Origin of the sequence: Mycobacterium sp. IEC1808 (assembly GCF_002101935.1) — a bacterium.
GTDB lineage: Bacteria > Actinomycetota > Actinomycetes > Mycobacteriales > Mycobacteriaceae > Mycobacterium.
The window spans coordinates 225,070-276,768 of sequence record NZ_LQPV01000011.1 but is presented as its reverse complement, the minus strand read 5'-3'; the positions used below and the strand labels follow the sequence as shown (position 1 = coordinate 276,768).

54 protein-coding genes and 1 pseudogene (1 of these 55 only partly in view) are annotated in these 51,699 nt (G+C 66.0%); 39 read left to right on the top strand and 16 right to left on the bottom strand.

Going from position 1 to position 51,699, the window contains the following annotated elements:
- The first annotated feature begins 207 nt into the window (after positions 1-207).
- The 7 genes from AWB92_RS07980 (at position 208) to AWB92_RS07945 (ending at position 7,984) form a co-directional block, all read left to right on the top strand.
- The gene (locus tag AWB92_RS07980; protein ID WP_085184815.1) at positions 208-1,854 is read left to right on the top strand and encodes a glycosyltransferase family 87 protein; all 1,647 of its coding nucleotides are present in this window, start codon (positions 208-210) and stop codon (positions 1,852-1,854) included.
- Positions 1,855-1,906: 52 nt separating this feature from the next.
- Positions 1,907-2,548 carry a DJ-1/PfpI family protein gene (locus AWB92_RS07975; protein WP_085184814.1) on the top strand — a complete coding sequence of 214 codons (642 nt, stop codon included), beginning with the start codon at positions 1,907-1,909 and terminating at the stop codon, positions 2,546-2,548.
- A 129-nt stretch (positions 2,549-2,677) separates the two neighbouring features.
- Positions 2,678-2,968: a 30S ribosomal protein S6 gene (gene rpsF, locus AWB92_RS07970; RefSeq protein ID WP_044509152.1), complete on the top strand. Its 291-nt coding sequence runs from the start codon at positions 2,678-2,680 to the stop codon at positions 2,966-2,968.
- A 98-nt stretch (positions 2,969-3,066) separates the two neighbouring features.
- Complete coding sequence (locus tag AWB92_RS07965) at positions 3,067-3,582, top strand: single-stranded DNA-binding protein (protein ID WP_068111888.1); 516 nt, start codon at positions 3,067-3,069, stop codon at positions 3,580-3,582.
- Between the two features lie 45 nt (positions 3,583-3,627).
- Positions 3,628-3,882, top strand: coding sequence for a 30S ribosomal protein S18 (gene rpsR, locus AWB92_RS07960; RefSeq protein ID WP_066935440.1), 255 nt, complete (start codon positions 3,628-3,630; stop codon positions 3,880-3,882).
- 30 nt (positions 3,883-3,912) lie between these two features.
- Positions 3,913-4,371 (top strand): 50S ribosomal protein L9, encoded by a 459-nt coding sequence (gene rplI / locus AWB92_RS07955; RefSeq protein WP_068136505.1) that lies wholly within the window; start codon positions 3,913-3,915, stop codon positions 4,369-4,371.
- Between the two features lie 532 nt (positions 4,372-4,903).
- Positions 4,904-7,984, top strand: coding sequence for a replicative DNA helicase (locus AWB92_RS07945; protein WP_085184813.1), 3,081 nt, complete (start codon positions 4,904-4,906; stop codon positions 7,982-7,984).
- Positions 7,985-8,338: 354 nt separating this feature from the next.
- Here AWB92_RS07945 and AWB92_RS07940 read toward each other — a convergent pair whose 3' ends face one another.
- Positions 8,339-8,983 (bottom strand): helix-turn-helix domain-containing protein, encoded by a 645-nt coding sequence (locus tag AWB92_RS07940; protein WP_085184812.1) that lies wholly within the window; start codon positions 8,981-8,983, stop codon positions 8,339-8,341.
- Between the two features lie 308 nt (positions 8,984-9,291).
- Between AWB92_RS07940 and AWB92_RS07935 the strand changes: the two genes are divergently transcribed.
- The 9 genes and pseudogenes from AWB92_RS07935 (at position 9,292) to AWB92_RS07900 (ending at position 17,089) form a co-directional block, all read left to right on the top strand.
- Positions 9,292-10,146 (top strand): SDR family oxidoreductase, encoded by an 855-nt coding sequence (locus AWB92_RS07935; protein WP_158090367.1) that lies wholly within the window; start codon positions 9,292-9,294, stop codon positions 10,144-10,146.
- A gap of 251 nt (positions 10,147-10,397) precedes the next feature.
- Entirely contained in the window at positions 10,398-11,372 is a 975-nt protein-coding gene (locus tag AWB92_RS07930) for a carboxymuconolactone decarboxylase family protein (protein WP_158090366.1), read from the top strand.
- Between the two features lie 80 nt (positions 11,373-11,452).
- Positions 11,453-12,040, top strand: a complete 588-nt coding sequence (locus tag AWB92_RS07925) for a TetR/AcrR family transcriptional regulator (protein ID WP_085184810.1) — start codon at positions 11,453-11,455, stop codon at positions 12,038-12,040.
- Entirely contained in the window at positions 12,037-12,546 is a 510-nt protein-coding gene (locus tag AWB92_RS07920) for a nuclear transport factor 2 family protein (protein WP_085184809.1), read from the top strand. Before AWB92_RS07925 ends, AWB92_RS07920 begins: the two co-directional genes overlap by 4 nt.
- Before the next feature lie 112 nt (positions 12,547-12,658).
- Positions 12,659-13,582, top strand: coding sequence for an alpha/beta hydrolase (locus AWB92_RS07915; RefSeq protein ID WP_085184808.1), 924 nt, complete (start codon positions 12,659-12,661; stop codon positions 13,580-13,582).
- 206 nt (positions 13,583-13,788) lie between these two features.
- A complete protein-coding gene (locus AWB92_RS07910) occupies positions 13,789-15,342 on the top strand; it encodes a GMC family oxidoreductase N-terminal domain-containing protein (protein WP_085184807.1) in 1,554 nt (517 codons plus the stop codon).
- Between the two features lie 110 nt (positions 15,343-15,452).
- A pseudogene (locus AWB92_RS30430) lies at positions 15,453-15,576 on the top strand (alpha/beta hydrolase); the annotation flags it as partial.
- Between the two features lie 34 nt (positions 15,577-15,610).
- Positions 15,611-16,474 carry a serine hydrolase gene (locus tag AWB92_RS07905; protein ID WP_158090364.1) on the top strand — a complete coding sequence of 288 codons (864 nt, stop codon included), beginning with the start codon at positions 15,611-15,613 and terminating at the stop codon, positions 16,472-16,474.
- A 132-nt stretch (positions 16,475-16,606) separates the two neighbouring features.
- Positions 16,607-17,089: a DUF4262 domain-containing protein gene (locus tag AWB92_RS07900; RefSeq protein ID WP_085184805.1), complete on the top strand. Its 483-nt coding sequence runs from the start codon at positions 16,607-16,609 to the stop codon at positions 17,087-17,089.
- A 36-nt stretch (positions 17,090-17,125) separates the two neighbouring features.
- Here the strand turns inward: AWB92_RS07900 and AWB92_RS07895 are convergent, their stop codons facing one another.
- Positions 17,126-18,001 (bottom strand): alpha/beta hydrolase, encoded by an 876-nt coding sequence (locus AWB92_RS07895; protein WP_142281987.1) that lies wholly within the window; start codon positions 17,999-18,001, stop codon positions 17,126-17,128.
- Positions 18,002-18,297: 296 nt separating this feature from the next.
- Between AWB92_RS07895 and AWB92_RS07890 the strand changes: the two genes are divergently transcribed.
- Positions 18,298-18,714: a hypothetical protein gene (locus AWB92_RS07890; protein WP_142281986.1), complete on the top strand. Its 417-nt coding sequence runs from the start codon at positions 18,298-18,300 to the stop codon at positions 18,712-18,714.
- A 91-nt stretch (positions 18,715-18,805) separates the two neighbouring features.
- Here AWB92_RS07890 and AWB92_RS07885 read toward each other — a convergent pair whose 3' ends face one another.
- The gene (locus AWB92_RS07885; protein WP_241523399.1) at positions 18,806-19,843 is read right to left on the bottom strand and encodes a GGDEF domain-containing protein; all 1,038 of its coding nucleotides are present in this window, start codon (positions 19,841-19,843) and stop codon (positions 18,806-18,808) included.
- A 155-nt stretch (positions 19,844-19,998) separates the two neighbouring features.
- On the bottom strand, positions 19,999-21,474 hold the full coding sequence (locus tag AWB92_RS07880) for a phospholipase D-like domain-containing protein (protein ID WP_085184802.1): 1,476 nt from the start codon (positions 21,472-21,474) through the stop codon (positions 19,999-20,001).
- Positions 21,475-21,545: 71 nt separating this feature from the next.
- On the opposite strand from AWB92_RS07880, the gene AWB92_RS07875 reads away from it, so the two are divergent.
- On the top strand, positions 21,546-21,902 hold the full coding sequence (locus AWB92_RS07875; RefSeq protein ID WP_085184801.1) for a nuclear transport factor 2 family protein: 357 nt from the start codon (positions 21,546-21,548) through the stop codon (positions 21,900-21,902).
- Positions 21,903-21,994: 92 nt separating this feature from the next.
- Here the strand turns inward: AWB92_RS07875 and AWB92_RS30015 are convergent, their stop codons facing one another.
- A complete protein-coding gene (locus AWB92_RS30015) occupies positions 21,995-22,162 on the bottom strand; it encodes a hypothetical protein (protein ID WP_173817375.1) in 168 nt (55 codons plus the stop codon).
- A 661-nt stretch (positions 22,163-22,823) separates the two neighbouring features.
- Here AWB92_RS30015 and AWB92_RS07870 point away from each other — a divergent pair.
- Positions 22,824-23,891: a GGDEF domain-containing protein gene (locus tag AWB92_RS07870; RefSeq protein WP_158090363.1), complete on the top strand. Its 1,068-nt coding sequence runs from the start codon at positions 22,824-22,826 to the stop codon at positions 23,889-23,891.
- Positions 23,892-24,020: 129 nt separating this feature from the next.
- Positions 24,021-24,719 (top strand): hemolysin III family protein, encoded by a 699-nt coding sequence (locus tag AWB92_RS07865; protein ID WP_085184799.1) that lies wholly within the window; start codon positions 24,021-24,023, stop codon positions 24,717-24,719.
- 23 nt (positions 24,720-24,742) lie between these two features.
- Here the strand turns inward: AWB92_RS07865 and AWB92_RS07860 are convergent, their stop codons facing one another.
- Positions 24,743-25,600 carry an LLM class F420-dependent oxidoreductase gene (locus AWB92_RS07860; protein WP_085184798.1) on the bottom strand — a complete coding sequence of 286 codons (858 nt, stop codon included), beginning with the start codon at positions 25,598-25,600 and terminating at the stop codon, positions 24,743-24,745.
- A 263-nt stretch (positions 25,601-25,863) separates the two neighbouring features.
- On the opposite strand from AWB92_RS07860, the gene AWB92_RS07855 reads away from it, so the two are divergent.
- From AWB92_RS07855 to AWB92_RS07835, 5 genes are all read left to right on the top strand, one after another.
- The gene (locus AWB92_RS07855; protein ID WP_085184797.1) at positions 25,864-26,829 is read left to right on the top strand and encodes a metal-dependent hydrolase; all 966 of its coding nucleotides are present in this window, start codon (positions 25,864-25,866) and stop codon (positions 26,827-26,829) included.
- Positions 26,826-27,014 (top strand): ferredoxin, encoded by a 189-nt coding sequence (locus AWB92_RS07850; protein WP_068176997.1) that lies wholly within the window; start codon positions 26,826-26,828, stop codon positions 27,012-27,014. Before AWB92_RS07855 ends, AWB92_RS07850 begins: the two co-directional genes overlap by 4 nt.
- A gap of 4 nt (positions 27,015-27,018) precedes the next feature.
- Positions 27,019-28,233: an FAD-dependent oxidoreductase gene (locus AWB92_RS07845; protein ID WP_085184796.1), complete on the top strand. Its 1,215-nt coding sequence runs from the start codon at positions 27,019-27,021 to the stop codon at positions 28,231-28,233.
- Positions 28,234-28,314: 81 nt separating this feature from the next.
- The gene (locus tag AWB92_RS07840; protein WP_068140184.1) at positions 28,315-28,737 is read left to right on the top strand and encodes a nitroreductase family deazaflavin-dependent oxidoreductase; all 423 of its coding nucleotides are present in this window, start codon (positions 28,315-28,317) and stop codon (positions 28,735-28,737) included.
- An 81-nt stretch (positions 28,738-28,818) separates the two neighbouring features.
- Positions 28,819-29,265 carry an ATP-binding protein gene (locus AWB92_RS07835; RefSeq protein WP_142281985.1) on the top strand — a complete coding sequence of 149 codons (447 nt, stop codon included), beginning with the start codon at positions 28,819-28,821 and terminating at the stop codon, positions 29,263-29,265.
- 1 nt (position 29,266) lies between these two features.
- Here AWB92_RS07835 and AWB92_RS07830 read toward each other — a convergent pair whose 3' ends face one another.
- A complete protein-coding gene (locus AWB92_RS07830; RefSeq protein WP_085184794.1) occupies positions 29,267-30,625 on the bottom strand; it encodes a wax ester/triacylglycerol synthase family O-acyltransferase in 1,359 nt (452 codons plus the stop codon).
- Positions 30,626-30,846: 221 nt separating this feature from the next.
- Between AWB92_RS07830 and AWB92_RS07825 the strand changes: the two genes are divergently transcribed.
- Together AWB92_RS07825 and AWB92_RS07820 are read left to right on the top strand one after the other, a co-directional pair.
- The gene (locus AWB92_RS07825; RefSeq protein WP_085184793.1) at positions 30,847-31,731 is read left to right on the top strand and encodes a cyclopropane mycolic acid synthase family methyltransferase; all 885 of its coding nucleotides are present in this window, start codon (positions 30,847-30,849) and stop codon (positions 31,729-31,731) included.
- 146 nt (positions 31,732-31,877) lie between these two features.
- Positions 31,878-32,396: a hypothetical protein gene (locus tag AWB92_RS07820; RefSeq protein ID WP_142281984.1), complete on the top strand. Its 519-nt coding sequence runs from the start codon at positions 31,878-31,880 to the stop codon at positions 32,394-32,396.
- Between the two features lie 2 nt (positions 32,397-32,398).
- On the opposite strand, the gene AWB92_RS07815 is transcribed toward AWB92_RS07820, so the two are convergent.
- Both AWB92_RS07815 and AWB92_RS07810 read right to left on the bottom strand, forming a co-directional pair.
- The gene (locus AWB92_RS07815) at positions 32,399-33,304 is read right to left on the bottom strand and encodes a hypothetical protein (RefSeq protein WP_085184792.1); all 906 of its coding nucleotides are present in this window, start codon (positions 33,302-33,304) and stop codon (positions 32,399-32,401) included.
- A 74-nt stretch (positions 33,305-33,378) separates the two neighbouring features.
- Positions 33,379-33,954, bottom strand: a complete 576-nt coding sequence (locus tag AWB92_RS07810) for a hemerythrin domain-containing protein (RefSeq protein ID WP_085184791.1) — start codon at positions 33,952-33,954, stop codon at positions 33,379-33,381.
- 91 nt (positions 33,955-34,045) lie between these two features.
- On the opposite strand from AWB92_RS07810, the gene AWB92_RS07805 reads away from it, so the two are divergent.
- Positions 34,046-34,765: a CoA pyrophosphatase gene (locus tag AWB92_RS07805; RefSeq protein WP_085184790.1), complete on the top strand. Its 720-nt coding sequence runs from the start codon at positions 34,046-34,048 to the stop codon at positions 34,763-34,765.
- A 340-nt stretch (positions 34,766-35,105) separates the two neighbouring features.
- On the opposite strand, the gene AWB92_RS07795 is transcribed toward AWB92_RS07805, so the two are convergent.
- On the bottom strand, positions 35,106-35,357 hold the full coding sequence (locus AWB92_RS07795; RefSeq protein ID WP_085184788.1) for a hypothetical protein: 252 nt from the start codon (positions 35,355-35,357) through the stop codon (positions 35,106-35,108).
- A 54-nt stretch (positions 35,358-35,411) separates the two neighbouring features.
- Positions 35,412-35,627: an acyl carrier protein gene (locus AWB92_RS07790; protein ID WP_068176969.1), complete on the bottom strand. Its 216-nt coding sequence runs from the start codon at positions 35,625-35,627 to the stop codon at positions 35,412-35,414.
- 241 nt (positions 35,628-35,868) lie between these two features.
- On the opposite strand from AWB92_RS07790, the gene AWB92_RS07785 reads away from it, so the two are divergent.
- The gene (locus AWB92_RS07785; RefSeq protein ID WP_241523398.1) at positions 35,869-38,874 is read left to right on the top strand and encodes an ornithine decarboxylase; all 3,006 of its coding nucleotides are present in this window, start codon (positions 35,869-35,871) and stop codon (positions 38,872-38,874) included.
- Positions 38,875-38,878: 4 nt separating this feature from the next.
- Here AWB92_RS07785 and AWB92_RS07780 read toward each other — a convergent pair whose 3' ends face one another.
- Together AWB92_RS07780 and AWB92_RS07775 are read right to left on the bottom strand one after the other, a co-directional pair.
- The gene (locus tag AWB92_RS07780; RefSeq protein ID WP_085184787.1) at positions 38,879-39,406 is read right to left on the bottom strand and encodes a forkhead-associated protein; all 528 of its coding nucleotides are present in this window, start codon (positions 39,404-39,406) and stop codon (positions 38,879-38,881) included.
- A 160-nt stretch (positions 39,407-39,566) separates the two neighbouring features.
- Entirely contained in the window at positions 39,567-40,127 is a 561-nt protein-coding gene (locus tag AWB92_RS07775) for a PadR family transcriptional regulator (RefSeq protein ID WP_085184786.1), read from the bottom strand.
- Positions 40,128-40,246: 119 nt separating this feature from the next.
- On the opposite strand from AWB92_RS07775, the gene AWB92_RS07770 reads away from it, so the two are divergent.
- The 3 genes from AWB92_RS07770 to AWB92_RS07760 all read left to right on the top strand — a co-directional run bounded on the left by AWB92_RS07770 (position 40,247) and on the right by AWB92_RS07760 (position 42,515).
- Entirely contained in the window at positions 40,247-40,678 is a 432-nt protein-coding gene (locus AWB92_RS07770) for a nuclear transport factor 2 family protein (protein WP_085184785.1), read from the top strand.
- Between the two features lie 11 nt (positions 40,679-40,689).
- Positions 40,690-41,727 carry an LLM class F420-dependent oxidoreductase gene (locus AWB92_RS07765; protein WP_085184784.1) on the top strand — a complete coding sequence of 346 codons (1,038 nt, stop codon included), beginning with the start codon at positions 40,690-40,692 and terminating at the stop codon, positions 41,725-41,727.
- Between the two features lie 158 nt (positions 41,728-41,885).
- On the top strand, positions 41,886-42,515 hold the full coding sequence (locus tag AWB92_RS07760) for a hypothetical protein (protein WP_206601291.1): 630 nt from the start codon (positions 41,886-41,888) through the stop codon (positions 42,513-42,515).
- A 15-nt stretch (positions 42,516-42,530) separates the two neighbouring features.
- On the opposite strand, the gene AWB92_RS07755 is transcribed toward AWB92_RS07760, so the two are convergent.
- Positions 42,531-43,751, bottom strand: coding sequence for an MFS transporter (locus AWB92_RS07755; RefSeq protein WP_085184782.1), 1,221 nt, complete (start codon positions 43,749-43,751; stop codon positions 42,531-42,533).
- A gap of 167 nt (positions 43,752-43,918) precedes the next feature.
- Here AWB92_RS07755 and AWB92_RS07750 point away from each other — a divergent pair, with 167 nt between their 5' ends.
- From AWB92_RS07750 to AWB92_RS07735, 4 genes are all read left to right on the top strand, one after another.
- The gene (locus AWB92_RS07750) at positions 43,919-44,200 is read left to right on the top strand and encodes a hypothetical protein (RefSeq protein WP_068176958.1); all 282 of its coding nucleotides are present in this window, start codon (positions 43,919-43,921) and stop codon (positions 44,198-44,200) included.
- A 109-nt stretch (positions 44,201-44,309) separates the two neighbouring features.
- Entirely contained in the window at positions 44,310-45,092 is a 783-nt protein-coding gene (locus tag AWB92_RS07745) for an ABC transporter ATP-binding protein (protein WP_173817377.1), read from the top strand.
- Positions 45,089-46,054 (top strand): aliphatic sulfonate ABC transporter substrate-binding protein, encoded by a 966-nt coding sequence (locus tag AWB92_RS07740; RefSeq protein WP_085184780.1) that lies wholly within the window; start codon positions 45,089-45,091, stop codon positions 46,052-46,054. Before AWB92_RS07745 ends, AWB92_RS07740 begins: the two co-directional genes overlap by 4 nt.
- Positions 46,055-46,092: 38 nt before the next feature.
- Positions 46,093-46,803 (top strand): ABC transporter permease, encoded by a 711-nt coding sequence (locus AWB92_RS07735; RefSeq protein WP_085184844.1) that lies wholly within the window; start codon positions 46,093-46,095, stop codon positions 46,801-46,803.
- Here AWB92_RS07735 and AWB92_RS07730 read toward each other — a convergent pair.
- Together AWB92_RS07730 and AWB92_RS07725 are read right to left on the bottom strand one after the other, a co-directional pair.
- Entirely contained in the window at positions 46,800-47,747 is a 948-nt protein-coding gene (locus AWB92_RS07730) for an FAD-binding oxidoreductase (RefSeq protein WP_085184779.1), read from the bottom strand. The two genes, AWB92_RS07735 and AWB92_RS07730, sit on opposite strands and share 4 nt — an antisense overlap.
- Positions 47,748-47,749: 2 nt before the next feature.
- Positions 47,750-48,964 carry a GNAT family N-acetyltransferase gene (locus AWB92_RS07725; RefSeq protein ID WP_085184778.1) on the bottom strand — a complete coding sequence of 405 codons (1,215 nt, stop codon included), beginning with the start codon at positions 48,962-48,964 and terminating at the stop codon, positions 47,750-47,752.
- A gap of 88 nt (positions 48,965-49,052) precedes the next feature.
- On the opposite strand from AWB92_RS07725, the gene AWB92_RS07720 reads away from it, so the two are divergent.
- The 3 genes from AWB92_RS07720 to AWB92_RS07710 all read left to right on the top strand — a co-directional run.
- Positions 49,053-50,132, top strand: a complete 1,080-nt coding sequence (locus tag AWB92_RS07720; RefSeq protein ID WP_085184777.1) for an LLM class flavin-dependent oxidoreductase — start codon at positions 49,053-49,055, stop codon at positions 50,130-50,132.
- Positions 50,133-50,421: 289 nt separating this feature from the next.
- A complete protein-coding gene (locus AWB92_RS07715; protein ID WP_085184843.1) occupies positions 50,422-51,588 on the top strand; it encodes an LLM class flavin-dependent oxidoreductase in 1,167 nt (388 codons plus the stop codon).
- Positions 51,589-51,606: 18 nt separating this feature from the next.
- Positions 51,607-51,699 carry the 5' end (the start) of an NtaA/DmoA family FMN-dependent monooxygenase gene (locus AWB92_RS07710; protein ID WP_085184776.1) on the top strand. It continues 1,290 nt past the right edge of the window, so only the first 93 of its 1,383 coding nucleotides appear in the window; its start codon is at positions 51,607-51,609; the stop codon falls past the right edge of the window.

Below are 51,699 nucleotides of genomic sequence, written 5' to 3'. Positions count from 1 at the left end.
ATGGTGGGCTGGATGACGCTCACCGCCGGCACCGCCCGCGGTGAGCGTCATCCAGCCCACCATCGAGGTGGCGCCCGGCATCACGATTCCGGTCGGCCCGCCGACGACGATCACCAACGCGCCCCCGCCGCCCGGAGGCACCCAGCCGGGTGGCCCGCAGCCACCCGGCGTCCCGCCGGGCGGCCCGCAAGCGCCCCCGCCGCCGCCGTGACCGGCGCGCGGCAGCAGGACAGCACCATCTCACCGCGGCCCCTGGCCGCCGATCTGCGCAGCGCCGACAATCGCGATTGCCCCAGCCGCACCGACGTTTTGGGCGCGGCGCTGGCCGATGTCGTCGGCGGACCGGTGGGCCGCCACGCGCTCATCGGCCGAACGAGGGTGATGACTCCGGTGCGGGTCATGTTCCTGATCGCGCTGGTGTTCCTGGCGCTCGGCTGGTCGACCAAGGCGGCGTGCCTGCAGAGCACCGGCTCGGGGAGCGGCGACCAGCGGGTCGCCAATTGGGAGAACCAACGGGCCTACTACGAGTTGTGCTATTCCGACACGGTGCCCCTTTACGGCGCGGAGTTGTTGAGCCAGGGCAAGTTCCCGTACAAGTCGAGTTGGATCGAGACCGACGGCAGCGGCGCGCAGCAGACGCGCTACGACGGCCGGCCGGCCGTGCGCTACATGGAGTATCCGGTGCTGACCGGGGTCTACCAGTACGTGTCGATGGCGGTGGCCAAGACCTACACCGCGCTGAGCAAGGTCGCCCCGCTGCCGGTGGTGGCCGAGGTGGTGATGTTCTTCGACATCGCGGCGTTCGGGCTGGCGTTGGCGTGGCTGGCGACCGTCTGGGCGACCGCGGGCCTGTCGGGCCGGCGCATTTGGGACGCCGCCCTGGTGGCCGCCTCGCCGTTGGTGATCTTTCAGATATTCACCAACTTCGATGCTTTGGCAACGGCTTTCGCGATGGGCGGGCTGTTGGCCTGGGCACGGCGCAAACCGGTGTTGGCCGGTGTGCTGATTGGGCTGGGCGCCGCGGCCAAGCTCTACCCGCTGCTGTTCCTGGGCCCGATGCTGGTGCTGGGTATCCGGACCGGTCGCCTTCGCGCCTTGGCGCGCACGGCGGCGACGGCCGCGGCGACGTGGTTGTTGGTGAATCTGCCTGTGCTGGTGCTGTTTCCGCGCGGTTGGTCCGAGTTCTTCCGGCTCAACACGCGGCGCGGTGACGACATGGATTCGTTGTACAACGTGGTGAAGTCGTTCACCGGCTGGCGCGGGTTCGATCCCGGGCTCGGCTTCTGGCAGCCGCCGACCGTATTGAACGCGGTCGTTGCGGTGTCGTTCGCGCTGTGTTGTGCGGCGATCGCGTATGTCGCGCTCACCGCCCCGCGACGGCCAAGGCTGGCGCAGCTGGTGTTCTTGGTGGTGGCGGCTTTCCTGTTGACTAACAAGGTGTGGAGTCCCCAGTTCTCGTTGTGGTTGGTGCCGTTGGCGGTGCTGGCGTTGCCGCATCGCCGAATCCTGTTGGCGTGGATGACGATTGACGCACTGGTCTGGGTGCCGCGGATGTACTTCCTGTACGGCAACCCCAACCGCGGGCTGCCGGAGCAGTTCTTCACCACGACGGTGTTACTGCGCGACATCGCGGTTGTGGCGCTGTGTGTGCTTGTTCTCCGGCAGATCTACCGGCCCGAGGAAGACCCGGTGCGCTGGGGCGGGCGCGTCGACGATCCGGCGGGCGGCCCCTTCGATCGCGCCTCCGACGCACCGCCCCGCTGGTTGCCCGACTGGCTGCGTCCGCCGGGGGTGCGCCGCCCGACGGCGCCGGCAGCCGAACCGGACAAGGAAGCGGTGGCCGCGGCGCCATGACCCGCGCCGACGACGATGATGCCGGCGTAGCCGGGATGTAAGGAGTGGCGCCATGACCGTCGTCGCGATCCCGCTGTTCCCGCGGTTCACCGCCTTGGACGCCGTGGGCCCGTACGAAGTGCTGCAACGCATTCCATCGATCGAGGTCGTGTTCGTCGGGCACCGCCGCGGCGAGGTCCGCACCGAAAACGGCATGCTCGGCGTCGCCTGCGATGCGGCCTTCGACGAAGTCGGCGCCCCCGACGTGGTGGTCGTGCCGGGCGGCATCGGAACCCGCCAGCTGATCCACGACGACGCTATCCGCGCCTGGCTTCGATCGGTGCACCCCAACACGACGTTCACCACCTCGGTGTGCACCGGGGCGTTGTTGCTGGCCGCCGCCGGCCTGCTCGACGGGCTCACCGCGACGACCCATTTCAGTGCTGCGGATTTGTTGAACGAGTTGGGTGCGCGTTACGTGCCCGAACGAGTTGTCGAGCACCTGTCGCAGCGAATCATCACCGCCGCCGGTGTATCCAGCGGCATCGACATGGCCCTACGGTTGGTCGAGCTTCTTGTCGACCGAGAGGCCGCGCAAGCCGCCCAATTGTTGATCGAATACGACCCGCAGCCGCCGTTCGACTCCGGGTCGCTCGCCAAGGCCGACGACGCGACGAGGGCCAGGGCGAAGGAATACACCGAACGCCGGAAGTAAGGCCCCGGCCCGACGGATTTTTCGGGCCGGCCCCCCGTCCGGTACCCTGGTGCGGTTGCCGACGCAGGCGACCCTCCTGCCACGGAACGACCGTGGCCGCTTGAGACCAGAGGAGGTGGTGAGGTTTCCATGCGTCCATACGAAATCATGGTCATTCTTGACCCCACGCTCGACGAGCGCACCGTTGCCCCGTCCTTGGAGACGTTCCTCAACGTCGTCCGCAAGGATGGCGGGACCGTCGACAAGGTCGACATCTGGGGCAAGCGCCGCCTGGCCTACGAGATTGCCAAGCACGCCGAGGGCATCTACGTCGTCGTCGACCTGAAGGCCGAGCCGGCGACGGTATCCGAGCTCGACCGCCAGCTCAGCCTCAACGAGTCGGTGTTGCGCACCAAGGTGATGCGCACCGATAAGCACTGACTGCCGAGTGTCGTCGCAGCTGCGTACGCTCAGCGGGAACACACTGATGTCTATCCCCCGTCCAAACGTGACGAACAGGGTGGAACGAGGAGGAACCTGTGGCTGGTGACACCACAATCACCGTTGTCGGCAACCTGACCGCCGACCCCGAACTGCGGTTCACTCCCTCGGGTGCCGCCGTGGCGAACTTCACCGTGGCGTCGACGCCACGGATCTATGACCGCCAGAGCGGGGAATGGAAGGACGGCGAGGCGCTGTTCCTGCGGTGCAACATTTGGCGGGAGGCCGCCGAGAACGTCGCGGAAAGCCTCACTCGCGGTGCCAGGGTAATCGTCACCGGGCGGCTCAAGCAGCGTTCGTTCGAAACCCGCGAGGGCGAGAAGCGCACGGTCGTCGAGGTCGAGGTCGACGAGATCGGACCTTCGCTGCGGTACGCCACCGCCAAGGTCAACAAGGCCAGCCGCAGCGGGAGCGGGGGCGGTGGCTTCGGCGGGGGCGGCGGCTCGCGCCCGGCGGCGGCCCCGGCGGCCCAGCCGAGTGGCGGGGACGACCCGTGGGGTAGCGCCCCGGCCTCGGGGTCCTTCGGCGGCGGCGACGACGAGCCACCCTTCTAAAAACACAAAACTTCAGACCAGTAACAAACGGAAAGAAAGACAGACATGGCCAAGTCCACCAAGCGGCGTCCGGCTCCGGAAAAGCCGATCAAGGCGCGCAAATGCGTCTTCTGCGCCAAAAAGGGTCAAGCGATCGACTACAAGGACACCACCCTGTTGCGCACCTACATCAGCGAGCGCGGAAAGATCCGGGCGCGCCGGGTCACCGGCAACTGCGTGCAGCACCAGCGCGACATCGCCATCGCGGTAAAGAACGCGCGCGAGGTGGCCCTGCTGCCCTTCACCTCCTCGACGCGGTAGCCGCCGAGAGCCAACCGAAAGTACTGGACAATGAAGCTGATTCTCACGGCTGACGTCGATCACCTCGGGACCGTCGGCGACGCGGTCGAGGTCAAGGACGGGTACGGCCGCAACTTCCTGCTCCCGCGCGGCCTGGCCATCCTGGCCTCGCGCGGCGCGCAGAAGCAGGCCGACGAGATTCGCCGGGCCCGCGAGACCAAGACCGTGCGCGACCTCGAGCACGCCAACGAAATCAAGTCGGCGATCGATGCGTTGGGCCCCGTCACGCTGCCAGTGAAGGCCGCGGGCGACACGGGCAAGCTGTTCGGCTCGGTGACCGCCGGTGCCGTCGTCGCGGCTATCAAGAAGGCCGGCGGACCTAACCTCGACAAGCGGGTCGTCCGCCTGCCCAAGACGCACATCAAGGCCGTCGGCACCTATGCGGTCTCGGTGCACCTGCACCCCGAGATCGACGCCGAGGTCGCGCTCGATGTCGTTGCGGATAGCTAACTAAGTAGCGTTTGCTCTCACTCGGCGGCGGCCCTCGATCGGCCGCCGCCGCGCCTTTGGTGCTTGGCGCGGGCTTTGCGGCGGCTTTTGACCGCGGACGCGTTTGCTCGGCTGGCGAACTCTTTCCGGGGTCCCGCCGAGCGATCCTCTTAACCACCTGGTAACTCGGCGAAAATATGGCCGAAAGCCAACACGCCCGACGCAGTAACCTGCGACGACACGCCGTAGAGATTCCTGTCCACACCGATTGTGGTGAGTTGTACTGCTCTTATCAGCAGCGATGTAGCGGAGTCTCGAATTAATCCACAGGTTCTCCACACCCCGTTCAACACAGGTGTCGAAGGATATGCACACGCAATGCACAGCCTTATGAACAGTGGCCCTTTTAAGTACTGGCCAGCAACGCTTACGGTCGTCCCGGCGCGATGCGATATGGGTTCATGTGGCCGTTGGGTGTCGGCGCCTTGACTTAAGCTCTTAATGTCGGTTCGAATGTATGTTCGGGTACTCGTGCTAGGGGAGGTGAGAGTCCGTGGCGGTCGTCGATGACCTCGCGCCAGGCATGGATTCGTCGCCACCGAACGAAGAGTTCGGCCGCCAGCCCCCGCAGGATCTCGCCGCGGAGCAGTCGGTGCTGGGCGGGATGCTGCTGAGCAAGGATGCGATCGCCGACGTCCTGGAACGGCTGCGGCCCGGCGACTTCTATCGCCCGGCGCACCAGAATGTCTACGACGCGATTCTTGACCTCTACGGGCGCGGCGAGCCGGCCGACGCCGTGACGGTCGCCGCGGAACTGGACCGGCGCGGAATGCTGCGCCGCATCGGCGGTGCTCCCTATCTGCACACCCTGATCTCGACGGTGCCGACGGCGGCCAATGCGGGCTATTACGCGGGCATCGTCGCCGAGAAGGCCCTGCTGCGCCGGTTGGTCGAGGCGGGCACGCGGGTCGTGCAGTACGGCTACGCGGGCGCCGAGGGCGCCGACGTGGCCGAGATAGTCGACCGCGCGCAGGCCGAGATCTACGACGTCGCCGACCGCCGGATGTCCGAGGACTTCGTCCCCCTCGAGGACCTGCTGCAGCCGACGATGGACGAGATCGACGCCATCGCGTCCAGCGGCGGGGTGTCGCGCGGCGTGCTGACCGGTTTCACCGAGCTCGACGAGGTGACCAACGGCCTGCACCCCGGGCAGATGATCATCGTGGCGGCGCGGCCCGGCGTGGGCAAGGCGCTGGCGCTGAAAACGCCCCTGCCGACGCCGGGCGGTTGGACAACCATGGGAGACGTCGCGGTCGGTGAGGAGCTGCTCGACGCCGACGGGCAGCCGACGCGGGTGGTAGCCGCTACCGAGGTGATGCTCGGGCGGCCCTGCTACGAGGTGGAGTTCTCGGACGGGACAGTGATCACCGCGGACGCCGCGCATCAGTGGCCGACGACTCGCGGCATCCGGACATCGGCTCAGCTGCGCGGCGGCGCGGACGCTATTGCGGCGGCCGGGACGACGCCGCACTACGCCAACCTTGGGACGACGGCCTTGTTGGCTCCTGTCCTGCAGATCACCTCGGTGCGCCGCGTGGAAAGTGTGCCGGTGCGCTGTGTCCAGGTGGACAACGCTGCGCGTCTTTATTTGGCCGGCCCTGGGATGGTGCCGACGCACAATTCCACGCTGGGTCTGGACTTCATGCGGTCGTGTTCCATCAAGCACCGGCTGGCCAGCGTCATCTTCTCGCTGGAGATGAGCAAATCCGAGATCGTGATGCGGCTGCTGTCGGCCGAGGCCAAGATCAAGCTCGCCGACATGCGCTCGGGCCGCATGAGCGATGACGACTGGACACGCCTGGCGCGGCGGATGAGCGAAATCAGCGAGGCGCCACTGTATATCGACGACTCGCCCAACTTGACCATGATGGAGATCCGGGCCAAGGCGCGCCGGCTGCGGCAGAAGGCCGACCTGCGGCTGATCGTCATCGACTACATGCAGCTGATGACGTCGGGCAAGAAGCACGAGTCGCGCCAGGTGGAGGTGTCCGAATTCTCAAGGCACCTCAAACTTTTGGCGAAGGAACTCGAGGTTCCGGTGGTGGCGATCAGCCAGCTCAATCGTGGTCCCGAGCAGCGCACCGACAAGAGGCCGATGCTCGCCGATCTTCGCGAGTCGGGATGCCTGACCGCATCGACGCGGATCCTGCGCGCCGACACCGGGGCCGAGGTCACGTTCGGCGAGCTGATGAGGACGGGCGAGCGTCCGCTGGTGTGGTCGCTGGACGAGCGGTTGCGCATGGTCGCGCGCCCCATGACCAATGTCTTCCCGAGTGGCCGCAAGGAGGTGTTCCGGCTTCGGCTGGCCTCGGGCCGCGAGGTCGAGGCCACCGGTAACCACCCGTTCATGAAGCTCGATGGCTGGACGCCGTTGGAGCAGCTGAAGATCGGTGATCGCGTCGCCGCACCGCGGCGCGTTCCCGAGCCGGTCGACACGCAGCGGATGGATGACTGCGAGGTGATGCTGCTTGCCCATATGATCGGCGACGGGTCATGCGTGAAGCGCCAGCCGATCCGCTACGCATCAATCGACGAGGCGAACCTCGCCGCGGTGACGGTTGCCGCCGCGCACTTCGGCGTGAAGGCAGTTCGCGACGATTACCCGGCGGCTCGCGTGACCACGCTGCGGTTGCCGGCGCCGGAGCGGCTGGCGCGCGGCCGCCGCAACTCCATTGCTGCATGGCTCGATGGGCTGGGTCTGTTTGGCAAGCGCAGCTACGAAAAGTTCGTGCCGGAGGCGGTATTTCGTGCGCCCAACGATCAGGTGGCACTGTTCCTGCGGCACCTGTGGGCGACGGACGGGTCCGTACGCTGGGACGCCAAGGTTGGGCAGGCGCGGATCTATTACGCTTCAACCAGTCGGCGTCTCATCGATGACGTCGCGCAGCTGCTGCTCAGGGTTGGCGTTTTTGCGAGGATCAAGCATGCGCCGAAGCTCGGTTACCATGACTCATGGCACCTGCACATCTATGGGGCCGAGAATCAACTGCGGTTCGTTAACCACGTTGGCGTCCACGGTGCGAAAGCGGTAGCGGCAGAAGACGTACGGCGTCATCTCGAAACGATCGTGCGCAACACAAACTTGGATATTATCCCGAAAGAGGTGTGGGAGCGTGTCCGCGAGGTACTGTCCGCCAAGCAGATCACGCACCGAGAGTTTGCGTCGGCGATGGGTAGCCAGTTCTGCGGCTCCGCGATGTGGAAGCACTCGCCGAGTAGGTCGCTGCATCGCGCGGCGGTCGTGCTCGAGGATCGGGAGATCCACGCGCTTGCGACCACCGACGTCTACTGGGACACGGTCGTCGAGATCGCGAGTTTGGGTGAAGAGGACGTTTACGACGGAACGGTAAGTGGCACACATAATTTCGTCGCAAACGGGATTAGTCTGCATAATAGTTTGGAACAAGATGCCGACGTCGTCATCCTGCTGCACCGGCCAGACGCGTTCGAACGCGACGATCCGCGCGGGGGAGAGGCGGATTTTATTCTCGCCAAACACCGCAACGGCCCGACCAAGACGGTGACCGTCGCGCACCAGCTCCACCTGTCGCGCTTCGCCAACATGGCGAGGTGACAACGTAGACCGCGCTCTGCGGTATCCCGAGATTTCGCAGTATGCCGACCGGGTACTTCGTGTCGCTCAGCGGATGAAGATGCCAGTCCATTTAGCCGTGGGCCCCGACGGTTAGCGTCTCCTGGGCGTGTGGCTGGCTGATGCCGTTGAGCCCTTCAGGTAGTCGGCGCGACGCCAGCCAGCCGCCGCGCGGTCTCGTCCATCGCATGTACGTCATGATGGCTTAGGCCCAATCGGCGCCCACAACGATCATCGGCTCCCCGTCGACTTGTCGTGTGATGCAACCACTGTCGTCACAACTGCCCTTGGTGCGTGCGGTAGTGCCGCTTGGCAAGGTGCTCGATTGGAGGCGTGTTAACCGCGCAGGGAAAAGACATCACGCATCGTGTCGACGGCTTCTTTGTCGCCGTCGAAGCGGACTCGACGCAGCGCGGACTTGCGGGTGGCGGCGTCGCCGCCGAGGCGGATGGCGATGAGGTCTGCGGCGGCTGCGGTGACAATAACGCCGGGTTCGCCGCGAGCGCTTGCGAGATATCCGTTGGTGACGGCGAATTCGAAACGCCGGCCGTCGATGTCGATGCGGTAGGTGGTGTTCACGTTCGCTGCGGCGGCCGGATCGAAGGCCAGCAGCACGCCCGCGAGGAATCCATTGAGCGGTGTGACCGCGCTGCTGTCCATGGGATCGAGCTTGTCCAGGCCGAAGACGGCGATGGCCTGCACGATGGGAAGCACGCGCTGCCAGGCGGTGTCGGTGAGCGTGTACACGGTGCGCCCGATCGGCGCGGGCAGGTCGGTGCGGTCGATCAGCCCGGCGTCTTGGAGCTCCTTGAGGCGTTGTGCGAGCAGGTTGGTGGCGATGCCGGGCAGTTCCGCCCGCAGGTCGCTGTAGCGGCGGGGGCCGCCGATGAGTTCGCGCACGATGAGCAGTGTCCAGCGTTCGCCGATGATGTCCAGACCACGCGCAATGGGGCAGTTCTGGTTGTAGACCCTGGTCTTCACGACACCACTTTAACAAGTTCCAAACTGTTAATCCATCATTAGCTTGATTTGTTTGTGTGGCTGGTTTACGGTTATACCTATGCTTCGTGTGGTGCCAGTTGTCGGACTCGGGCGGAAGGTCGACAACGCGACATGTGATCGGCACCCGCGGTCTGACTATCGCGCTAGACCAGCGGCTGGGCGGTGTCGTCAAAAGCGTCGCATTCAAACCGATCTACGGTCAGCTGCGAATGGCACGTTGCAGCTCCGCCTTGCCGATCGTGGCGCGATGACAGTTGCTACCCGGCACGAGGAAGTGGAGGGATCGCGTGAAGAAGGCATTTGAGAACAAGGTTGTGTTGGTCACGGGCGCCTCGCGTGGGATCGGCGAAGCCGTCTCGTTGGCGTTCGCCACGCAGGGAGCGCGGCTGGTCCTTGCGGCACGCTCGGCTGAGCGTCTGGGTGATGTCGCCGAGGCGGTGTCGGCGCTGGGTTCACAGGCGTTGGCGGTGCCCACCGACGTGACGTCACACGATGCGATTGTCGCGCTGGTGGATGCGACGATACAGCGGTTCGGCAGGATCGACATACTGGTGAACAATGCTGGCATCGGCCGGGTCGGCGCCGTGGAGTCGGCGAATTTCAGCGATAACGTGCGTGACACTCTGCAGGCCAGCCTGTTCGGACTGGTCGACGTGACTCAGCAGGTGTTGCCAACGATGCACCGGCAGCGCTCAGGTGCGATCGTGAACATGTCATCGGTGATGGGGCGCAAAGCTTTCGCGCGTTTCGGCTCGTATGCGGTCGTGATGCATGCGGTCTCGGCCGTCTCCGACGCACTGCGCCAGGAACTGGCGGGCAGTAACATTCGGGTGTCGGTGATATATCCCGCGCTGACTGCCACCGACCTGCTGCGCGAGGCCGATGAGGCCGAGATGCCGCCTCCATTTCGCCATATGACGCCGCTGGCGTCAGAAGATGTTGCGCGCGCGGTTGTTTCGGCGGTGCGGCGCGGAGCGCCTCGGGTGGTGATGCCGGGACCGGCCAAATTACTGCTGCTCGGGGAGGCGTTCTCGCCGCGGATCGGCGACCTGATCGCCTCCGCTCTTGCGCAGCGGTCCTTCATCCGGTTGGTGGGAATGGGCCGGGGCAAGACCTACCACCAAACAATCGGCGTCGGGTGAGAAGGGTGACACCAATTGCTCCTGTCGCGGCCTGGATGCTCACGACGCGACGTTAGTTGTCTTGCGCGACAACGCATAACGATGTCAAACATCGCGTTGGAGTACGCGCTTGCGCTCCACTTTTAACAAACCCAGGAAGGTCCGCGATGGCTCCGCTAACAGCTCGCGTGGAAGAGACACTGTTTACGACGTTTGCCCCGCAAATCATCAAACACATCAGAGCCGTCTCCCCGTGCGACGCCCACGGCCTGGTGGGCGAGGTCTACGCCCAGATGAAGCGAGAGTTTCAGCTGGTGCCACCTGTCACCCTGCATGCTCCGATTCCTGAGCTGCTCACCGGAGTTTGGGGGATGCTCCGGGAATCGATCGTCGCCGGCTCGGTGAGTCGCGGCCTGCGTGAAGTGGTCTGTGAAGGCGTCTCCGCGATCAACCAGTGCTCGTTCTGCGTAGACGCGCATAGCATCTTGCTAGTCGGTGCCGGCGACACCAGCACCGCCAACGCGATCCGCGCCAATCGACCCGACCTGATCGCAGACCGAAAAACCCGTGAGGTCGCCATGTGGGCGTTCGCCAACCGCCAGCCCGGTGCCGACATTCTGCGTGAGCCGCCCTTCACCGCCCATGAGGCACCCCAACTGATCGCCTCGGCCGCCTGCTTTCACTACATCGACCGGATGGTGCAGGTCTTTCTTCCCGACGGGCCTGTCGCGTTGCCGTCCAAGCTACGTTGGTTGCGCGGGACCACCATCCGCGTGGCTGGCACCGCGGCCGGCAAGCGCATCATGGCAGTCGACGTCGCCTCCGGTGGAGCGGTCGGCCGCCTTCCTGAGGCGACGCCATCATCGGAGTTCGCCTGGACCGCACCGCTTCCCGCGCTCGCGTCCGCGTTCGGCAGCCTCGAGGCCATCATCGAAGACCTCGGCTCCGACGTGCTGGCACAGCCCGTGCGGGAGCTGGTGTGCGAGCACGTCGCGGCCTGGGACGGCGAAGAGCCGGGGATCAGTCGCAGCTGGGTAGAACAAGCAGTCACGGCTCTCGACGCCCGCGACCAGGCCGCGGGCAGACTCGCCCTGCTAGTCGCGATCGCGCCATACCAGATCGACGACGGCATCATCGCGGCCTTCCGTGACATCCAACCCGCTGATGCCGAGATCCTCGCCGCGGTCGCCTGGGCCAGCTTCACCGCGACCCGCAGGATCTCAGGGTGGTTGTCACCAGCCCCATAGCAGCACGTACTTGTGCCGGGCAGATGACCGAGCCGGCTGCAGCGATAGAATAGTGATAGTTATGCTATAAAGAGCTTGTCATGAGATATCCGGCAGACCAGAAGGTCAAGGCACGCGCCGCGTTGCTGCGTGCGGGCACGCGGTCGATGAAGGTCGCCGGCTTCAACGGGATCGGCGTGGACGGGCTAGCCGCGGCGGCGGACGTGACCTCCGGAGCGTTCTATTCGAACTTCGCCAATAAGGAAGCGATGCTCGAGGCGATCATCGAGGCCGCCGTCGGCGAGCCGTTCCTTTCCGACACGGAGTCCGCCAGCAAGACCGAGTGTCGGGCGAAGCTGAAGAACTTTCTCGCGGAATACCTCAGCACCTACCACGTGGAAAACCCGGGCGACGGATGTGTGATGCCGACCCTTAGTGCCGACGTCGCGCGGGCGGGAGTGTCCACTCGAGAGGCGTACGAACACAAGATCACCGCCCTGGCACAGCGGGTGGCCGATGTTCTCGACGGAGCCGATCGGGAGCGGCGGGCGTGGAGCGTCGTCGCGCTGATGGTGGGGGCGGTGTCGATCTCGCGCGCGATGGCCGACCCCGCCACGCAGGCAGACGTGATCGACGCCGCAAGTGAGACCGCGGACAGGCTCATTTCACCCGGCAAGCGACGCGCATGAGTGGAGGCGGCATGTGGGCACCGAGTGTTTGGAAAGCCGCTCTGGCAAGCCTGGGTATCGCCATGGCCTTGGTTTGCATTGTGCCGGAAGGCAATCCGATCGCCGCGCCGGACGACGAAGCTGCGACAATGCAGCGGCAGCGGGCCATCGTCGGCGCGTTCGCGACCGCCATCGTGCACGACGACCATGCCGGAATCGCCGAACACGCCACGCCCGACATCGTCTGGACCATCCCCGGCTCCAGCGTGGTGTCCGGCAGGGCGACTGGAATCGACGACGTCACCAGGCTGGCCGACACGTTTGCCCAGTACGGGCTGCACATCTCGCCGCGCGGATTTGCTTTCGGCCAAGACACCGTAGCGGTCACGCTGCACGACACCGGTGAACACAATGGCAAGCGGCTCGAACAGGACGTGGTCAACGTGCTCACCATCCGTGACGACAAGATTTCTCAGGTCACAGCGCATTTGACCGACGTCGGGTCATTTGACGCGTACTTCTCCTAACCCGAGGTTCCTCGCGGCCCACCCCACCGCAGGTGCACTGATCCTGGGCTAGCCATAGAATAACGACCGCTATATAGTGATCGTTATCCTATGGGTCGATGGAAGGAAAGCAATGGCAAGCCAGCAAGCGATCGAGTTCGCCGACTTCTACGCCGAGATCGGCAGGCGATCCTCGAATCCCAATTTCGAGCTGGAGACGATCCGCGACGTCACCGAGAACATCCATCTGGCGACGAAGGAACCCGAGGGCGTGACCTACGCCGAAGTGGACGCCGGCGGAGTCGAGGCGCTGTGGTGCATCCCGGTCGACAGCGACCCCGAGTCGGTGCTGCTGCACACGCACATGGGCGGCAGCGTGCTGATGTCGATGCATTCGGACCGAAAAGCTGCCGCGCACATCGCGAAAGCAGCGGGCGTGCGGTCGCTGGTGTTGAACTTCCGGCGTTCCCCGGAGCACAAGTACCCAGCGCAGGTCGAAGACGTGGACACCGCCTACCGCTGGCTGCTCGACCAGGGCTACCGGCCCGACAAGATCGGCAGTGTCGGCCACTCGATCGGCGGCTATCTCGCGGTCGAACTTGCACTGCGGCTGCGTGATCGGGGCGAGGCACTGCCCGGCGCGGTGCTGTCCATCTCGCCGTGGACCGACGCCACGCTGTCGGGGGACTCCATCGAGACCAACGCAGAGCGAGACAAGCTGCTCACGCGGGGATTGCTCGAGCTGTTCCGGTCGTGCTGGCTTGATGGAACCGGCGTGGAATTCACCGACCCGCAGGTGCATCTGCTCGGGGCTGACCTGTCGGGGCTGCCCCCGACCGCGGTGTACTACGGCGAATACGAGCTCCTCGCGTCGGACGCCATCGCCTTCGCGCGCCGGGCGAAGGAGGCGGGCAATGACGTCCTCGTTCGGCGGGTCGACGAGGGGCAGCACTCCTTCATCATGGGCGCGGGCCGCGTCGGGGAGGTCGACCGCGCCATCGCCGAGATGGGTCGTTGGCTGCGCTCCGTGCTCGGGCTGCAGACGGCGGTGGCCTAGGCCACGGTGCTGCGTGTCGGTCATGCCTACCAATCCACCACCGAGTGGCCGCCGTGGCCCCCGCGGTTCGACCCGCGGGGCGTGGCCGCGGAAAGCGTTGCGGGCCAGCGCGGTTAGTTTTTCAAATGTGCTTGAACCGCTCAGCCTTTCCGACCGTGTATCTAGGTATCTACTGATATACCCAGCAATTAAGTCGGGAGGCCTCGGTGAATACTGAGTTGAAGCCGCGTTACGACGTCATCGTGTGCGGGGCTGGATCGTCAGGATCGGTGATCGCCGGCCGGCTGGCGGAAAATCCCGACATCGCGGTCTTACTTTTGGAGGCTGGCGGCAGCGACGACGTCCCCAGCGTGACCGACGCAAGCCAATGGCCATCTAACCTTGGCAGCGAACGCGATTGGAGATTCATGTCCGAGCCCGATCCGCGGCTTCACGGCCGCGCGATCGCCTTTTCGATGGGCAGAGTGCTCGGCGGCGGGTCCAGCATCAACCTGATGATCTGGGCGCGCGGACACCGAAGCGACTGGGACCACTACGCCTCAGAGTCCGGCGAGTCGGCCTGGGGATACCAAGCAATCCTCGACCTCTACCGGCGGATCGAGGACTGGCACGGCATCGGCGAGCCAAACCATCGGGGCAGGGGCGGGCCGGTGTTCGTCCAGCCGGCACCCGATGCGCACCCGCTTGCCGCGGCGACCCTTGAGGCGGCCAGGGCCATCGGCATTCCCACCTATCAGAGCCCCAACGGCCGCCTGATGGAGGAGAGCCGCGGCGCCGCTATCACCGATCTGCGGTCGCGTGGCGGAAAACGCCTATCGGTTTTTCGGACGTATACCGCCCCGCATCTGCAGCAGCCGAACCTCACCGTGGTCCCGCTCGCACTGGTCACCCGCGTGCTCTTCGAAGGCAACCGGGCCGCCGGTGTCGAGGTCATCCATGGCGGCAAAGTGCACCGCGTAGCCGCCGACACTGAGGTCGTCCTGTCGCTGGGCGCCATTCACACACCGAAGGTGCTGATGCAGTCCGGCATCGGCGACGAAGACGAATTGCGTCGAGTCGGCGTCACCGTTCGCCAGCACCTGCCCGGAGTCGGGGGCAACCTTCAGGACCACTTCGGGTTCGACTGCGTGTGGGAGTTTCCCGACAACATTCAGGGCAGCACCCAAGTGGGGGCGACATTGTTCTGGGACTCCGGAGCGGCCGATGTCGACGGACCCGACATGTTCGCGTGTTTGGGGCCTTTCCCAAAAGCCACTGCGGAAAACGCCACGAAATACGGACTGCCGCAAAGTAGCTGGGTCTTATTCGGCTCACCAACGCACCCCCGCAGTCGGGGTCGGATTCGATTGTCGGGTCCCGACCCGGCCGACCCTGTGCTTATCCAAGCCAACGCGCTCTCGGACCCCGAAGAACTCAAGACCGCCATCTCCTGCATCGAAACACTGCGCGAGATCGGCAATTCCGCCGAGCTTCGGCCGTTCGTCGCGCGCGAGGTCATGCCGGGCGACCTGACCGGCGCTGAACTCGAGACATATCTGCGGGACGCGGTCACCACCTACTGGCACGAATCCGGTACCGCCAAGATGGGCCGCGACGCCATGTCAGTGGTCGACGGACACCTCAAGGTTTACGGCGTCGAGGGCCTGCGCGTCGCCGACGCATCGATCATGCCTCGCATCAGCACCGCCAACACCATGGCGCCCTGCGTCGTCATCGGCGAGCGCGCCGCGCAATTCATCCAAGCCGCACACCGAATCTGACCCGCGACCCATCCGACCAGGGCAGGCAGCCCAAACGGCCTCTCCAACCGTGCTCAAAGCGTTCGCCGGTTAGCCGAGAAGTCAACCATTACATGCATAGGAGAAGGCGCATGCTGGAAATGATCGATAAGGGACAAGCCAGCGATGCGCACCCGCACCCTCCTGCTCTTCGTCCACGGCGCCTGGCACGGCGCATGGTGCTGGAATGAACACTTTCTCGACTTCTTCGCCGGCTCGGCGCCTACTTGACGGCGCAATAATCAACGGTATGCCGCCACACCTCCCTGACCGGATTGAAGGGCTCGGGGTGCTCCAGCGGTCGATCGACGATGTCATGGGCGCGAGCGCAAACATCGATTGGTCGGTCTGTATTCGAGACGTCGCAGGTCACGACCTAGTCTCTCGTAATGCCGAGCGTCCGATGAAGACTGCGAGCATCGGCAAGCTGCTGTTGCTGGTCGAGGTCGCACGGCAATGCGCGAGGGGCGAGCTCAGCGGCGCTACGTTGCTCGACCGGGATCCAGAGCTCTTGGTCGCCGATTCGGGGATCTGGCAGCACCTTCACGTCGAGAGACTATCCATCCGGGATCTCTGCGTTTTGATCGCCAGCGTCAGCGACAACCTGGCGACAAATGTTCTGCTCAAGAGGGTGGGCTTGCGCAAGCTTCGCGACCTTGCCGAATCCCTCGGCTTAGTCCACACGGCGCTGCTGGACTACGTCACGGATCAGCGAGGACCAGATGAACCGGCGACGCTGTCGACCGGCTCAGCATCCGAGTTGTCGCACTTGATGAGTCAGCTGGGTCGCAAAGAGCTGATATCCCATACGGTTTCAGAACAGGTAAACGCCTGGCTGGCAACCTCGGTAGACCTATCCATGGTCGGGGCCACATTCGGGCTTGACCCGCTGGCCCATGCGACGTCGGATCGAAACTTCTTTGTTCGTAACAAAACTGGTGCTGACGCAGGCATCAGAGCAGATGTCGGGACGATCGGGCGAGACTCCGTCTGGTTCGACTACGCGGTGATCGCCAATTGGGATCCCTCTGACCGAGACCTTCGAGACGAGGTGCTGGCGGGAATGCATGCCATCGGCATGACACTGAGGACCATGATCGAAAGTGCTTCATGAACGTGATGCCGAAACAGACGGTGTTCCGGTGAGCGCCCCAGACCGGCGAAGCCGACGCGCGTCTTGGCAGTTCACCTGAGTGTCGGAGGGTGCGTGCATGCTGGTGCGCAACCACTACGAAAGGGAGCTGCGATGTGCTGGCAATGTGACCATCCCGACGGCACAACCGAGGAATACCTGGACGAACTACGTGAATCCATCCGCGACCACGGTTGGGCGGTTCAGTACGTCGAGAGCGAGAACAGACCGTTCGCCTACACGGTCGGGTTACACCGTCGAGGGCTTCCCGAATTATTGATGACGGGTCTGCCGGCCGACACGGCCTGTCGCGTGCTGAATTCCATCGCCCACATGATCGTCGACGACGGGACGGCGCTCGCACCGGCGATGCATATCGACTACCAAGACCGGTTTCTTATCGAGGTTGTCGAGGTCGAGCACCCCGATGTCCACTTGAAGTTCGCGGTTGGGCTTTTCGGCCCTCGGGTTCGTGCCTTGCAGTTGGTGTGGGCTGACGACAAGGGCCGTTGGCCCTGGGATGCGGGATGGGGGCACGGCCGGCGTCGGCAGCCGGTGCTCGGCGTCCGTGCGGACTGCCCCGGCTCGGCCGCCTAACGACGACTTCGATCTACCGGGCTGAATCGACGCCGGTTAGGTGATCGACCAGAATTCGAGCAGGGTGCGCAACGTCGCGACGAGGGGGAGCGGCTGGTCGAGCATCGGGTGGTGGCCGGCCTCGGCCAGCTCGACGAAAGGCCCCCGCAGCTGGAGCATGGATTGGATTCGTTCGGCCATGGCGGGCGGCACCAATCCGGATTCGCAACGCACATAGCCCAAGCGGCACCGCATTTCGGCCATCATGGTTTCTAGTGTTTCTTCGTCGGAGGTTGTCGGCTCGAGAAGGTCACCGCCGAAGATCGCCGGGTCGAACTTCCAATTCCAGCCCCCGGTGGTCTTCCGCACCGACTCGACCGCGATATGCCGCCGGACGTAGGGGAGTATCACCTGCTGCGAGGGGACCGCCCTAAAGCGTTGCAGGATCTCGTCTCTCGTCCGATACGGGGAGTGTTTGCGGTTGCGTAACCGCGCTTCCTCGGGGGAACGGTCCCACAGCGGCGAGTCGATCACGATCATGCTGTTGATCTGATTACCGCAACTCATCGCCGCCGTGGCCGCGATCCAGCCGCCCATGCTGTGGCCGACGATGGTCGGTCGCCCGGATGCCCCGGCGGCTGTGGAAACTGCCATCACTTCGTCTGCCCACGTTTGAAGGTCGTAGCTGCTACGCGTGCCGCTGTCGCCGTGTCCGGACAGGTCCGGCGCGATCACGCGATGGGTGCGAGACAGGAACGGCGCGATGTGGTCCCACCAACCGGAGTGTGCCGCGCCGCCGTGGACGAGCACCACCGTGGGTTGGTCCGCGGCGCCCCAGGCGCGTAGGTGAATGCGACAACCGTCGACGTCGATGTCGCAATGGTCCGGTCGCTGGGCCAGCGCGGCGGTGAACCAGGACGGTTCGGTTTCCACCTGGCGCGAACGGGAAAACAGGCTCCGACCTCCGTGTGCACATAAACCGCAGCTCAGTGGACGCCCTACTCTAACTGCAGTCAAACTTCCTGGGAAACGTGTGCCCACCTCAGCGCGGTCGGCGCCCAAGACGCTCGGCGTGCACGCAAGTCGAGTAGTCGACTACGCATGTGAAGCGGCCTGGCAGCTGACACTCTGTTGCCGTCCAGTACTGCCGGAACCGGAAGACGGCGATGCAGGCCGCCACCAAAGGAGCGAATTGTGAACCGAGGAAGCCGATTCTTATGACCGCAGCCATGGCTACTCAACGGACCTTCCCCGACTACTATTGCGACCTCGCCGGCGACGGCATTTATATCGAGTACTGCGTCACCCCACCGCGGATCCCCGGCAGGCCACCCTTCGTGCTTCGATACGACAACGGCTGGCAGACGCTCAACTTCGAGCGCGAGCAGATCCGCAGTACGTTCGTGGCCGACCTGGGCTGGACTCTGAGCGTGACGACGCACGAACTCGGCGACGCCGGCTCGGTCACCGCAACGATTCTCTTCCCAACCGTCGTCATGCCCCCGACGGGAGGGGAAATCCCGGTGCGGTCGATGCTGATCATCGCCACCCACGAGATCCCCGCTGTGGTGACGCTTCCCGGCCAGCGTGACCATTACCGGATAGCCGCCCTCACCGGCCGCGCCCAAAAGATGCGGCTCTATTAGGCGGAAAGCGGGCGGCCGCTACCGCCGCGAGAGAGAGTTCGGCCAGGGTCTGGGAGAACTTCCTGATCAACCGGCGATTGTGGCGGCGTGCTCAGCGGCTCGGTGGCACCGGAATGTCTGCGTGCCGAATCTGGTTTCCCCCAGCGCGTTTCGCCTCATACATCGCGCCGTCGGCGGCGTCCACCAGGCGTTGCACGACCTGCCGGTTGATGGTTTCACCGTCCGATGACAGCTGGATACTGCTGACGCCCAAGCTCGCCGTCACACCCCACGGGGCGTCGGCGATTGCGGAGCGCATCGCCTCGGCCGTCCTAAGCGCGTCGTGAATTCCGATCGTCTCGGCGACCAGGAATTCCTCTCCGCCCACCCGGGCGATAACCGTTCCGGCATGGCTGATTCGGCGCAGGTTGTCGGCCACGGCCACCAGGATCCGGTCCCCAGCGGCGTGGCCGTAAGTGTCATTGATGCGTTTGAAATTGTCGAGATCGAGCATCAACACGCTGAGACACGGCGCGGGCGTCTGGCCAGTCAGCAGCCGCGACGCGGACCGATAAAAGCCCCGTCGGTTGCGCAAGCCGGTGAGCGGATCGGTGGAGGACTTGAGGGCGTCCACCGACAGCCAATGAACGAGGATCTGCCCGCAGAACGGGACCGCCAGGATCCCCGCGCTGAGCACCAGCAGTTTGGCCGCAGCCATCGACACATCACCGGCCGCTGCAACCCGGGCGGTGCACACCGTCGCGGTAACCAGGGCCGTGCCCAGGGTGAAGACCAGCAGGCGAGCCGAATGAAAAAACGCGACGTACCCGGCGAGGCCTCCGAATGCCGCGCAACCCAGCAGCCCGCTGAGCGGGTTGCTCTCGATCAGGCAGGTCGCGGCGATGCCCAGCGTCCCCGCCGTCGAAAACACCTGGGACTGAAGCAGCGTCGGCCAACCACGTAGCCACACCAGCGCCATTCCCGCCAGGATGACGATGAACGCCAACGCGACTGCGCGCTCAGTTGGGGTCCGCGGTCCCGACGGGCTGCTCAGCATCAGTGATGTCGCCGCGGTCAGGGTCGTTAGGATAACGACCAATAAAAAGCGGACAAAGGGCTGCAATCCGCGCGCGGCGAGGTAATCCGACAACCAGTCATAGTGGTCGGGTTGACGCCACCACACACCAATCCAGCGCATTTTCGACGCCTTTGGCCCCTCCTTGACACCACCGTTCGTCTGCGCGGACGACTGAACCTCCGTCGTATGCTACTTATTGGCCTGAAAATCAGGGTCCGTTCAGAATTTCAGCTCGAACTGCCAGGTTGTGCGGACAGCTTGGTGATCAGCCGCCGCATACTGCGGCCGAGGGATCGCGGGACGTGATCGGGATCCATTAGCTCGTTCTCGGCCAGCGCGCTGTCCTCGCCGGCCACCGTCCGCCCGGTGAATCGCCGCAATGTCTTGCCCTGCCCGCGAAGCGTCTCGACGGCCGCCAGGAAGGACCTATCCTGTCGCATCGTCCCCTCGAACTCGTCGACGGAAATCCCCAGATGCTCGCACACCAATTGTTGCCGCACCGACTCGATCGCCCGCCGGATATGTTCGTGTGCTTGGCTATTCGGGTCCGCTTCGACGGCGAGGTCACACTCGCTGTCGAACCCCATCGACCGGTTGTTGAAGTTCGACGAGCCGACGCGCAACAGCCAATCGTCGACGACCAATATCTTCGAGTGAATGTAAATCTGCGACCCGCCGTCGGTCACCGCCCAGTAGACGCCCAGACGGCGGTATTCGTCTGCCGCCCAGAGCTTTTGGATGAGCCGGTGGCGTGCGCTGTCCATCGTCTCGCGCTCGAGCCGGTTCAGCCCGCGGCGGGGAAGGACGATGACGATCTCCGGACCGTCCTGCTCTTTGAGCCGAGCGGCCAGCGCCTCGACCACCTGTCGGGCCGCCAGGTACTGGTTCTCCAGATAGATGGTGTGACGTGCCGCCGCAATCGCCGCGAGGTTGAGCGCTTCCACCTCGCGAACCTCGTCGCGACCATCGAATGTGGGCAAGGTGCGCGCGATCCCGACCTCGACGTCGCGCACGACGGGTCGCAAGCCGCCGGGCCATACGTCGCGGGCAGCCTCGATCGGGGCCAGCGACTCCTCGGTCGCGGTCCGCCATCTGTCCCGGGCGACCTCCGCGAGCGCGACCGCAGCGGCGCCGTCCACCGCGGCGGCGACCTCGTGTCGCGGACCGTACCTGCGGCCGAGCGCCCGGCGAAATCGATTGTTGTGCTTGTGCTCCGGAGTGTCCCAGCGATCCAGTGTGAGGTCGATGCCGCCGCAGAACGCGAGGACGTCATCGACGACCACGATCTTCTGGTGATGGACCGCGCCGGTGGGCCGGGCCCCGTCGATGGCCAGGCGCAATCGCCTGCTGCTCAGTCGATTTACAACCGACACGGGCGTGACGCCGTACCACAGGCCGTCGAACACGGGCAGCAGGCGGAGGTTGGATTTCAATACGTAGATTTCGAGGGTCGGGCGTCGCCATAGTAGCCAGTAGAGAAAGGCGCCCAGCTGGTTGGGGCCGGCGAGTTTCTTGCCTCCCCGTTCGAACGCCGTCCTGGCGTCGAAATCCCAGCCGATCAAGATGATTCGATGTTGGGCCCGCAGCATCGCCGCCTTGACCTGGCGAAAGTAGTCGGCGGCGTCGATGATGCAGGCCAGCTGGTCGGCGCGCTCGACGCGCCAGCAGGTCCGTCCGGTGATGGGCAGGGGCTCGTCGCGCATACGCGGTCTGTCTATCACACGAGCGCCCGGTCGCCCGGCGACTGCCGCCGAGCTGCGTACAGTCATGAGCTGTGAACGTTGACGCGCTCGCCTTCAGCGAGCAGTGGGTGGCGGCATGGAACGCCCACGACGTCGAGTCCGTGCTGAACCACTTCCACGAGGACGTGCTGTTCACCTCGCCGGTGGCGGCCGAGCTGCTGCCGGAAACGGCGGGGCTGGTTCGCGGCAAGGCCTCGCTGCGGCGCTACTGGACTCACGCCTTGCAGCGCGTTCCCAATCTTCGCTTCGTGGTCGAGGGCGTGTACCAGGGCACCGATACCGTTGTCATCGCCTACCGAAACCAGGACGACAATCTCGTCAGCGAGGTCTTGCGGTTCAGCGGCGGCCTGGTGGTCGAAGGGCACGGAACGTATCTTGTTTCTCCGTGACGACGGGTTGGTCCTGTTCGACCGCTCGGCATGCTGAAGCGTTGGAGCCCGATGCACAGGATCGCTGAGCCGCCCGCTCGTGGTGGCGAGACTTACCGCGTGCTCTCGTCGGGAAGATCGTGCCGGGACTGGTGCAGCGCCGGTCCGTCCGGGTCATCGTCCTGGTGCTGCAGTTTCTCTTGGAGTTCCCGCTGCTCCTCGGTCGCTTTCCTGGCATCTTCGGGCGCCGGCGGCGGGTCGATGTTGACTTGTTGATCCACGCGAGATCTCCCTCGAGCTTCGACGGCTGTTCCTGGGAGGATCTCCCCGATCACGCGATCCGAAACCGATCGATCACTGGCGACGGGCCGCCCGGGTGGCGGCCGCTTTAGCGCGGATCAGGACTGCTTCTTTGCGGACGAGGCGCGCGTGCCTGCGAAGCTGGCGGGCTTGCATGGTCGGGTCACGCGGTTGTCGCAGGTCAGATTCGTCGAAGGTCCGCCGGGCGATGCGCAACCGGTAGGCCTTCTGCCGGCACGCCCCTGAGCAGTAATACGCGTCGGAACGACCATAGAACGGCGTCCGGCACACACAACACCGCAGTTTCGCGGCAACCACACGCAGTACGTTACAGATAGCCGTAACGCATTGCCGGGGTTTCAGCCGGTTTAGTTGACTGAAAAGACCACGCTCGCAAGGTAGTAGCATTCACACTCGCAGGGTGTGGGTGCAGCTGCCGGCTCAAACGACGCATGGGCCGACGCTGGTCACGAAAGGTACCGATCCGGTGGCCGGTAAGACGTTTGCGCAGTCAGACGAACCGGAGTTCCTGCACAGGCCAAACTACCTCGACGGTGGGCTGCCATGGTCGACCTCGTTTCGCGTGTCTCACTGCTACCAAACAGGACGCGAGTCGATGCTTGGCTGGGGGTGCGCTCAGTGATGACGCGTCTCAAGGCGTGGTGGAGCCAGCCCGACCAGTATGAGTGGGTCACCGCATTCCTGGACCAGCGCGGGATGCTGCGTCCGGCACGGATGATCATGGCGGTTGTCGCCGGATCGTCGGCGATGGTGCCACTGGCGGTGTTGCCGAGCCAAAGCCACCCGGGTGCCATCGAACTGACAACCGGTGTCGTCACCGCCGCTTTCACCGTCGGCATGACCCTGTTCTGGCTGACCCGCTGGCCCACCCGTTGGCAGTCGCAGGTTGGCGTGGGCCTGGGTTCGTTGTTCGTCGGCGCGTGGAGCGTGGTGCAGCCCAGTGGTGCCCTCGCCGCGCTGGCGTGCACGGCTATGGCCGTCACCGGCGGCTACATCGCGTTTTACCACGGTCCCAAGCTCCTGGTCTTCAACAGCGTGGTGGCCTGTGCGGTCACCGCGGCGGCGGTGGTGCGGCTGGCTCGTGAGACCAATATTGCCACGGCGGTCTCCGCGCTCTGGCTAATCACCTTTCTCAATGTGTCTGTGGCCCTGGGCATTTGGGGTATGTCGCGGGCCATGGGAATGTATGTTCAGCGCTCCGAAGAAGATGCCCTCACCGGATTGTTGAACCGGCGCGCGTTCGCCGACGCCGTCACTAACCGATTGGCGAATCCGCCGGCCGAGCACACGCACGTGGCGATGCTGATGGTCGATCTGGACAACTTCAAACGCATCAACGACACCCATGGTCATTTGGTCGGTGACCGCGCTCTGCGGGCGGTGGCCGACCTTCTGCGCGAGCACACCCCGTCAAACGCGGTCATCTGCCGTGCCGGCGGCGAGGAGTTTTTGGTCGCGCTGACCGCCGTGACGTCGGACGTGAGGCCAATGACCGTGCAATTCAGCAGGGCGCTGGCCGGGCTCCTCCCCAGGGTCACCGCGAGTGTCGGCATCGCGAGCACCGAGCTGCGCCAGTTCAACGGCGACGCTGCCTGCGTCGTCGACGACCTCATCAAGATCGCCGACGAGGCGATGTATGCCGCCAAACGCCGTGGCGGAGACCAGGTCCACCAGGGCGTGATGGCCTAGCCGCCGGATTTCGAACGATACCCGCTTCGCTCGCGTACACCTTCTGCACAGATTCGCCATAGCGGCCGCTTAGGTTGCGGCGAAATCATCGAGCCAGGCTTATGAGCGGCCCCAAGCGAGGGAGGGACATTGAGCTTCCAGACCGATGTGGCCGCACAACCCAAGCTCGCCGACAACGTGGCCGTCGCGCTGACCAAGCCACGGCTGCGCGGCTTCATCCACCAATACTGCGCTGTGGCGGCCGTGATCGCGGGCGCGCCGCTGGTGGTGATCTCGTGGGCCGAGGCCTCCAAGCGGGCGGGACACTCGACGCTGACCTACACCGTGGCGATCGTGGCGATGTTTGCCGTCAGCGCTGTCTATCACCGGGTGCACTGGGAGTCCGCGGTCTGCCGGAACTGGATGAGGCGGCTCGACCACTCGATGATCTTCGTGCTCATCGCCGGCACCTACACACCGTTCGCCAGGCTCGCGATGCCCCGCGGGACCGGCTACCTGGTCCTCGCGATCGTCTGGGGTGGTGCGGTGGTAGGCATTGCGCTGCAACTGTTCTGGCCGACCGCCCCGCGCTGGCTGGGGATTTCCCTCTACTTGCTGCTGGGCTGGGTGGCTGTTTGGTACACCGGGCTGATCTCGCAGAACGCCGGAATGGCGGCCGCGGTCCTGCTGGCGGTGGGTGGGCTGCTGTATAGCGTCGGTGCTGTGTTCTACGGACTGCGCTGGCCCGATCCCTGGCCTACGACGTTCGGCTATCACGAGGTCTTTCACGCGTGCACCGCGCTCGCGGCGATCTGCCAATACATCGCCATTTGGTTCGCGGTCTTCTGAGCCGACGGCCCTGGCGCGGGGCGCTACTTCGCGTCGGTGGCGACCCGCTCCAACGCGGCAAGGTGGTCGTCGACGGTCCCCAGGCCCGCCTTCATGGTGTTCACCGACACGTGCGTGGCCCCGGCGGCCTTCCAGGCCGCGATGTCGGCGGCGGCCTTTTCAGGGTCGCCGGTCCAGCTGATCCGGCCCTCCATGCCGAGGGTGTCGGCGTCGCGGCCGGCCGCCGCCGCCGCGCGTCGCACCTGCTCACGGGCGTAGTCCAGGCCGGGGCCGGGCTCCATCATCGGGAACCAGCCGTCGCTCAGCCGTCCGGCGCGTTCGTAGGCGCGGTCGGACGCCGCGCCGAACCACACCGGGATGGGGCGCTGAGTCGGCAGCGGTGCCAGGCCCGCCCCCGTCACCGTGTGGTACTTGCCGTTGAACGTCACCGACCGTTCGGTCCACAGCTTGCGCATGACCTCGACCTGTTCCTCGGAGCGGCGGCCGCGGTTGGTGAACGTCTCGCCGAGCGCCTCGTACTCGACGTCGTTCCACCCCAACCCGATACCGAGCCGGAAGCGCCCGTCGGTGAGCAGATCGACTTCGGCGGCTTGCTTGGCAACCAACACCGTCTGGCGTTGCGGCAGGATGATGACGCCGGTGACGAGTTCAAGCGAGGTGACCGCGGCCAGGTAGCCGAACATCACGAACGGCTCGTGAAAGGTCGAGTCGATGTCGTAGTAGCCCTGCCAGCCTTGGTGCACCGCCGGATCGGCGCCGACGACATGGTCGTAGGCGAGGATGTGGGTGAAACCCAATTCCTCGACGCGCTGCCCGTATGCACGTACAGCTGCGGGGTCTCCACCGAGTTCGGTCTGCGGGAACACGACACCAATGCGCATTGCCCGTTCAACCGACCCCCGCCGCAGTTGCTTCCCGAATCGGAATCCGCGGTACGAGCCGGTCCTTTTGCCAGTAAACACGCGTTCACAGCGAACTGGCAGGGAACCCGGTACCGCCGGTACGCATGACGCGGACAGCGGGTGGGTACCCGGGCGGTTGAACGGTCGCTAAGCGGCGGCCTGCGTTCCGCCCTTGGATCGACCGCTCTCTGAAATCGAGGGGAAGCCGACGGCGCACCACCCGTCGGCGGGAGGAGCGTCTGATGCCAGAAGTCCAACTTCACCACGAAGGCCATCCCAAGTACCGCCGGATGGTCCGATTCGACTGGTCGGAAACACCGCTGCACTGGGTGCCCGACGATCCGTTCTCCACCCACATGATCAACGTCCTGCACCTGCTGCTCCCCGAGGGCGAGCGCCACTTCATCAAGGCCGTCCTCGAGGCGTCGTCGCTGGTCGACGACCCGGAGCTGGAGGCGGCGATCAAGCCGTTCATCCAGCAGGAATCGTGGCACGCGTGGGCACACCAGATCGTGCTGGACCACCTGGCCGAGCAGGGCATCGACACCAAGCCGTACACCGACCGTCTTGGGCGATTGTTGTCGATGACGCTGGGCGATCCGCCCAAGTGGTTTCCGCCGGCGATGAAGCGGTGGTGGCTGTACCGGCGGTTGGCCGACGTCGCGGCGCTGGAACATTTCACCGCGATGTTGGGCCAGTGGGTGCTGACGAACCGGGGCCTGGACTACGCGGGGGCCGACCCGATGATGCTTGATTTGTTGCGCTGGCACGGCGCCGAGGAAGTCGAGCACCGCTCCCTGGTGTTCGACGTGTTCCAGCACGTCTGCGGGAACTACTGGATCAGGGCGTTCGCGATGTTGTTCACCGCGCCGCTGTTCGTCGGCTGGTGGATCGCGGGCGCTCGCTACCTGATGGCACAGGACCCGACCATCGATCAGAAGTGGCGATGGCGGGACTGGCTGTGGGCGGCCCGCGAGTACCGGGTGGTCGGGCCCTGGAAGCTTCTGGTGACGACACCGGTCCGCTACATGCGGCCCAGCCATCATCCGAACGACGAGGCGTCCACGCAGATGGCGGTCGACTACCTCAACTACTCGCCCGTGGCGAAAGCCGCCCGCGAGCGGGCGCATTCCCAAGGAAAGTCCCCGGACCAATCGCACGGGATCGAGACTTCCCGCAACGGCGCACGAAAGGTTGACGTGCGATGAAGGTCTCGGTGGATCTCGACACCTGCGATGGCAACGGCGTGTGCATGAGCATCTGCCACGAGGTGTTCGACGTACAAGAAGACGGGCTCCACGTGCTGCAGGCGGAGCCACCCGAGGAACTGCGCCAGCAACTGATCGGCGCCGAGGTGTCCTGCCCTACGCGGGCGATCACGGTGAAGGAGTGATCCGATGCCGAGCCGTCAGCTGAAGGACGTAGTCGTCGTCGGTGCCGGCGTAGCGGGCACCCGCGCGGCCGAGACCCTGCGACAGGAGGGCTACGACGGTGCCCTGACCATCGTCGGCGCCGAGCGCCACGCCCCATACCACCGGCCGCCGCTCTCGAAGAAACTGCTCACCGGCGACGTGCACCGCGCCGGGGTCGACCTGGCGCCCCAATTCGAGCTGGAAGCGCGCGTGCTGCGCGGTGCGTCGGCGACCAAGCTGGACCTGGCGTCGCACACCGTCCACGTGTACGACGAAAACCGCGACCTGGCACTGCAATTCGACGGACTGGTGATCGCAAGTGGTGCGACACCACGCGAATGGCCGGGCGGCCCGGTCCCGGACGGAGTGCTGATGCTCCGCACGGTCGACGATTGTCTGGCGATCCGGCAAAGGCTGGGCTCGCGCCCACGGGTCGTCGTCCTGGGCGGGGGGTTCATCGGAGCGGAGGTGGCCGCGAGTTGCCGCTCGGTGGGGCTGGATGTGGTTCTGATCGAGAAGGCATCCAGCCCGCTGCTGGCCGCGCTGGGCGCGGAACTGGCGCCACGCTGGGCCGAACTGCACCGCCAGCATGGCGTGGATCTGCGGGTCGGGGTGGGAGTCGACGCGTTCGTCGGAAACGGACACGTGGAGGCCGTCCGGTTGACCGATGGTTCGCAAATTCCAGCCGATCTCGTCATCGTCGGCCTGGGCGTCACCCCCGCCACCGATTGGCTGGCCGGGTCGGGACTGCGCCTCGATGACGGGGTGGTGTGCGGCGCCACGGGCGCGGCCGAGAGCCCCGACGGGGACGTTGCCGTCGTCGCCGCCGGCGACGTCGCGCGCTGGTGGCACCCGCTCTACGAGCGGCATCTGCGCACCGAGCATTGGGACGACGCCGGGCGTCAGGGCGCGGCGGCGGCTCGCACGCTGCTGACGGGGCCCGACGCGGCGCAAGCTTACGACGACGTGCCGTATTTCTGGTCCGATCAATATGACGTGAAGGTCCAGATGCTAGGCGTCCCAACGGGTTACGATGCCATCGAAATCGTCGAGGGCTATCCCGACGGCTGGGAGTTCGTCGCCGCGTATGGACGCGACGGTCAGACCATCGCGGTGCTGGGAACGATCCCGAACCGGGTGTATGCCTACCGTGACGCGATCGCAAAACGTGCAGAGTTTCCGCCCGGCCGGCCGGATTAGGGGCGATGACGTAATGCCACTATCTGGCACTGGTGCCTCTGCCCAGGGAATGGATACATGGCGTCCGCGGTTGAGATGGCCATGACTGACCGGATCGAGCTGAGTCCGAGAGACTGGGTGCGCGAGCAAACCGAACGAATCCTGCAGCAAGGCACGACCGACGGCGTCGAGATCCTCGACCGGCCCGTCGTCCTGATAACCGTGACGGGCGCCAAGTCCGGCAAGCAGCGCTACGTGCCGTTGATGCGCGTCGAGGAGGACGGTCGCTACGCCATGGTGGCGTCGAAAGGCGGCGCCCCCGAACACCCGTCGTGGTACTTCAACGTCAAGGCCAACCCGGCGGTGACTGTGCAGGATGGCGAAAAGGTCGTCGCCCTCACCGCGCGTGAGCTGGAAGGGTCCGAGCGCGAGCACTGGTGGCGGTTGGCGGTGGAAGCGTTTCCCCCTTACGCCGAATATCAGGAGAAGACGGCGAGGCAAATCCCGGTTTTCGTTCTGGAATAGCCGCTCGAATCCTCTTGCCACGGAGGGGTTATCGCTCGGGCACCAACTGGGTATCCCCCACTGATGCCCGGAGATTCATCTATGGCCGCAGTCCCCGCAGGGTTTACCCGAGCCGGCGCCGCGGACGCCGCCACCGCTGCAGAATTGCGCAGTGCCCTGCGACGGTGGCTGCAGGAGGTGACCGAGGTTCCGGCCGATCTTCGTGAGGACATCGTTTTGGGCGCCAACGAGGCACTGGCGAATTGCGTCGAACACGCGTACCGGGCCCACTCCACGCCCGGTCCGATGAAACTGCACGCACGCCACGATCCCGGGGCACAATCTGTCAACGTGCGCGTCAGCGACCGGGGAACCTGGCATCGGCAGCAGCCCATGAGGCCCGACGATCCCCGAGCGTCCCGGGGCATCCTGCTGATGCACGCGCTCGCGGATCACTGCACAATCAACGCCCGGCCCGATGGCACCACGGTGTGCCTCGACTACACCACGACGGCTACGCCGCTGGACGGCCGCGACATTCGCCCCTAGGTCACACGCCGTAGGCGCGCTCCAGATCCTTGAGCGACGTCTCCAGGTGGCCCAGCAGTCGCTGCAGGTGCGGGACGCTGCGTCGGCAGCCGACAAGACCGAAGTCGAGATTCTCGGCGTTGTTGGTCACGGTGATGTTGACCGCCTGCCCGTCGAGCGGGATCGACAGCGGGTAGTTTCCGTCCAACCGGGCGCCGCGCCAGTACACCGGTTCCGACGGTCCGGCAGAGACGTTCGAGATGACGATGTTGAACGGCGGCGAGGCGGCCGAGAGATAGCCGGGAATCAGCCCGAGGAACAGCCCACCGATGTTGAAGGCCGAGAGCGCAAGCTGTTGAACGGGGGGCAACTGCCGGAACACCTCTTTGGTGTCGTGGATCGACGAGCTGATGATCTCCAGCCGCTTTGCCGGATCATCGAGGTCCGTCGCGAGGTTGCATAGGAACGTTCCGACCATGTTGCCGCCGCGGTCGTCGTCGGCCTTGCGCAGGTTGACCGGCACCATCGCGGTCAGCGGCTCACTCGGCAGGGCGTTCTGCTCGAGAAGGTAGGCGCGCAGCGCCCCGGAGGACATAGCCAACACCACGTCGTTGACCGTCACTCCCGCGGCGGACTTCACCGCCTTGACGCGGTCCAGCGACCAGGACTGCGCGGCCACCCGCCGGGCACCGCCAATCCGGACATTGAACATGCTGCGTGGCGCACGGAACGGGAGGGTCAGTTGTTGTTCGAGCAGCGCCGCGCGCGCAAGCCTCACCGTGGACGGCGCCAGCGCGAACGCCGACCCCGCGGTGCGGCCGACCCGCTCGAGCAGCGATGGCCGCTTCCGCGGCTCCCTGTGCTGCCGGGGACCCAGATTCCATGGCACCCGCACCTCGTCGTCATCCGGGTCGGGGCTGAAGGCCCGTTGCATCAGGCGCAGCGCCGACACGCCGTCCATGAGGGAGTGGTGGTACTTCGTGTAGACCGCATAGCGCCCGTCCTCCAGGCCCTCGATGAGGTGCGCTTCCCAGAGGGGGCGGTGCCGGTCGAGCAGGCTGCCGTGCAGCCGGGACGCCAATTCCAGCAGGTCACGCACGCGTCCCGGCTCCGGTAGGGCCGACCGGCGGAGGTGGTAATCGAGCTCGACCTCCCGGTCGAACGACCACGCGACATTGGTGATGCCGCCGAAGAAGGCGGGGTGCTTGCGGAACGTCGGTTGAACGTCCGTGCGCTCGAGCATCGCCTGATAGGACTCGCGGACGAAGTGCGGCCCGGCGTCCTCGGGCGGCACGAAGAGCTGCAACGATCCCACGTGCATCGGGTGCTCGCGTGACTCGCCGATGAGGAACAGCGCATCCGTCGGCGATATCGGTTCCATGGTTGGCCTCCCCATTCAGTCCATTCGATACGGCTCGTCACCTCACAATTAGCCCGAGCGGGCATCGCCCACACCTGCAAAATTCGGCCGCGACAGTTCCCGCCGCTAGGGCCGTCAATTCGTTGCCTGGCCATCCGGACGGATAGACTGCTAGGCCGTAACTCGAGCGGCTGAGATCACACGCCGCTGAGCCCAATAAATTCGCGTCCGGGGGAAGTGCCATGCCTGAGAATCAGACCGAAGCTGTCGGCCTGGAGCCGCACTTCGAGGACGTCCAGGCGCACTACGACCTGTCCGACGAGTTCTTCGCGCTATTCCTGGATCCCACGCGCACCTACAGCTGCGCGTTTTTCGAGCGCGACGACATGACCCTCGAAGAGGCGCAGATCGCCAAGGTCGACCTCTCGCTGGGAAAGCTCGGATTGCAGCCGGGCATGACGCTGCTCGATATCGGCTGCGGCTGGGGCACCACGATCATCCGCGCGCTCGAGCGCTACGACGTCAACGTCGTGGGGCTCACCCTGAGCCGCAACCAGCAGGCGCATGTCCAGCAGCGCCTCGACCGGCACCCGTCCGCCCGGAGCAAGCGCGTGCTGTTGCGGGGCTGGGAGCAATTCGACGAGAAGGTGGACCGCATCGTGTCGATCGGTGCCTTCGAGCACTTTGGACGCGACCGGTACCCCGACTTTTTCAAGATGGCCTACGAGGCACTCCCCGCCGACGGTGTGATGCTGTTGCACACCATCATCAAGCCCAGCGACGAGGAGTTCAGCGAGCGCGGACTGCCCATCACCATGACCAAGATCCGGTTCATGAAATTCATCATGGACGAGATCTTTCCGGGCGGGGACCTGCCGCAAGCCAAGGGCGTCGTCGAGCACGCCGAGCGGGCCGGCTTCGCCGTCGAGCGTGTCCAGCAGCTGCGCCTGCACTACGCCCGGACGCTCGACACGTGGGCGGCAGCGCTCGAGTCGCGCCGCGACGAGGCCATCGCGGTTCAGTCCGAAGAGGTCTACGACCGGTACATGAAGTACCTGACCGGTTGCGCCGACCTGTTCCGCGACGGCTACACGGACGTCGCGCAGTTCACCCTCGCCAAGGGCTGACATCACGCCCCTTGCGGGTGGCTGAAACCGGCCGCGCCTCCGCGGCGCGGTTTATCGGCGCATCCCTGCGGGTAACACCACGAGCAACGACCTGATGCGGTAGGGGCCGAGGCTGCATGGTGCAAAACCGCAGGAAGGAACTGACCGTGGACGCCAGGCGCCAAGCGAGCGAAGTATCGGAGCAAAGAACCCATGCGACCGGCTGGCCCGCGCGTCGCGGGTTGTCCGGCGTGGCGATGGCATGCGAGATCGTCTCCGCGTCGGTGTTGTGCGCGGCCAGCCTGGTGGGCCTGTTTGCCTACGTCGAGCCCAACAAGCCGACGGTCGAGTCGACGCTGGGGCCGCCGCCCGCCTCCCACCCGGTACGCCAGCAGGGGACCGTCATCGCCGTGTCCGGGGACTCGGTGACCGCCCGCAGCCCCAACGGCTACACACAGACCTACCGCGTCACCCCGGAGACCACCGTCATCTCCCGTGACGGCGGCCAACCCCGTGTCGGCGCTTCACATTTCACCGTCAACGAGCAAGTGGACATCATCGGAACGATCGAGGGCGGCACGGCGCTGGCCACCGCGGTCGCGGACCGTGGCACCTCGAACGGTGATGGACCCCCGATGGATCACATTGCGGCGCAACCGATCAGCGGCTCGCCCGGCGGCATGTGAGTTCACTGTGATTGGCCGGTGCCGCCCAAATGCGCGCCGCTGTCATCCAATTCGTCGCGGCGTAGGGCCATAGGCGTCTTGGCCGGAATGTCCCCGCCGGCGATCACCGCGCGGGTGATCGGGGTGAGCGCCCGAAACAGCGTTTCCACCTCGTCGTCGCTGAGGGCATCTAGGGCAGACAGCGCGAGCGCGTCGGTGCTCGATTCGATGCGGTCCTTCAGCTCCCGCCCGGCCGCGGTCACCGTGCCGTCGCCGTTGAGCAGTCCCCGCTCGGCGAGCCGTTGTTCGTGGTGGCGCCACGTCGCTTCGTCGTAATCGCGGGTGCGGGCGATGTAGTCGGGCTCGACCCGGCCGGTCGCCGCGTGCAGCACGTTGGATTCCCGCCCCGAGACACCGGCGGCCGCCAGCACCGCCGCGTGCCCATCGCCGCGTTGCTCACGCAGCAGGGTCGCGGCATGCCAAAGCGCGGTCAGCGGTTCGTCCGGCCAGGGCAGCGCCAGATTCGCGGCGAACAGCGGTCGCCCGTCGAGCGGCGCTGCTCGGGCCGCCTTGGCCGCCAATTCGGCTGCGACGGCGACGTTTTCATCCGCCTCGACGCCGTATCGGCGCAGGGCCGCGACCGCCGATTCCTGCCGGGCACGCAACGCGGACTCGGGACCGGCGATCTCCCACGCCGCGGGCAGCGCCTTCGCGACGCGCTCGGGGGCGAAGTTGTAGAAGATTGCGGTGACGACCTCGCGCGGCACCATGCCCAACGGCGCCGATCGGGCGGCGAAGTAGCCCATCCAGAAGCCGCGGTAACCCAGCGCGTCGAGCGCCGCCCGCGCTTCCGGCGCGAAGTAGGTGACTGCATGTACCGGCTCGAATCGGTCGAAAAAGCGCCGCGCCAACGCCGGTTCTCTACGCACGTTCGCAGTTAACCACGCCGCTCGTCGGGAGCCGTCCCGAGGACACCCCGCGGCCGCCGTGCGCGGCCACGGACTCATTGGCCTTTCAGGCTGCCGATCCGAAGTGAAAAGTCCGTGCGTTTGGGCGGCGGATCGGTTTCGAGCGTGTCGACGTAGTATTCGGGGTCGCGGTCGACGATCGGCAACCCCTCGGTGGTCGGATGCTCGGCCATGAACTCGCTGTACTGGCGCCCGAGCGCCTCGCGCAGACCGATCGGGGCGTTGCGACGAAAATCGGGCAGCCCGTCCCGTTCCTCCTCGACCATGTGGTCGTCGTTCGCCGACCGGGTGCGGCCGACGGCGGCCCACCACTCGTCCGTGCCGACCCGAGCCGCGTTAGCGTCGCGCACCCCGTCCCGAATGTCGTTGTGATCACCGATCGCGTCGAGCGTCTCGCCTTCGGGATCGTTGGTACCGCGCTTCAGCAGCTGCGGGTAGAAGATCTTCTCCTCGATGTAGGCGTGCACATCCAGCTTGTCGGCGAGCGGACGCCACACCCGCTCGAGTGCCGAATTGTTGACCGGCGCCTGCGTGCGCAGCGAGTCGAGCCTGCCGAACTGCTCGCGGAACCAGTCGTGGTCGGTCTGGATCAGGACCGTGATATCAGCCATGCCGGCTCCTAACCTCTCGGACCGCTGCGCCTTCGGCCATCGTGTTCCATGCCGGGCCAGAGTTCAACCGGCCGCTGCTTAGGCTCGACAAGTGACGATCTCCTATGACGAAGGCCGGCGCGACCGGATCCGGGCACACTTGGCCGCCCACGACCGGCGCACGGTCACCGACCCGACGAAGCGGCACGCGGCCGTCGCGGTGGTCTTGGTCGACTCGGAGCTCGGGGAGGACAGGGTCGATCCCGCGCCGCTGGACGACTGGATCGCCGCGGGCCCGGCGTTGGAGACCGACCTCGACGGCCGCATGGTCGATGTGTCCGGCGGCGCGGCTTTCCTCCTGTGCCGCAGGGCATCTCGCCTCACTTCTCATGCGGCGCAGTGGGCGCTGCCCGGTGGCCGGGTCGATCCGGGTGAGACGGCCGTCGACGCGGCGCTGCGCGAATTGCGCGAGGAGGTCGGCATCGAACTGCGCGACTCGGCGGTGTTGGGTTTGCTCGACGACTACCCGACCCGGTCGGGCTACGTCATCACCCCGGTGGTGATCTGGGGAGGCGGACGGCTGGACCCGCGGCCCGCGCCCGCGGAGGTCCTCGCGGTGTACCGGGTGGGCCTGCACCAACTGCAGCGGGCCGATTCGCCGCGGTTCATCAGCATTCCGGAGAGTCCACGACCGGTCGTACAGATCCCGCTGGGGAACGACCTCATCCACGCCCCGACCGGCGCCGTGCTCCTGCAGCTGCGGTGGCTGTGCCTCGAAGGCCGCGACGAGCGGGTGGACGAGTTGGAACAGCCGGTGTTCGCCTGGAAATAGGCGCCGGCGACTCTCGCCGGCGAGCCGGTGATTCGGCCGATTCCCGAATGGGTATGTCTCTGTCGAGGTTGTGCAGCGAGTAATGGGGGCCGAGATTCTGATGGCGGTGGAACGTGGACGGGCGCGATGCCCGCGGTGCGCGGCGTGGGCCGAGTATCAATTTCTTGAACTCGCTGACAACAAGCTCGAGTACGAAGTGCGATGCGGCGCTTGCGGTCATCTCCACTCCGAGGTGACGTCGGTGTACCCGTCCGCCACCGCGGCTGCCTAGCATTCCGGATACCTTTAGCCGACAAACTCTTTGGCCGGCAACTGTGAGACAAGCGGCAAACGATTCCGGTCAACCGTCTGAGTGCGGTGTGGGACTCTGGCCCGATTCCCATTTCGCCGCGAGGGATCTGTTGACCGGCGTGCCGGGTGCCAGGTCGAGCTGGAACGTCTCGCCGGCGCCCTCGAGTGTCACGACGAAGCGGCCGTCGGTGAAGTCCTTGAACACCACCTTGTATGGCTGATCGCCGGCACCTCGGTCGACGGCGATCACATCGCCGGGCGCGACGTCGTCGATTCGGTCGTTACCGGTTACTTCACTCATCTACGCGACGATAGCGACCAATTGAGTTGCGACGCAACATTATTGAAGGTGAGTTCATTTGGTGAGCTGCACCAGGAACTCATGGCAGCGCTGCGCGCGCTTGGAATCCTCCGCCATGACATCCTCGAAGAACGAGGCCACGTCGTCGAGCCCCGCGTTCTTGGCGTCGCGGACGTACTGTCCGTAGTCGTGCCCGGCCTTCAGCGAGTGGTACTGCACCGAAACAAGGTCGTAGGTCACATCGTCGAAGCCGGTTTCCCCCGTGGCCATTGCGCGCCTCCTCACGTCGTCGTCAGAATTGACGTGTGAGGCCTACCCGTGGGCCGCACGCCTAAACAGATGACAGTCGGTTGGACGTACGCATTCCAAGAGCCCGTAACCATTGTCTCCGGGTGCTGTCTACTCGACGGACGTGCAATATTTGTCTTCTGGTAACCGGCGGGCGGATTGTGTCTGCGAACCTTGACCGACGCTCCGGGACGGAGTCGCCGCGACCAAAGAAAGGGCGACCATGACGGAACACTTGCGCGCTTACAACAGTCTTTGGCAGGTCCGTAGCGACTCGTGGTGCCGGTTGGAGGAGGCCGCCGACCGGCTCACCCGCCCGACCACCGAGGGCGCGCTGAAGACGAAGTGCATCAACACCTGCCAGGAATTGCTCACGCGGCTAAGCACTCTCGAGCCGTACTGGGCCTATCCGGGTTCGCCGCATTTCGCCCGGGTCCAGCGCCTGTTCGCCGCCGGTAGCTACGACAAGTTCGCGCAAGCCCTGGTGCAAATCAACCGCGCCCTGACCACGGAGTCGTACCGCACGGGCGACGTCGAGAACGCCGGAAGCGACGACCTCGACATGTTCCCGTCCGATCCGCGCCAGCTGGTCGAGCATCAGCCGGCGACGCAGCGGGACCGCCCCTATTTCGAGGTGTTGGTCGTCGAGAAGATGACCGAAGACCAGGAGCGGGCGCTGCGCAACGAGGTCCGCAAATGGCGGCGCCCCGACGACGAATTCGTCTACGAGCTGGTGGTGGTGTCCAGCGGCGATGAGGCACTCATCGCGGCACGGCTCAACGTCAACCTGCAGGCGGTGGTGATCCGGCGGCGCTTCTCACACCAATCGACCCGGGATCTGTCGGCGCTGGCCGAGTTCGTCGATACCGGGGTGTCGCACGAGTTGGCGGACCACCAGTCGCCCGAGGAACGCGCGCAGATCCTCGCGGTTTCCCTGGCGAAGTTGCGGCCCGAACTCGACCTCTACCTGATGACCGAGATCGAGGTGGAGGACATCGCGGGGCGGCTGGGCCAGTACTTCCGCCGGGTGTTCCACGCTCGGGAAGGCATGCTCGAGCTTCACCTGTCGATCCTGCAGGGTGTGGCGGCGCGCTACCGCACCCCGTTCTTCAGCGCCCTCAAGCAGTACAGTCACCGGCCCACGGGCGTCTTCCACGCCCTGCCGATTTCGCAGGGCAAGTCGATCGTCAACTCGCACTGGATCCGGGACATGGTCGGCTTTTACGGCCTGGATGTGTTCATGGCCGAGACGTCGGCGACGTGTGGTGGCCTGGACTCCCTGCTCGAGCCGACCGGGCCGCTGCGCGAATCCCAGCAGCTCGCCGCGGAGGCGTACGGGTCGCGGCACACCTACTTCGTCACCAACGGGACCTCGACCGCCAACAAGATCGTCACGCAGGCGTTGGTGGCGCCCGGCGACATCGTGCTGCTGGACCGCAACTGCCACCAGTCCCATCACTACGGGATGATGCTCGCGGGCGCGAATGTCATTTACCTCGAGGCGTATCCGCTCAACGACTACTCCATGTACGGCGCGGTCCCGCTGCGCGAGATCAAATCGAAACTGCTGGCGCTCAAGCGCGCCGGCAAGCTCGACCGCGTCAAGATGATGTCGCTGACGAACTGCACCTTCGACGGGATCGTCTACGACGTCGAGCGGGTCATGGAGGAGTGCCTCGCGATCAAGCCCGATCTCGTGTTCCTGTGGGACGAGGCATGGTTCGCGTTCGCCCGCTTCCATCCCGTATACCGGACCCGCACCGCCATGGCGGCGGCACGCGCGCTGCGGGAGCGGCTGGCCGACCCCGAGTACAAGCGCCGCTTCGAGGAGGAGCTGGCAACCGAGGGTGCCACCAGCGACGACGACCTGCTGGACCGCCGCCTGCTTCCCGACCCGGCACGGGCCCGAGTGCGGGTCTATGCGACCCAGTCGACGCACAAGACCCTGACCGCGCTGCGACAGGGATCGATGATCCACGTCTTCGATCAGGACTACGACCAGAAGGTGGCGGAACCGTTCCACGAGGCGTACATGGCGCACACCTCCACCTCGCCCAACTACCAGATCCTCGCGTCGCTGGATCTCGGCCGCCGGCAGGTGGCGCTGGAGGGTGTCGAGCTGGTGCAGCGGCAGATCGAGAACGCGATGCAGCTGCGCGACGCGATCGACAACCATCCGCTGCTCAGCAAGTACATGCGCTGCCTGCGGACCTCCGATTTGATTCCCGAGGATTACCGGCCGTCGGCCATCGAACAGCCTCTGCGCTCGGGTCTGCGGAACATGATGGCCGCCTGGGATCAGGACGAGTTCGTGCTCGATCCGTCCCGAATCACGTTGTTCATCGGGCCAACGGGCTACGACGGTGACACGTTCAAGCGCCAACAGTTGATGGACCGCTACGGAATTCAGATCAACAAGACGTCGCGCAACAGCGTGTTGTTCATGACCAACATCGGTACCACCCGCAGCTCGGTGGCCTTCCTGGTGGAAGTGCTCGTCAACATCGCCCGCGAGCTGGACCAGAACATCTCCGAGATGAGCCTCGGCGAGCGCGAACACTTCGCGCGGGCGGTCTATCGGCTCACCGAGATGTCTTTGCCCCTGCCCGATTTCAGTGGCTTCCACCCGGCGTTCCTGGATCACAGTGGAAGCGAGGCCACGCCCGAAGGGGATGTCCGCAGGGCGTTCTACCTCTCCTACGACGACACCAATTGCGAATACCTCACCGGCGAGCAGATCGACGAACGCTTGGACGCGGGCGTCGACATCGTGTCGGCGACGTATGTGACGCCCTATCCGCCAGGGTTTCCGGTCCTGGTGCCCGGCCAGGTGTTCAGCCGCGAGATTCTGCAGTTCATGCGTGACCTCGACACACCCGAAATCCATGGCTACCTACCGAATTTCGGCTATCGCGTGTACACCGAGAAGGCCATCGAGGTGGTCAGCGAGGCGGTCGGGCTGGCGCCCAACGGTCATCGCTCCTCGCGAGCCAAGGCGGCGGCGGCGAAGGCGCCGAAGAAGAAGTCGGCCAAGCACGGTCGGTCCAACGGCGACGGGAACGTCCCCGAGGTCGGCCACGAGGAACTGGTCGGTTCGCAGCACCCCGGCGACGCGCTCGCGGCGGAGCCGCCGACGGCCGACGACGGCGATGTCCCCGAGGTTGGCGTGGACGAATTGATCGGCGAGCAGCAGCCCGGCGACGCGGTGCAGGCCGAGCAGCGCTCCTAGCGGTTCAGGCGATCGATTCGTCGAGCGACTCGAGGTGCGGCCGTTCGTGTTCGACCGTGTTGATCAGCGGCGAGCCGCCACTGAGAGCCTCGATCAATCCCTTGACCTTCACGGTTTCGTCCTCGGTCGGGATCTCACCGGCTTCCAAGTCGTCCAATAGATCCGCACGAAGTCCGGCACCGTTGGCGGCCTCCTTCGCCGACAGCAGGGCGCGGCGCCGCGCCACATAGAGCTGTTGGCCCAGCGTTGCCCCCGGTGCGGCCGCGGCGCGCGCCATCAGATCGTCGTAGCACCTGCGGACCTCGCTCAGCGCGACGATCACCCGCGGGGTCAACCTACCGCGCGCCGCTGCGTCGGTCAGCGACTTCTGCAGCTTGCGCAACCCGGACAGGACCACTTCGACGCGGGGGCGGAAATCGTCGTCGTCATTGTCGGGCAAGGCGGCGATGGTAGAGGAGTACATGTGCATCGCCGCTTCGGCCATGCCCACAATTACCGTTGCTTCGCCCTCGTCCGGATTGTCCTTCGGCATGTTTCCCTCTGTTCATTTTCTGTTGTGCTGCAGGCCAATTGCGCAGCAGCGATTGTCACTGGGAATTGGCGGTGATCCGCGGTTGAGGATATTCGCCGCGCCCGCGGCTGTACACACCCGGACGCGTCACTTCGGCGGGAGGTGTCAGCCCTTAACGGTGTCAGGTGCTGGGCAGCCGATGCTCGATGATCGTCAGCGCGCGCTCACCCCAGCGAATGTTCTCCTCTTCGAACGAGATTCCACGCAGCAGCGTCAGATAAGGCCCCACCCGTTCGGCCTGGGCCAGGTATGCCGCCTCGCTGCGGCCGTCGAGCATTCGGGTACGTGTGCGTTCGTAGCGCTGCAATTTGGCTTTCGCCCGGTGCACCCGTTCCACCATGAAGTCGCGCACCGCCGGCGCGTCGCCGGCGTCGACGGCCATGACTTTGACTGCAAGCTCGTCGCGGATCACGGGGGGCTTCGGCGCCCGGGCGGTGAACTGCACGATCGCTTCGTAGCCGGCCTCGGTCAGCGAGAACATCCGCTTGTTGGGCCGACGATCCTGATGCACGACCCGCGCCCGGATGAGACCCTGCTCGGCGAGTCGCTCGAGTTCTCGGTACAGCTGCTGCGGCGTGGCCATCCAGAAGTTCGCGACCGACGCGTCGAAGCCCTTGGCCAGGTCGTACCCGGAGGCTTCGCCGTCGAGGAGCGCGGCCAGCACCGCATCACGCAGGGACACGCCTGACAGTGTAACGATCTGAATAATCAACAAAGTGACTAATCGCACATCGACATACGGCCGGACAGGCTTTAGCGTCGAGCACGCCTATTCAACAAATTGACTATGCGAGGTGTCGCATGAGTGCTAAGCATCCCTTTCGCAAGGCGGTCGAGGAGCGCGACGAGGCGGCCATCCAGGCGATGCTGGCCGACACGGTGGTGTTCACCAGCCCGGTGGCGTTCAAGCCCTATGTTGGCAAGCCGATAACCGCCGCGATCCTGCGCGGTGTGCTGCGGGTCTTCGAGGACTTCCACTACGTCCGCGAAATCGGCGACGGCAACGGGCGTGACCACGCGCTCGTATTCGAGACCGGGATAGCGGGGGCGCCGGGTGTAAAGATCACGGGTTGCGACTTCCTGCACTTCAACGACGACGGGCTGATCGACGACTTCATGGTGATGGTCCGGCCGCTGTCGGGTGCAACCGCGCTGTCCGAGGCGATGGCCGCGCAGTTCGATCGGATTCAGCAAGAGGCCGTCGAACTGGCCAACCAGTTCGCCACCGCATAGGGGCAGGGATCATGCGGATCGGATTGGGAATCAACTACGCCGGCGGGTTCAAGGACGTCGCCGCCGAAGTGGCCGACCTGGAACGCGCCGGGTTGGACATCGTCTTTGTCCCCGAGGCGTATTCGTTCGACGCCGTCAGCGCGCTGGGCTACCTGGCGGCGAGCACCGAACGGGTTGAGCTGGCGTCGGGCATCCTGCAGCTCTACACGCGGACCCCCACGCTGACCGCCATGACCGCCGCGGGTCTCGACTACGTCTCCGACGGCCGGTTCACGCTCGGCTTGGGCGCCTCCGGCCCCCAGGTGATCGAGGGCTTCCACGGCGTGCCCTACGACGCCCCGATCGCGCGCACCCGCGAAGTCATCGACATCTGCCGCCAGGTGTGGCGCCGCGAAACCCTACAACACAGCGGCAAGCACTACACGATCCCGCTGCCCGCGGGCCAGGGCAGCGGGCTCGGCAAACCGCTGAAGCTCATCAACAAGCCTGTCCGAGAGCGCATCCCGATCCTGGTTGCCGCGCTGGGGCCGAAGAACGTCGAGCTGGCCGCCGAAATCGCCGAGGGCTGGCAGCCGATCTTTTATCTGCCCGAGAAGGCGCGCGACGTGTGGGGGAAGGCGCTGGCCGCCGGTCAGGCCAACCGCGACCCCGCGCTCGGGCCGCTCGACGTGTACGCCGGACCGGTGCTGGCCATCGGCGAAAACGTCGAGCCCCTACGCGAATTCGTCAAACCGCACCTGGCGCTCTACATCGGGGGGATGGGCGCCAAGGGCAAGAACTTCTATCACACCCTGGCCACCAAGTACGGCTACGGCCCGCAGGCGGACCGCATTCAAGAGCTCTACCTGGCCGGCGACAAGGACGGCGCGGCCAAGGTGGTGCCCGACGAGCTGGTGCGAGACGTCAACTTGATCGGTACGCGCGAATTCGTCAAGGACCGCCTCGCGGCGTACCGCGAGGCGGGCGTAACCACGCTGAACGTTGCGCCCATGGCGGGCACGCCGCAGGAGCGGATCAAGCTGATCGAGACGCTGCGCGAGCTGCTCTGACCGCGGCGTCACGCCCTACCGACGCCGCGCTTGCCATAGCATGTGTTTATCGCGCCGGCGGACCGTAGGAAGCAGCTGCAATGGACCTGGACCGAATCACCCACCCGCTGAGGCTCGCCCGAGGATCGCATCGGCCCGGATCGGGCAAAGGCTGTGCAATGAACGTGATTTCATACATCAACGGCGACGAGCAGATCACCGACTTCCCGGCGACCTCGGCCCGGCCGCTGGCCTCCTTCGTCCAGTTGTGCAACGACCTGCTGGCCGGGCCCGACGGGTATCTCGCGCCGGATGACAGCATGTTGGTGCTCGACTTGGCGTGGCTGACGGTTGGCACCGCCGAGGTCACCGGAACCGTCGTGCACCCATGGGTCGCGAAGCTGTTGGTCAGCCCCCCGTGGGGCGTCATTCGCTACGCCGAGAACGCGGCGGCGGCAGGCGGGATCACCGACATCGCAGAACTGCATCGCCGGCTCGCCCCCGGCGAGTTGCCGCCGATCGCCGAGTGGGACGGCGCCGCCCGCGCCGCGCGCGCTATCGGTACCGCACCGGTGACCGCCGAAAGGTATGCCGTCCGGACCGCCGCTCAATCGACGGCACTCGTCGAGACCGACGACTGGGACACGCTGGATGCCGTGACCGGCAACGCCCTCAAAGCGCATCGATTGGCAAACGCGGACGCTGGAGCCGCCCGCGTCGTGGAGATCACGCGCCACGCCATTCGTTCATGGCGGCGTTTGGCGGGGCTGAGCGTCGTCGGCGAGCGCCCCAAAATCGTTGCGGCCTAAGGCATCCGACCGAAATCAACTCTGGCGGTGAGCAGCCCTTCGCAGCCGCACCGCGCGTGTCACCGCTGTCACCAACGCCAGCACCGACATGACGGCCAAGATCGTCGTCGAGACCGCGGATCCGGCGGTGCTGAGTATCAGCGGCAGGCCGAAGCCGACGTAGGTCACCACGTAGAAGACTCCGACCAGGGCGCCGCGCAGCCGCTGCGGTGCCGCGGCTTCCAGGTCGATCAAACCCTCGCGCAGGCATAGGCCCGACGCACACCCCAGGATCAAGAACAGCGGCACGGCCAGCGCCACCGACATGGTCGGCGGGGCCGCGGCGGTAGCCCCGTAGCCGAGCGCGGCCAGCACGGCGCCGGCGGTGCCGGCGTGCGGTCCCCAGCGAAGAACGCGGCCCAGGATTTGGACGAGTCCGCTCACGCCGTTGACGATCAGCGTGGCGGTTCCCGCGGCCATCGGGGCCGCGAGCCCGGTATGCAGGCGGCCGGGGATGGCGATGAATCCCAAAGTTGCCGAGGCGAACACCCACGGCGCGAGCGGCATGGCCCAGCTCAGGGCCCACGCGGTTCCCCGCCGCGCTGCAGTCGAGGGCTCCCAGGCGCGCGCGGCTACCGTCGCCGTCTGGTCCGAGCTCCGCACCGCCAGGATCGAGAAAATCATCGCCGCCACGACGAGGGCGGCGGCCAGCCCGAACGACACCCGAATGCCCGGCTGGCCGGCCCGCGCGATCACGCCTGCGGCGAACGGCCCGACGGCGAACCCGGCGAGCAACACCGCGCCCGCGGTGGCCGCGCCGGCGGGACCCCTCAGATCGGACGCCCATGCGGTGCAGGAGCTCATCAGGAGACCCACCCCGAGTCCGACGACCAACCGTCCCGCCAGCAAGACGTCGGGTTGTTGCGAGAACAGCATGGCCAGCGTGCCCACCAGAGCGGTCGTCGAGCCTGCCAACGCCACGGACTTGCGCCCGAGCGCATCCGAGGCGCGCCCGCCGAAAAGTAGGCCGGGCAACAGCCCGAGCGCGTAGATCCCGAATATGGCGTCGAGCCGGGCCGCGCCGAGGTGCTGGCGGCCGTCGATCGACGGCATCAACGCGACGAAGTGGTTGGCGACCCATCCCGTCGACAGCAGCAGGGCTAGCACGCTCGCGAACACGGTTCGGTTCGCGCCCGACTCGAGGCCCGCGTCGCGCTCGTCCGTTGTCGCCAACGCCGACGCGTTCGACGGGCTCACTGCTTTGTCCTCCCGGGGCTTGGTAACTCACGAATAGACGTAGCGACTTACGAAGGTATTCCCGCGTCAGCGCAAGCAAACACAACGTCCGTCGGCGCAAACCACAGTGAGGTTTGAGATCAGCCGGTTTGGTGAACAGACAGCTCAAACCGGACCTAGGAGGGCAAATGATCAAGCAAACCGCCGCGGCCACGATCGCGCTGGCCGCGCTGCTGTCCGGCGCGTGCTCGGCCTCCCAGATCGTCAACACTGGCGGCGACACGAAATGCAAGGACTTCACCGGGCAGGACGAAAAGAAGCAGAGCGATGAGGTCAGCAAGATGCTCAAGGACAAGAACGGGTCCGATCCGACCAACGCGGAGATCACGGCGACCCGGCTGTCCGCGTTGACGTACTGCCAAACGTTGGGCAAGCCGGACACGAAGATCTCCGAGGCTCCGCACGGCTGACCGGGCTGACCGCAGCCGGGTTGAAATCACGACCGATCCAAACCTGGTGACCGCCGGCGCCGATTCCTAGGCTGCGCGGGTGACGTCGAGCAACCCCGCGCCGGCGCATGTGTCCTTGCGCGGTGTCAACCGAACGTTCGGCAAGCACGCCGTGTTGGACGACGTCGACCTCGAGATCGAGCCGGGCGAGGTGGTCGCATTGCTCGGATCGTCCGGAAGCGGCAAGTCGACGCTGTTGCGGCTCATCGCCGGGCTGGACCGTCCGACGGACGGGCGGATCGAGATCGACGGCATTCCGGTTCGCGGGATCGATCCGCGCTGCGCCATGGTCTTTCAGGAACCTCGACTGCTGCCATGGCGAAACCTGGCGGACAATGTGGCCTTCGGCCTGCCTCGCGGCACCACGCGGTCGAAAGGGTCACCCGTGGTGCAGCATTGGCTCGATGTGGTCGGGCTGCGTGAATTCGGCAACCACTATCCGCGGCAGGTGTCCGGCGGTATGGCCCAACGCGCAGGGCTCGCGCGCGCCCTGGCCCGGCGGCCCAGCGTGCTGCTCCTCGACGAGCCGTTGGCGGCTCTCGACGCATTGACTCGGCTGCGGATGCAGGACCTGCTCGACACGGTGCAGCAGGACGCGGGCACCACCACGCTTCTGGTGACACACGACGTCGACGAGGCAGTGATCCTGGCCGATCGCGTCCTGATCCTGCGCGCCGACGACCGCGCCGAAACCGGGGCCGTCGCGACTATTGCCGCGACGTTCGACATCACCATTCCCAAACCGCGCGACCGTGGCGACCCGCGCATCGTCGGGATGCGCGATCGGTTGTTGGACGAACTCGGCGTGCGCCGGCACGGCGCTGCCGGCGATGAGGAGGCAAAAGCACGATGAAAGCCCGTTATTTAGCGGCAATTTCGGTTTTCGCGGTGGCCGCCGCCGTGTCCGCCTGCGGTTCGAACGCGGGTCCGACGGCTTCGAAGGACATCCGACTCGATTACGCCTATTACAACCCCCTGAGTCTGGTGGTGCGGGACCAGCACCTGCTTGAGGGCCGGGGTTACAACGTCACCTGGGTTCTTTCGGCCGGCAGCAACAAGGCCAACGAGGGGCTCCGTTCGCAAGCGCTGGACTTCGGGTCGACCGCAGGTTCGGCCGCATTGGTCGCGCGGGCCAACGGCACACCGATCAAGATCATCGACGTGTACAGCAAGCCGGAATGGACGGCCCTGGTTGTCCCGAAGAACTCCCCGATCAACTCGGTGGCCGACCTGAAGGGCAAGAAGATCGCGGTTACCAAGGGGACCGATCCGTACTTCTTCCTGTTGCAATCGCTTGCGACGGCCGGGCTTTCGCCTGCCGACGTGGAGATCATCAACCTGCAGCATGCCGACGGTAAGACCGCCCTGGAGCGCGGCGACGTGGATGCCTGGTCAGGACTGGACCCGTTCATGGCCCAGACCGTCCAGCAACAAGGCTCGCGGTTGCTGTACCGCAACCCGGATTTCAATTCCTACGGCGTGCTGAACGCCCGCGAGGACTTCATCACCGCGCATCCGGATCTCGTCCAATCCGTGGTCAATAGCTATGAGGAGGCCCGGAAATGGGCGAAGGCACATCCCGACGAGTTGGCGGCGTTGCTGGCCTCGCAGGCGAAGGTGACACAGAGCGTGGCCCAGGAGGAGTTGCAGCGAACGGCATTGGACATCCAGCCCGCGCCGGGCGATCCCCAGCGCGCAGTCCTGACCAACATCTTGCCGATCGCCGTGGCGGACTCGGACATCAAATCCGACGAAGCCGGGCGCGGCGCCTTGAACACGATCATCGACCCGAAGTACGCCCAGCACGCATCCTGAGGTTGCGCGCCGCACCGGCAGCGGCACTCGTCGTTCCGCTGCTGCTGCTGGCGACATGGCAACTGGTCACTGCCGCGGGACTTTTCTCGGCCAGTCAGTTGCCGCCCCCCGGCGATGTGGTGGCCGCCCTCGACGGGCTGCTCCGCCACGGCGAATTGTGGACGCACCTGCAAGCCAGCCTGGTGCGGGTGGTGCTCGGCTACCTGGCCGGTGCCGCGGCCGCGCTCGCGCTGGGTTCTCTCATCGGTCTGTCGGGTGCCGCGCGCAGCCTGCTGGCGCCCACGGTGGCGGCGCTTCGCACGGTGCCCTCGTTGGCGTGGGTGCCGTTGCTGCTCTTGTGGTTTGGGATCGACGAGACGCCGAAGGTGCTGCTCGTCGCCATCGGTGCGTTCTTCCCCGTCTACACGACGACGGCGTCGGCACTCGCGCATGTCGACCCGCAGCTTCTGGAGGTGGGCCGCGCCTACGGTCGGCACGGCGCCTCGTTGCTGGCGACCGTCATGCTGCCGGCGGCGGCCCCCGGGCTGGTCAACGGCCTTCGGTTGGGCCTGGCGAATGCGTGGCTGTTTCTGGTGGCGGCGGAGCTGATCGCCTCGTCGAAGGGGCTCGGTTTCCTGCTCATCGACAGCCAGAACACCGGGCGCACGGATGTGATGCTGCTGGCGATCGTCCTGCTCGCCGGATTGGGCAAACTCAGTGACGCCGCACTGGGCACGCTCGAGCGCCGAATGGTCAGGCGGCGCAACTAGCCCAGGATGAGCTCGCTCGGCGGCTCGTCGTTCAGCACGGCGTGGGCCAGCAATTCGCCGAGCAGCGGGCCGAACTTCATCAGGTTGCTGCCGACGAACGTGACGATGCGGCCTCGGCGGGCCACCGTCCAGCCGTCGCCACCCGAGTCCAGCCACGGGGCGCGAAGCGTGACGCAGTCCACTTGGTCCACCGGCGACAGGGACGGAAACAGCGCGCGCACCGTCGCGGGGTCGGGCACCTCCTGCCCGAACGCCCAGCGTCCCGTGCTGCCCAATGGCAACCCGTATCCCTCGGGCGCGGAAAGGCATGCGGCGCCGGCCGCTTCGGCGCCCTCGTAGGTGAATCGGGTGTGCGGGGCGAATTCGACGCCCAGCGGACCGAACAGGGTCGGCGTCTCGACACCCGCGCAGATCAGCACGCGGTCCGCGCGGACGAAGGTGCCGTCCGAAAGCGTGGTCGCGCCGTCGTCATCGACCGAGACGACCTGGCCGCGCTCAATGGTGGCGCGCCGCGCCAGGGCGCCGAGCGCGCGGCGGATCCGAAGGCTCCCGCCCTGCGGATCGAACACCCCGTTTTCCCACGGCGCGGCCAGAAACGGGATTCGCGCGGTGATTTCGGACCGGTCAAGCCGGAAGTAAGCGGCGCCCGCATCGTCCATTGCGGCCGCAATGTCCGGGTCGGCGTCGGCGGCGATAAAGCCCTCCGTGCCCAGCAGGCGTCCGGTGCCGAGCTCAGCCTCCCAGCGCTGCCAGCCGTCGCGGGCCCGCAGGGCGAGCCTGCACAACTCGTGGCGCCGATGCGCGATGCGGAAGATCCGCGCCAGTCCCGCGGATTGTTCGGCGAACGGCGCACCGCGCTCGAACACGACCGCGTTTTCCCCGCGCCGGGACAGCTCGTAGGCGGCCGCCAGCCCGCATATTCCCGCTCCGACGATGACGATCATCGCTAGAAGTAAAACCCGGCGTGCGGGGCGTCGGGCACCGCAAACAGCCGATCGGCAATGGCGAGCACTTGCGGGTCATCGGCGCGGGCCAGCCCGGCGGCCGCCAGGCCGCGCCAAGTCGCGCCACCGAGCAGCGTGGCGCCGAGCGCTTCGACTCCAGTGTGCAACTGGGCCGGTCGGTCCGTCGGTTCCGCGCCGGCGGCGGTGACCGTGAAGCTGGCCGAATTGCCCGGCAACAGGGGGTCGTCGACCGCGATAGTGATTTCCCCATTCCCGACGTATCTGCGCTCCGCCAACGTCTTTCGCGCGTCGACGACGCGCAGCCACGTCTCGTCGTGCACCGCGGTGACCCTCGCGGCTCGCCGATCGACGAGCAGCCACGGCAGCGGGTCGTCGGCGGGCAGCATCCAGAACACCACGCGGTCGATGAGGTCGAGCCCGAGCAGGAAACGCAGCAGCCCGGTGTAAGCCTCTTCGGTGGGCGCGAAGAAGTCCTCGACCGCGATGGTCCGCTGGTCGCTGATGAACCACACCTCGGTGTCGACGGGTCGGTAGCGCGCGAACCCGGACTCCGAGCCAGGCTCGCCGTGCACCGCGACATACGAAGGGCCCGGCGAGGATTCGGTGCGCATCCGCACGCCCTGCCACCACACCTCGGGGCGGTCAATGGTCCCCGGACGCGACGGACGATTGTCGTCATAGATCCGGGGCAGGACGTCCCACGCCTCGCCCACCTCCACCAGCCGCACCGGACCGCCGGCGGCCACCCCGGGGCGCAGCGCCGCCCGAGCGGTCTGGACCTCGACCGTCTGCGACGAACTCGCCACACCGTAGCCATACCGCTCGTAGATGGTCGCCTCCGAGGCGCGCAGTGTCGCGACCGCCTCACCCCGCGCGGCGACGTCGCGCAGCTGATGATGTATCAGCTCGGTGGCGATGCCTTTTCGGGTGAACGACGGCAGCACCCCGATGTGGGTCACGGCGGCATGGCCCACGATCGCGCCGCCGGGAAGCGTGAGACGGCTCGTCACCGCGTCGGCGGTGCCGACGAGTTGCCCTCCGATAAACGCCCCGATCGTGCGGCCCGGTTCGAGCAGGCGGGCGATTTGACCGGCTCCCAGGTTGAGCGGTGGAAACCCCACCATGGCGGCGCGAAACACGTTCGCCGCGGCGATGAGGTCGTCCTCGCTGTCGAGAACGCGAATGTCCGTGGTCATCCCGTCATCATGTCGGGCGCCTGCCGCGGCACCGCGGGCGCCTCGCAACTTGCACGCTCGCCCGTGCCGCCCCTAGCGTCGGTGGCGTATGACTCCGCGCTTCTTCTGGTTTCTGCCCACCACCGGTGACAGCCGTTCGATCGTCGGCGGGTCGCACGCGTCGTCCAACCGAGCCATTCCAAACGGGTTCCGTCCCCCCAGCCGCCGCTACCTGGCGGAAGTGGCTCGCGCCGCCGACCGGCTGGGTTTTGAGGGCGTGCTGACACCCACCGGGACTTGGTGCGAAGACGCGTGGCTGACCTCTGCCGCGTTGCTGGCGGAGACCGAGAAGCTCAAGTTTCTGGTCGCATTCCGGCCTGGGCTGGTGCCCCCCACCCTGGCCGCGCAGCAGACCGCGACGCTGCAACGATTTTCCGAGGGCCGGGTGCTGCTCAACGTCGTCAGCGGCGGCGACGACGCCGAACAACGCCGCTTCGGCGACTGGCTCGGCCACGACGAGCGCTACGCGCGCACCGCCGAATTCCTGCAGATCGTCACCTCGGTGTGGACACAGGAGTCGGTGGATTTCACCGGCCAGTACTACACCGTCGCCGACGCCAGGGTGTCTGCGCCGCCGAATCCCGTGCCGGAGATCTACTTTGGTGGATCCTCGGCGGCGGCGCTGCCAATTGCTGCCGAGTATGCCGACGTATACCTCACCTGGGGTGAGCCTCCGGGCGCCGCCGCAGCCAAGATCGAGCGCGTGCGCGAGCAGGCCGTCGCCGTTGGCCGCAAAGTTCGATTCGGCATTCGATTGCACACCATCAGCCGCGACACCTCGGCGGCGGCCTGGGCCGTCGCGAACGAGATGCTTGCCGACCTGACAGACGAGGAGATCGCCAAAGCCACAGCGCTGCATGCCAAATCGGAATCCGAGGGACAGCGCAGGATGACGGCCCTGCACGGCGGCCGGGTCGACAAGCTCGAGATCTACCCGAATCTGTGGGCCGGAGTCGGCCTGGTCCGTGGCGGCGCGGGCACGGCGCTGGTCGGCAGCCACCGGGAGGTCGCGAACCTGATCTCCGAGTACCACTCGCTGGGCTTCGACGAGTTCATCCTCTCCGGCTACCCCCACCTCGAAGAGGCGTACTGGTTCGCCGAGGGCGTGCTGCCGCTGCTGGCCCGGTAGGCGCGGGTTGCAATCGCGATGATTTCAGCGGCTCCGCCATCCGTCGGAAAGCAGCCCGCACGGCTCGGAGCTGGGCGTTGAGCGCGGCCGGAAACCCACGAGTTCCGCAGCCGTAACGCCCGAACCGGGTCGTCAGCCGCCTAGACGCCACGCTCGAGCGGAATCCACTGCACCGCCGAACGGTTATTCCAGCAGTCGTTGCGCTCCGGCCGTAGCGGCCACCGCGGAGTCGGCTTCGTCGAAGCCAGTCGGCAAAGTGGTGATATCCGTGAGGAAGGCAGGTCGTGTGATGCCTGGTTTGTCCAGCCCCATCCACCTAGCCGTGGCGCTGGACGGCGCCGGGTGGCACCCGGGCGCATGGCGCGAACCCGACGCCCGACCGGACGAGCTGTTCGACGCCGCCTATTGGGCCGATCTGGTCGCCGAGGCCGAGCGCGGATCCCTGGACTTCGTGACCATCGAGGATTCCCTGGCGATCCAATCCGACGACCCCTTCGAGCCCGACGACCGAATCGACCGCGTTCGTGGCCGGCTGGACGCGGTGCTCATCGCAGCGCGGATTGCACCCCGCACCCAGCACATCGGGCTGGTGCCGACGGCGGTCGTCACCCACACAGAGCCATTCCACCTGTCGAAGTCGATTGCCACCCTTGACTACGTCAGCACCGGCCGGGCCGGCGTCCGGGTCCAGGTCTCGCCGCGGGCCGACGCGGCAGCCCACTTCGGGCGCCGCGAGCTGCCCGCCGAGATCGCCGACCACTTCGCCGAGGCGGCGGATTACGTTGAGGTACTGCGTCGTTTGTGGGACAGCTGGGAGGACGACGCCGAGATCCGCGATGTAGGCACCGGACGCTTCATCGACAGGCAGAAGCTGCACTACATCGACTTCGAGGGGCGATGGTTTTCGGTCAAAGGGCCTTCGATCACGCCCCGCCCGCCCCAGGGCCAACCAATCGTCGCGGCCCTGGGCCACGGCGGAGCGTCCTACGACCTGATCGCCGGCAGCGCCGACGTCGGATTCGTCACACCACACGACGCCACGCAGGCGGCCGAGATCGCCGCTGACGTCTCCACGCGGCAAGGGGCCATCGGTCGACGTGGTGACGGGGTGCACGTATTCGCCGATCTGGTCGTCTTCTCCGATCACAGCGCGGAGGCGGCACGGGCGCGGCGGCGTCGGCTCGATGAGGTTATCGGCGCCGAATACCGCAGCGATGCAAAGGTATTCGCTGGGACGCCACCGGAGCTCGCCGACGTGCTGGGGGAGTGGCACGCCGCCGGACTCTCTGGATTTCGTCTGCGCCCCGCCGCGCTGCCGCACGACCTTGTTCAGATCACCGACGGCCTGGTGCCCGAGTTGCGCCGACGGGGCCTGTTTCGCACGGCCTACGAGGCCGACACGCTGCGGGGCTTACTCGGGCTGGGCCGCCCCGCCAACCGCTACGCCGTCGCCTGACGCACTCGAGGATCACCGATGACCAAGCCGATCAAGCAAATTCACCTGGCCGCGCACTTTCCGGGGGTGAACAACACCACCGTGTGGAGCGACCCGGCGGCCGGCAGCCAT

Excerpts from the sequence above, each read along its gene's own strand:
- AWB92_RS07720 (WP_085184777.1), top strand. The coding sequence starts at position 49,053 with ATGACTCCGCGCTTCTTCTGGTTTCTGCCCACCACCGGTGACAGCCGT.
- AWB92_RS07795 (WP_085184788.1), bottom strand. The coding sequence starts at position 35,357 with ATGAGTGAAGTAACCGGTAACGACCGAATCGACGACGTCGCGCCCGGC.
- rpsF (WP_044509152.1), top strand. The coding sequence starts at position 2,678 with ATGCGTCCATACGAAATCATGGTCATTCTTGACCCCACGCTCGACGAG.
- rpsR (WP_066935440.1), top strand. The coding sequence starts at position 3,628 with ATGGCCAAGTCCACCAAGCGGCGTCCGGCTCCGGAAAAGCCGATCAAG.
- AWB92_RS07845 (WP_085184796.1), top strand. The coding sequence starts at position 27,019 with ATGCCGAGCCGTCAGCTGAAGGACGTAGTCGTCGTCGGTGCCGGCGTA.
- AWB92_RS07785 (WP_241523398.1), top strand. The coding sequence starts at position 35,869 with ATGACGGAACACTTGCGCGCTTACAACAGTCTTTGGCAGGTCCGTAGC.
- AWB92_RS07840 (WP_068140184.1), top strand. The coding sequence starts at position 28,315 with ATGACTGACCGGATCGAGCTGAGTCCGAGAGACTGGGTGCGCGAGCAA.
- AWB92_RS07905 (WP_158090364.1), top strand. The coding sequence starts at position 15,611 with ATGCCGCCACACCTCCCTGACCGGATTGAAGGGCTCGGGGTGCTCCAG.
- AWB92_RS07870 (WP_158090363.1), top strand. The coding sequence starts at position 22,824 with ATGACGCGTCTCAAGGCGTGGTGGAGCCAGCCCGACCAGTATGAGTGG.
- AWB92_RS07975 (WP_085184814.1), top strand. The coding sequence starts at position 1,907 with ATGACCGTCGTCGCGATCCCGCTGTTCCCGCGGTTCACCGCCTTGGAC.
- AWB92_RS07880 (WP_085184802.1), bottom strand. The coding sequence starts at position 21,474 with ATGCGCGACGAGCCCCTGCCCATCACCGGACGGACCTGCTGGCGCGTC.
- AWB92_RS07740 (WP_085184780.1), top strand. The coding sequence starts at position 45,089 with ATGAAAGCCCGTTATTTAGCGGCAATTTCGGTTTTCGCGGTGGCCGCC.
- AWB92_RS07790 (WP_068176969.1), bottom strand. The coding sequence starts at position 35,627 with ATGGCCACGGGGGAAACCGGCTTCGACGATGTGACCTACGACCTTGTT.
- AWB92_RS07770 (WP_085184785.1), top strand. The coding sequence starts at position 40,247 with ATGAGTGCTAAGCATCCCTTTCGCAAGGCGGTCGAGGAGCGCGACGAG.
- AWB92_RS07860 (WP_085184798.1), bottom strand. The coding sequence starts at position 25,600 with ATGCGCATTGGTGTCGTGTTCCCGCAGACCGAACTCGGTGGAGACCCC.
- AWB92_RS07915 (WP_085184808.1), top strand. The coding sequence starts at position 12,659 with ATGGCAAGCCAGCAAGCGATCGAGTTCGCCGACTTCTACGCCGAGATC.
- AWB92_RS07830 (WP_085184794.1), bottom strand. The coding sequence starts at position 30,625 with ATGGAACCGATATCGCCGACGGATGCGCTGTTCCTCATCGGCGAGTCA.
- AWB92_RS07750 (WP_068176958.1), top strand. The coding sequence starts at position 43,919 with ATGATCAAGCAAACCGCCGCGGCCACGATCGCGCTGGCCGCGCTGCTG.
- rplI (WP_068136505.1), top strand. The coding sequence starts at position 3,913 with ATGAAGCTGATTCTCACGGCTGACGTCGATCACCTCGGGACCGTCGGC.
- AWB92_RS07920 (WP_085184809.1), top strand. The coding sequence starts at position 12,037 with ATGAGTGGAGGCGGCATGTGGGCACCGAGTGTTTGGAAAGCCGCTCTG.
- AWB92_RS07925 (WP_085184810.1), top strand. The coding sequence starts at position 11,453 with ATGAGATATCCGGCAGACCAGAAGGTCAAGGCACGCGCCGCGTTGCTG.
- AWB92_RS07890 (WP_142281986.1), top strand. The coding sequence starts at position 18,298 with ATGGCTACTCAACGGACCTTCCCCGACTACTATTGCGACCTCGCCGGC.
- AWB92_RS07825 (WP_085184793.1), top strand. The coding sequence starts at position 30,847 with ATGCCTGAGAATCAGACCGAAGCTGTCGGCCTGGAGCCGCACTTCGAG.
- AWB92_RS07765 (WP_085184784.1), top strand. The coding sequence starts at position 40,690 with ATGCGGATCGGATTGGGAATCAACTACGCCGGCGGGTTCAAGGACGTC.
- AWB92_RS07725 (WP_085184778.1), bottom strand. The coding sequence starts at position 48,964 with ATGACCACGGACATTCGCGTTCTCGACAGCGAGGACGACCTCATCGCC.
- AWB92_RS07835 (WP_142281985.1), top strand. The coding sequence starts at position 28,819 with ATGGCCGCAGTCCCCGCAGGGTTTACCCGAGCCGGCGCCGCGGACGCC.
- AWB92_RS07850 (WP_068176997.1), top strand. The coding sequence starts at position 26,826 with ATGAAGGTCTCGGTGGATCTCGACACCTGCGATGGCAACGGCGTGTGC.
- AWB92_RS07715 (WP_085184843.1), top strand. The coding sequence starts at position 50,422 with ATGCCTGGTTTGTCCAGCCCCATCCACCTAGCCGTGGCGCTGGACGGC.
- AWB92_RS07810 (WP_085184791.1), bottom strand. The coding sequence starts at position 33,954 with ATGGCTGATATCACGGTCCTGATCCAGACCGACCACGACTGGTTCCGC.
- AWB92_RS07780 (WP_085184787.1), bottom strand. The coding sequence starts at position 39,406 with ATGCCGAAGGACAATCCGGACGAGGGCGAAGCAACGGTAATTGTGGGC.
- AWB92_RS07900 (WP_085184805.1), top strand. The coding sequence starts at position 16,607 with ATGTGCTGGCAATGTGACCATCCCGACGGCACAACCGAGGAATACCTG.
- AWB92_RS07730 (WP_085184779.1), bottom strand. The coding sequence starts at position 47,747 with ATGATCGTCATCGTCGGAGCGGGAATATGCGGGCTGGCGGCCGCCTAC.
- AWB92_RS07855 (WP_085184797.1), top strand. The coding sequence starts at position 25,864 with ATGCCAGAAGTCCAACTTCACCACGAAGGCCATCCCAAGTACCGCCGG.
- AWB92_RS07760 (WP_206601291.1), top strand. The coding sequence starts at position 41,886 with ATGAACGTGATTTCATACATCAACGGCGACGAGCAGATCACCGACTTC.